Origin of the sequence: Azospirillum soli (assembly GCF_017876165.1) — a bacterium.
GTDB lineage: Bacteria > Pseudomonadota > Alphaproteobacteria > Azospirillales > Azospirillaceae > Azospirillum > Azospirillum soli.
Genome location: NZ_JAGINQ010000006.1, coordinates 110,957 through 165,584, shown reverse-complemented (window position 1 = coordinate 165,584; position 54,628 = coordinate 110,957). Strand labels below are relative to the sequence as shown.

Sequence of the window (54,628 nt, the reverse complement as noted above, 5' to 3'; positions counted from 1 at the left end):
CCGCTCAGGACCGCAACGGCGTTCCCGGACGCCCATGCGTCCGAAGCCCGGCCTCTCGCGGGAACGCAGTTCCCGCTGGCGGCAGGCGGATGCCACAGCATCCGCTGAGAGCCGGCAAGTGAGGCCATGTGAATCTAAAGCGAACCGACGTTCGCTTTAGGCGCCGCCCTCGACGGTCGGGGTTGCGGGGGTGGGAGCGTCCTTGCCGGTGTCCGTCCCCGCATCCTTCGCCATTTCCTGGGCCGTATCCCGGGAGGCTTCCTGCGGTTTCGCTGTGCCGGCGCCGTTGGTGGGGTCCAGTTCAACCCATTGACGGTCTTCACTCATGGTCGCTCCCCTCCGTTCGATGGTTGGTTGCGTTGAACAACAGGTTCAGCCCGGCGTTGTCGCCACACCGTGCCTTTGGTGGTCTTGCGGCGCCGCGCTCTCGCGGGGCAGGTCGGTGCCCTCCACCCGCTCCGCCGTCCAGGCACCCCGCGCGGGCGAGCGGTCGGTGTCCCACTCGGAAAGCCGCGCGGTCAGATAGCCGGTGACCCCGCCCCACACGACGTGCGCGGCCAGCATCATGCCGACCCGCTCCGCCGGATGCTCGGTGGCTGGGCGCAAGATGCCCACCGCCGGGATCCAGCCCAGATAGCTGGCGGCCCAGACACCCAACCCATAGCCGATGCCCGTTGCGACCGGTGGCCCGCCGATCGCCCGCATCACCGGCGCGCAGCCGGCCCCGACCGCCGCGCCGTAGGCGTAGTGGCTAGCCAGCGCGAGCGCCTCGTGCTGCCGCTCCGTCATGGTGTCGGCCACCCCGGCGGCGGAGGCAAAGCGCTCGGTGATCAGGCGCGGCGGCACGGGGTAGCGCTCGCGCTCCGGCAGACGGCGGTGCATGCGGTTCATCGCCCAAGTCATCGGCGCCGTCGCCACCAGCCCGGCGAGCGCCCCGGCGAGATAGGGGTTCATGGGACGGGGCTTTCCTTTCGTTTCCGGTTGGCTCTTTGTCTTTGGGGTAAGGGAATAACGCTCGTCCGTGCAATTCGGCACAGCGCCCCGCGACCATCCCACGGCAGGGCTGTTGGTTCGGACCTGGGACGATTTTGAAAAAGGACTGGCTTCATGAATCGATGGATGATCGGCGCCGCGACGGCGCTTGCCCTGCTGGCCGGCCCGGCGCTCGCGGCGGGATCGAGCACGAACAAGGCGCAGAGCGGCACCTCCGCCGGCAGCACCTCCAACATGAATTGCCCGGCCGGCAGCACCGATCCGGCCTGCCGCCCCGGCACCAGCGGGTCGTCGGGTGCGGAAGGCTCGGCGCGGTCCTCGACCTCCGGATCGTCCGGAATGAGTGGCAGCAGCAGTGGCACCGGCATGGGTAGCGGCACCGGTACCGGTACCGGCATGGGTATGGGTGGCGGTACCACGGGTTCGGGTGCCGGCGGCTCGACCGGGATGGGTGGCAGCGGCATGTCGGGCGGAACCGGCGGTGCCGGCGGCGCCGGGGCCAGCGGCTCCTCGGGCGGCGCGTCGGGGTCGAGCGGCAGTTCGGGCGGCGCCGGCGGCGGCGGCCAGTAAACGACTCTCCAGAGGTAAACGACTCTCCAGAGGTAAACGATTCCCCAGAGGCGGCCCGTCAGTCCACCATCAGGGGGCGGGCCGCCGTCCGCGCGTCGGCGTCCTCGGGTGCCGGCGCGGCGGCTGGCAGGCGGACGGTCACGGTCGTGCCGCCGCCCTCCCGGCTGTCTGTGGCGATGCTGTCTATGGCGATCTGGCCGCCGAGGGGGCCGGTCACCGCGTTCTGGACAATGGACAGCCCCAACCCTTCGCCGCCGCCGATTGTGCCATCGGTGTAGAAGGGATCGAAAACATGCTCCAGATGCTCCGGTCGGATGCCGCAGCCGTCGTCCGCGACGGTCAGCACGACGCCGCCGTCCGCGTCGCGGTCGGCCCGCAAGGTGACGGTGCCGGCGCGGGCGTCGGGAAAGGCGTGCCGCACGGCGTTGCCCACCGTCTGGGAGAGAACGGTTTCAAGCAGGCTCCGGGTGCCCCGGACCTTCAGCCCGAGCGGCGCCTCGACCACCAGCGCGATTCCGGGTGGCATCATCGCTTCGATCAATGGTCGGGTTCGGGCCAGCAGGTCACCGATGTCGGTGATGGCGGCGCCCTGTCTCGTGCTGGCTCCGGCGCTGGCCTCCAGTTGTTTGCCCTCCAGCTGTTTGAAGGTCTCGACGAGGCGCGCGATCCGCCGGGCGTTCTCCAGCACGATGGCGCCGGTGTCGCGCACCGTGTCCACATAGCTCGCGAGGTCCGACCGCCGCACGCCGCCGTCCGCCACGGTCTTTGAAAACCGCTCCGTGGTGTCGGCGAGGTGGCTGGCGAGGCTGACCTGGATGCCCACCGGCGTGTTGATCCGGTGCGCCAGCCCAGCCACCAGCCGGCCGAGCGCGGCCGCCCTCTCCACCTTGAGCAGTTGCGCCTGCGTCTCCGTCAGTGTCGCGTGGGCGTCGGCCAGTTCGCGGTGCGCGCGCCGCAGGTTCTCGTGCGACAGGGCGAGAGCCCGTTCCGTCAGGAAATTCCGCCGCCAATGCTGGTCGAGCAGCCAGCTTCCCAGCAGGGTCGTCGCGGCGACCATGCCGCTGCCGATCAGGCGAGGCCCCAACCCCATGACGTCGAGACCGACCAGCGGCATGTGGACGAACGTAATCGTCACCGCCGTGACGCCGATCAGCGCCACCAGTCGGGGGCCGAAGGAGAAGGCGCCGAGCACGATCAGCGCGATTCCGACGGTCGTGTTCGCAAACGACATTTGCCCATGCGCCTCGGCGTAGGCCTTTGCCAGCGAGGCGGTGCCCATCAGGAAACCCACCCCGACCACGGCGTGCAGGTGGGCAAGGGTGACGCGGTGGAAGGAGGCGGCGAACAGGGCGAGCAGGCACGCGATGCCGAACAGCCGGTACGCCAACCCATCTTGGACGAAGCCGGGCGACAGGTTCAGATCGAAGAACAGGCGGGAGGTCTGGACGGAGACGATCAGCGCCGCGATGACGCGGAGCACGATCCGGTCGCGGTGCCGCGCCTTGTCCCGATAGGCCGCAACGTCCTCCCCCCGAAGCTGTGCCGGGGTCACGAGAAAGGATGGCAGCCGCATGGGGTCTCCGCCGTTCGGTCCGGCCGATCCTACGCCACCGCCGCCCAGCCTGTCACCCGTCGCCGGGATGCCGCGCTACCGGCGCAGCATCTTCCGCGCCACGCCCAGCAGCGGAGTCCGAAGGGGGGCGGGAATGAGACGCTTCAGCGCCTCCGCCCGCCCGCCGTGTTTCTGGATCGCGTAGTATTTACGGATTGTCTCGCGCACGTCCCAGGTGCCGGTGAAACCCTTGGGAATCGCGAAAGCGTCGCCCTGGCCGTATTCCCGCGGCTCGCCGCCCTGCGGGGTGATGACGACCCGTCCGCTCAGCAGCACGCAGAACTCGTCGTAGGGCCAGTCGTTCATGGCGACGACGCCCGGCGTGCAGCGCCAGACCCCGCAGGCGAAGCGGGTGTTGCCGCTGTCGAAGAGGTTCAGGAAGGTTTCGCGCGGATCGCCGAACAGCACGGCCCCGAACTCGGCCGGCTTGCCCGGATCATCCTCCATCAGCCCGGAGTCGAGTGGCACGAGCCGGTGTTGCATGCCGTCAGCCCTCCCGCACCAGCAGAGCGGCGGGAAAATCGCGGAACAGGGTGGCGGCGGTGATGGCGCCGGACGCCTCCACGGTCTTTCCGGTCAGGATGTCGCGCCAGCGTTGCCCGCGCGGCAGCGGCACCGAGGTGTCGCCCCAATCGGGATTGTCGCCCAGCCTTCCGATCAGGCGGGGTGTCGCGACCACCACCGCGTCGTCCCCCAGCGTGCGGGCGAAGGCCACCACATGCTCGCTCCGGCCGCCGGTCGCCTCCAGGGGGGCATAGTCGCCCGACGCGAAGAGGTCGCGCTTGTCCGCCCGCAGGCGCAGCGTCCGGTGGGTCAGCGCCAGTTTCACCGCGCCGTCCTGCCAGCGGTCGAGCAGGCTGGCGATGTCGGCCCCCTCCACCTCCTCCAGCAGGCGGCGGCGGGCGGTGTAGTCCACCGGGCGGCGGTTGTCGGGATCGACGAGGCTGAAGTTCCACAGCTCGCAACCCTGGTAGATGTCGGGCACGCCGGGGCTGGTCAGCTTCAGCAGGGCTTGGCTCAGCCCGTTGAGCATGCCGATGCGGGCCACCGTCGCCTGGAAGGGCAGGAAGGCGTCGAAGAAGGCGTTGCTGCGCGTCACGTCCAGCGCGTCGTGGACGAAGCCGATCATGGCGCTCTCATACGCCTCGTTCGGTGCGGCCCAGGTGGAATGCACCTTGGCCTCGCGCATCGACTTGGTCATGGCCCCGGTAATACGCTCGGCGAATTCGCCCATCGCCTGCGGGTCGAGGCTGGCCGGGTCCGCGCCGGTCAGCTCCGCCGGCCATGCGCCCAGCAGGAGTTGGTAGAACAGATACTCGTCGTTGCGGTCGGGCGGGGCGGTGCCCTCCACGTCCCCGCGCCGGGCGCGCAGCAGGCGGCTCCAGGTCTGGATCTGCCGCTCCCATTCTTCCGGCATTTCGGAGAGGGCGTAGAGGCGGGCGCGGGTGTCCTCGCCGCGCTTGGTGTCGTGGGTGGTGGTGCCCAGCATGGCGCCGGGCCAGCGCGTCGCCCGCTCCTGGTTGGCGCGGTGGAAGGCGGTCGGGCCGACGCCGAAATGTTCGGGATGGCCGCCGACCTCGTTCAGCGCGACCAGCCGGTTGTAGCGGTAGAAGGCGGTGTCCTCCAGACCCTTCGCCATCACCGGGCCGCTGTACTGCTGGAGCTTCATGGCGAATCGGGTGACCTGCTGGCGGCTGTAGCCGCTGCGCGGTTCGGCGACCAGATCGGTGGTCAGCAGCCGGTGCAGGAAGTCGTAGACGGACTGGTCCGGACCCTGTTCGACTCGCCGCGCCTGGGAAATGGCCCAGTCGATGTCTCGCCGGTCGAGGTCGGAGGGCGCGCTCCCATCGACATGATTGCCGTCCACGTAGGTGCGGTAGACGGGGAAGCGGGCGATGATCTCCTTCAGCGCCTGATGCAGGATGTTGGCGGTGAAGTCGGCGGTGCGCGGGTTGGTGCGGGCGATGCGCGAGGCCTCGCGGGCCAGCACGTGCAGTTCGCTGGCCATCTCGCTTTCCATGATGCGGATCTTGGAGGTCCGCACCACCTCCTCGAAGCTCTCGCGGCGGCCGGTGAAGTCGCGGTACAGGCGGGTGAAGGACTCCTCCCCGTCCGGGTTCACGAACAGCCCGCCCAGCAGGTTGGCGAATTCGTAGCCGGTGGTGCCATCGATGGGCCAGTCCTCGCGCAGGCGTTCGTGGCGGGCCAGGATCTTCTCGACGACGAGATAGAAGGGGCGGGAGGCGGCGCCGACCAGCCGCCGGCAATAGCCCTTGGGATCGTAGAGGCCGTCGATGTGGTCGATGCGCAGGCCGTCCAGCGTGCCGTCGTCGACGAGGCCCAGCACGAAGCGGTGCGCCACGTCGAACAGCTCCGGCTCCTCCATGCGCAGGCCGGCCAGCTCGTTGATGTTGAAGAAGCGGCGGTAGTTGATGTCGTCCGCCGCCACCTTGAAATAGGCCGCCCGCCAGTTCTGCCGTGCGATCAGGTCGGTCAGGCGGTTCCAGCTCTCCGGCTCGCCCTCCTCGCCGCGATAGCGGTTGAGGCGGCGCTCCACCGCCTCGGCCACGTCCGGGCGTTCGGCGACCAGGGCGGCCAGCTCGGCCTTCAGCGCCTCGGCGCGGCGGATCTGGTGCGGGTGCACATAGCCCAGATGCGCGAAGGCGTCGCCGATGCGCTCCAGCTCCGGATGGTCGGCGCCGAGGACGCTGCCGTAGTCGATGGGCCGCACCGGCAGCTTGTGCGTGCCGTAGGCCCACACCGCGAAGCTGCCGGCGTCCTTGTCGAATTTCAGTTCCAGCGCGCCGGACTCCAGAACGGCGCCGAACTGGTCGCCGAGCAGGGGCACCAGCACCTTGCCTTGCAGGTAGCGGCGGTCGGGCTCCCACTCGATGTCGAAATAGCCGGCGAAGCGGCTGTCCGGCCCCCATTCCAGCACGTCCAGCCACCAGCCGTTGTCGGACCCGCCCACGCCCATGTGGTTGGGCACGAAGTCGAGCACCTGGCCGAGGCCGTTGCGCTTCAGCGCCGCGACCATGTTGTGGAACGCGGCCTCGTCGCCCAGTTCCGGGTTCAGGGCGTTGTGGTCCACGATATCGTAACCGTGCGTGCTGCCCGGCCGCGCCTTCATGTAGGGCGAGGCGTAGAGGTGGCTGACGCCCAGCCGCGCCATGTAGTCGGCGATCTCGGCGGTGCGGTCGAACCCGAACTCGGCGCGCAACTGCACGCGATAGGTGGCCCGGGGGATCGGCTTCTCGGCGTCGGACGCCATCGGTGGTCTCCTGGGTCAAGTTCAAAGCCCTTCTCCCCTGTGTGGGAGAAGGGTTGGGATGAGGGGGCGGCCGCAAGGCCGGAAAGGTGTTTTCGCGCAAGCGTTTACCCCTCACCCCAACCCCTCTTCCACAAGGAGAGAGGGGCTATATGTTTGGTGTTGCCGCCGGCCGGGACGCCGCCAGGATGCTGGCGAGCGCGCTCGCCGCCGGGGCGTCGGCCAGTTCTTCCAGGCTGAGGCTCAGCTTGCGGCGCCAGTTCGGGTACTGGTCCACGGTGCCCGGCAGGTTCACCTGCTCGCGCTCCGCCGTCAGGTCGTCCAGCTGCACCATGGCGATGGCCGCGTTGGTCCGCGCCAGGAAGGCGTGCACGGCGTGGCCCAGCGTGTCGTCATAGGCGCTTTCCGGCCCGAAGCTGGCGGGCAGCGGCAGGTTGGCGGCGCGCAGGGCCTCGATCAGGCGGGCGCGCTCCTCGCGGCGGCGCTCGCGCTGCTTGGCCGCCTCGCCCTCGGCCGGATATAGGTTCTTTTCCTCCTTCAGGTCGATGTCGTGTCCCTCCCACCAGCCGCGCAGCGTGGCGAGGTCGTGGCTGCCTACGGTGGCGAGCGCCAGATAGGGATAGTCGTCCGGCCCCTTGAACCCGCCGTCCTCCGTCCATTCGAAGAACATCACGCGGTAGCTCAGGACCCCCGCCTCCGCCATGCGCTCCCGGAACCCCTCCGGCACCGTGCCCAGATCCTCACCGACGACGAGGCAACGGTTGCGCCGGCTCTCCAGGGCCAGAATCCCGAGGAGGTCGTCCATCGGATAGGCCACATACGCCCCTTCGGACGGCGGACGCCCCTCCGGAATCCAGTAGGTGTGCTGCAACGCCATGGCGTGGTCGATGCGGATCGCGCCCGCGTGCCGCATGTTGGCGCGCACCAGCTCGATGAAGCGGGCGTAGCCTTCCTCCCGCAGGGCGTGCGGGTTGAAGGGCGGCAGGCCCCAGTCCTGGCCGGCGGGGTTGAACAGGTCGGGCGGGGCGCCGACGTGCGCCGCCGACACCACCACGTCCGGCGCCGCCCAGGTCTCCGCGCCCGCGCTGTCCGCGCCGACGGCGAGGTCGCGGTAGAAGCCCACGGCCATGCCGCGCTCCCGCGCCCGCTCGGACGCCGCCTGAAGCTGGCTGTCGGCCACCCATTGCAGCCACGCGAACCAGTCGATGCGTTCCCGGTTTTCCTCGCGGAAGCGGCGCACGGCCTCGGAGCCGGCGTTCCTGAAGCCGTCCGGCCACCGGCGCCAGTCGGGCTTGCCGACCTCCGCGAAATGCTCGCGCAGAGCCTGGAAGGTGCAGAAGCGCTCCAGCCCCTCGCCCAGCTCGGCGCGGAAGGCGGCGAAGGCGTTCCAGCGCTCGACCGAGCCGTCCTTCTGGAAGGTCTCGAACAGAATTTCCAGGATCGGCAGCTTCAGCCGGGCGACGGCGGCGTAATCGACCATGGGGGCGGCGTTTGCGGCCTCGACCGCCCGCGTGAAGTCCTCCGACGCGATGCGGGCGCGGGCCTTCTCGCACTGCATCAGGTCGGGCACCGCCATCACGTCGATGTAGAGCGGGTTCAGGAACAGGCGGCTGGCCGGGGAATAGGGGCTGGCCTGCTCTGGCCGGTCGAGGAACAGGGCGTGCAGCGGGTTCAGCCCGACGATCCCCGCCCCGCGCGCCGCCGCTACGTCGGCGAGGCTCGCCAGATCGCCGTAGTCGCCGATGCCCCAGTCGCCCGTGCTGTGCAGGCTGAACAGCATTGCCGACAGGCCCCAGATGCGCTCGCCCATTTCCAGCGGCACCGGCTGGTGGCAGCGGTCGGGGACGGTGATCACCGTCGTCTCGGCGCGAAGCCCGTCTGTCTCGACCAGCAGGCGGTGATAGCCGGGTTTCGGCATGGACCCCGGCGTAGCCGTCCCGAGGTCGAGCCGCCGCACCTCCATCCCGCACCCGTCCAAAGCGGCCCGGCGGACCAGCGGCAGGTCGCCGAACAGCACAGCGCCGTTGCGGGCTTCGCCATCCTCCGTCGCCAGCGTCCAGCGCAACTCGCCCGATCCCTCGGGCAGGGTGACGGTCACCGACAGCGGCGGGCGGTCGATGCGCTGGACCACCACCGGGGGCAGGGGGCGCGACAGCTCGTCCCGCACCATGCCGTCCAGCACCCGCGCGGCGCCCGCGTCGTCGGGGGCGTCCACCCCCATGGCCTTCAGCAGGGCGCGCACGGTACCTTCCGACGCGCGGACGGTCTCGCCCGCCGCGCTGGTGTATTCCGTCTCGATGCCCATGCGCTCGGCAAGGCGGTCGAGGGCCGAGGCCTCCTCGATGGACCAGACGACCGACCAAGCCGCCAGGGCGCCGTCGCGGAAGCCGTCGCCCTCGGTCCACAGGATGCGGCCGGGGGCGTCGGACAGGCCGGGGACGTGCGTGTCCGACAGGTTGGCGCGCAGGTGCAGCCGGCTGCCGTCGCCCAGCTTCCAGTCCACCCGCAGGCCGGCGTGGCCGATCACGTCGTAGCTCGCCGCCCCGCCCGGCGCGCCCTCCAGCCGGGGTGCGATCTCCGCCCGGCGGACGGCCAGCGCGCGCTTGTACCAGTCGAGCCATTCGGCGTGAGGCGGCTGGTCGCGAACGTTCCAGTCGAGCTTGGCCGACAGGTAGGTGTCCATGCCCGTGGGGTCGGGGATGCGGTCGCGCACGGCCGGGTCCTGGAACTCGGGGAACTTGGCGAACTCCGCCCGCCGGCCCTGGCGCACGGCCTCGGCCAGTTCCTCCTCGAAGTCGCAGAAGAAGGGGAACGGCCGGGCCGAGGCCCATTCCTCGCCCATGAACAGCATGGGGATGGAGGGGCCGAGCAGATAGACCGCCGCCGCCGCGCGCACCGCCTCGGGCTTGGCGATGTGGCCGATGCGGTCGCCGAAGGCGCGGTTGCCGACTTGATCGTGGTTCTGGATGAAGTTCACGAAGGCGGTCGGCGGCAGGTGGGCCGACGGCTCCCCGCGCGCGCCGCCCTCGCGGTAGGAGGAGGGGTGGCCCTGGAAGGCGAAGCCCTCGGCCAGCGCGCGGCCCAGCTTGTTCGCGTCGCCCGCGTAGTCGGCGTAATAGCCGCTGGCCTCCCCAGTGGCCGCCGCATGCAGGCAGTGGTGCATGTCGTCGTTCCACTGCGCGGTGTGCCAGCGCGGATCGCCCTCCGGGTGGCGTTCCAGGAAGCGGGCCTGATTTTCGTCGTTCTCCAGCACCAGATGGACCAGCCGCCGCCCGCGCGTCAGGTCGTGGACGCGCTCGGCCAGTTCCTCAAGGAATTGCTTGTCGCTGTCGTCGAGGATGGCGTGGACCGCGTCGAAGCGCAGCCCGTCCATGTGGAACTCCTCGATCCAATAGAGCGCGTTGTGGATGAAGTAGTCGCGCACCGTGGCGTTGCGCGGCCCGTCCACGTTGATGGCGGCCCCCCAGGGCGTCTTGTGCCGGTCGGTGAAGAAGCTGTCGGCGTAGGTGTGGAGGTAATTCCCCTCCGGCCCGAAGTGGTTGTAGACCACGTCCAGGAAGACCATCAGCCCCCTGGCGTGGGCCGCGTCGACCAGCGCCTTCAGATCCTCCGGCCGTCCGTAGGAGGAATCCGGCGCGAAGGGCAGCACCCCGTCGTAGCCCCAGTTGCGCACACCGGGGAAGTCCGCCACCGGCATCAGCTCGATGGCCGTGACGCCCAGGTCCACCAGATCGCCCAGCTTGTCAATGGCCGAGCGGAAGGTGCCCTCCGGCGTGAAGGTGCCAACGTGCAGTTCGTACAGCACCGTCTCGTGCCAGGGGCGCCCGGTCCAGGCGGCGTCGTTCCAGCGGTAGACAGTCGGGTCCACCACCTCGCTCGGCCCATGCACGTCCTGCGGTTGGTAGCGCGATGCCGGGTCCGGTACACGGACGCCGCCTTCCAGCTCGAACAGGTAGCGGGTGCCGGGGTGCGCCTGCGACGTGCTCCATTCGAACCAGCCGTCGGACTGCCGCATCATGGGCAGCAGCGCCTGCGTGTCCTCCAGCCAGAGGGAGATCTGCTCCGCCGTGGGCGCCCACAGCCGGAAGCGCACCGATCCGTCCGGCAAGACCTGCGCGCCGAAGGGCATGGGGTGCGCCCGCGCCTCCCCGATGTGAACGGCGCCGGGGGCGGCCTGCCCGACCGGGCCCGACACCGCGTCGGCCACCTCCGGCCCGGCATCGACGCCGAGGATGCCGATGACCCCGGCCAGCGGGATCGCCAGCCAGTCCGGCCGGTTGGCCAGTTCGTACCCCACCTCGTAGAGCGCCTTTTCCAGCAGGAACAGCTTCAAAAGCTGCATCGCCACGGCGGGGTCGCGCGGATAGCCGGGGCAGTCGCCGATCCCCTCGCGGTAGCCGGCGACGAAGCAGGAGCCGGCCTCGCCCTCCCACCAGGCGAGCCAGGCTTCGCGCGCACCCCGCGCCGTTTCTTCAAGGTCGTCGGGCAGGGCGCGGCGCGCGGTGGCGGCCGCGTAGGCGATGGAGCGCAGCATTCCCGCCACGTCGCGCAGGATGCAGTGCTTGGCCCGCCGTTCGGCCAGCGGGCGCATGGGTTCGCCCTCGAAATCGACGATGAACACGTCGTCCTTGGACGCCAGAACCTGACCCAGGTGATAGTCGCCGTGCAGCCGCATGGCGCAGAGGTCGGTGCCGGCCGGGATCAGCGCGTCGATCTGCGCCATCACCGTCGCCTCGGCGGCACCCAGCGAGCGGGCATAGCCGGCGATGGGGCCGTCCAGGCGGTCGGCGGCGTCGCGCAACTGCCCGAGGATGCCGCGCGCCATGCGCCGCACGTCTTCGGCCCAGTCGTCGAGCGTGTCGGGCGTGGCGGGTTCCGGCGTGAAGGCCGGGTCTTCGCTGGGGGTGGCTAGCGCGCGGTGCAGTTCCGCCGTGCGGCGGCCCAACCGGCGCATGAACATCATCAGCTCGATCTCGTCGGCGCCCTCGTCGTCGAAGCGGGTGACGCGCTCGATCAGCCGGTCGGTGACGTGGCTCCAGGCGTCGCGCGCGTCGGGCACCAGGGCTTGCAGGATGCACAGCGCGGCGGTGCCGCCCTCGCCGGAACGTTCCGCCCAGCCCAGCAGGGCCGGCGTGTTGGGGAAATGCGCCACCTCGGTCAGGAAGCGCCCGACCTCAAGTTCGGGATGGATGCCGGTTTCCAGCTTGCGCAGGCCTTTCAGGATGGCGGTGTCACCGACGCGGATGGAGGTGTTGGACTGCTCCGCCCCCATCCAGCGCAGGGGAGCGTTCGTCAGCGCCGCGTCCACGTCGGTCAAGGCCTGCGTCCGCCCGAAGGTCAGGGCGCCGCCGCTGCCGCCTCCCTTGCGGATCCCGTCCAGAAGCGCGCGCACCACCCCTTCATCGCCGTAACCGTCACGCAAGGCACCCGCCCAGGGCAGATCGTCCGGGCCGGCGATGGCGAAGGGATCGTCCGGGGCCGCCCGGCCGTCGCGGTCCAACACCAGCGGCAGCTGATAGAGCTGCGCGTCCCGCCCCGGCGGCTCGACCCGCAGCAGGCAGAGCTGCGCCGATCCGGACGAGAGCGGCAAGGGCAGGGCGTCCACGATCCGCACGCGGGGAGTGCCGGCATCCTTGGCCGCGTACCAGCGCCGGCCGGCGAGAAACCCCGGCAACAGGTCGTCCTGAAGCAGCGACAGGGCTTCGCCCTCGATGGGGGCGGGGAATGCGTTGGGTTTCGAGGCGGTCGGCAAGACACGTCTCCACTGTTGAGCGCTCGGCTTGGCACAACAACGTGGTGGACGCGTCGTTCCTCGGGTACCTCCTCTCGGGATTAGCCGTCCGACATGCGTGGGTGGTGCGGGAATTGCGCGAGGCGCCCGATGCGCTCGGCCAACTGGAGGGCTTCGACCACGTCGTCGAGCCGTCCGGACTGCATCATGGTGTGGGCGTGCGTGTTCAGGGCGGCGACCACCGCGCGTTCGTCGGTCACGCCGTCGGCCGGTTGGCCGTCACGGTCGAGGATGACGGCGCCCAGCGCCGCCAGCGCCTCCGCCGACAGGTTCACGGCCTCCAGCATCGCCACGTCGTCCTCCTCCGCGGCGTTCAGCACGGGCTCCAGCACCTCGGCCAGCAAACGAGGGTTCATGGAGTGCTCCTAACGGCGTCCATCCTGTGAAACACCCGAAACGGCTCCAAGTGCCGCCTCGGCCAAACGGGCATGCGCGGCGGCCGTCGGGTGGATGCTGTCCCAGAACAGGAATCGGTCCGGATCCCGGCAGGGACCCTGGGCGACGCAGGGCTCCGTCACGTTGGCGAAGCCGGCGGCTGCGGGATCGGCCAGCACGGTCTGCAACAGCGCCCAGACGTCCAGCCGGTGCAGGCGGATGGGCAGGCGCTGCTCCACCTCGTCCAGGCTGCGCGCCAGCGTCTGGTTGTAGCCGATCGAGGCCATGGTGGCGATCTGCACGGCGTTCGGGCCGTAGCGCCGGATCTCCGGAATGCGGCCGAGATCCGGCAGGTTCGGCACCAGGAATTCCGTGGCGCCCGCCTTGGCGAGGTCGGCGATGATGTGTCCCATGGTGCCGGCCGCCCCCATCACCGCCGCCCAGGGATCGGACGCGCCGACCGCTGCGCGCAGGTCGTTGCCGCCGCCATAGACCACATACAGCGCTTTTGGGTCGGCCTGCCGTCCGGTCTTGCGCAGATAGCCGTCCACCTGGGCGCGCAGACTGGTCGGGCCGGATGTGCCCACCGTGCGCGCGCCGCCCACCGCGTAGTTGGTCCCGCCTTGCGACGAGGCGGTCAGGCGCGTGCCCAGCCGTTCCGCCAGACGCTCGACCCACACGGGGCCGTTGGAAAAACGACCCATTCCGGCGTTGCCGGTGTCGGACAGGCTGTCGCCAAACACGACGACGGCGCGGTTCATTCCGCCACCGCCAGGGCCACCACCAACATTCGCGCTGGCGGGCGCGGAAAACAGAGACGACATGACGAGCAATCCCGCGATGACAAATCCGGCCCCATGGCGCATATCCGGAAAATTTCCTTCGATTTGCGCCAAATAATCAGCCGGTTATGCTGTGTATTTGGCGGCGCGTGGGCTCACCAAATAGGGATGCCGTCCGGGCCGGGCAAGCCGAACCCGCGTCAACTGGACAGGAGGTAGAAGCGCGGTCTTAACCCTCCTGCACGGTCTCGACCTCGGACAAATCGCTCAGGCGGCGGGCGAGCTTTTCCGTGCACTGGATTTCCAGGATGCCGAAGCCGGCGTTGGGGGAGATGGCGTGCAGGTCGCCGGCCATACCGTTCTGGCTGGCGAAGCGCTTGACCCGCTCCACCATGGCGTCGCGCTCCGGGCGGCCGGGACGCAGGCCGGGCAGGGGGCGGGTGAACAGCACCTTGTAATGTTTGAACATGGCGTGGGCCATGGCGTGCACCGGCGGTGTAGGAAATTCGGTCTTGGGATGTCGCACGTCCGGCAGGGCCGCCGCAAGCTCCCCCGACCGATGGAACATGCACATCAGGCAGACGGCGAAGGAACCCTTTTCCTGCTGTTGAGTTTTCGCGGCATACCGCAGCGCAGCATCAGTCTTTTGCGCTGCGCAAAAAACGCAGGAGAGAGACTATGACCATCACGCAACTGATCCAGGCCGCCCCGGCCCGAGCGAACGAGCTGTTCGCCAAGCTGGCCGACACGTCCGACGGTGCCGTGAAGACCCGCGAGCGCCTGCTGGCCGAACTTCGCGAGGAACTGGATCTCCAGGCCCAGCTTGAGGAAAAGCACCTGTTCCCGGCGCTGCGCAAGCACAAGGAGCTGAAGGATCTGGTCGCCGACGCGGTGGAGGACAACAAGCAGACCCGCGTCCTGCTGGCCGAGCTGGAACGCATGCCGAAGGACGACGAGAACTTCGCCAGGAAGGTCACCGAACTGCGCCGCGTCTTCCAGCAGCACGTCCGCGACGACCGCAAGGAACTGCTGCCGGCCATCCGCAAGGTGCTGACCGACGAGGAGGCCCAGGCGGTGACCGAGAAGATCGAGGCTCGGAAGGCGGAGATCGAAGAGGCCAAGCGCGAGGAGGCCGAGCAGCGCCGCGCCGCCGCCCGCCGCGAGCGCGAAGCGGCCGAACGGATGGAAGAGGAAGCCAGGGCCGAGGCCAACCGCATCCGGGAGGCCAGCGTGGCGATGGCCCGCGTGGCTGGCAAGACGGTTGAGAACGCAGCCCAGGTCGCTGAGACCGGCGCCGCCGCGACCCGGCGCACCGCCGAAGCCGGCGCGGAGGTGGCTCTGCGTGGTTCGCGTGAGGCGCTGGGCGTCACGCGGCGTGTCGCGACGCCGATGATCGACGGGATCGAAACGCTGACGAATTTGCCGACCGTCGCGGCCTGCGCCGCCAACGACGCCGGCCGGGCCTTGGTCGACTGGATGGAAACGACCACGCGGGCCGCTGTTTACGGTTCTCGGGAACTGTCCCGGTCGGCCTCGCCCCAGCGGATGATCGAGGTGCAGGGGCGCCTTGCGGGCGAGGCGATGCGGGCGTGGTTCGACATCAGCTCTCGCCTGTTCGAAATCTCCATGCGCGCCTCGCGCGACATGCTCCAGCCCATCGAGCGGCAGAACCAGCGCATGAAGGAAACGGCGCAACGGTAAGGACTCTGCTCCCCTTGCCGCCCCCTTGCGGTCCCCCCTCTCCCCAGCGGGAGAGGGGGGCGGGGTGAGGAGGGCGGTTTACTTCTCCTTCGTCGGCTCCACGTTCTCCGCGCCCTTGCGGGTGCCGCCGAAGCGGTCGGCGCCCTTGGCGTCTGGCGCGTCGGGCTTCTTGTGGTTGCCGGTGTTCTGCTGGTCGTCGGTGTGCTTGACGGACTTCTCGGTGTGCGGCTGCTTCATCGCAGTGCCTCGCTTTCTATTCGGTTGGGCTTTCCCTTCGGTTGGCTGCATGCCTCAACCGTTTTCTCCGGCGACCGTTCCTCCCTGTCCTGAAGCACATCATCCGAACGCCATGTCTGCGGCGGACGCGTCGGATCGAATATAATGGAAAGCGCCTGAGTCCATCCGGGCCGCAGAGGAGGGGCGTCATGTCCCGATTTGCCGCGCACCGCATCACCACCGCCGTCCTGACGCTGGGCAGCATCGCGGTGGTCGCCTTGTCCCTTGCCGCCAATCCCGCCGATGCCGGCTGGAACCACGCCCGCGGCGGCGGCTGGCACGGCGGTGGCTGGGGGGGGCGGCTATGGGCACGGATACGGCGGCTGGAGCCATTCCGGCTGGGGACATGGGCACGGCGGCAATGTGTTCGGCTTCAGCCTGGGCCTCAACCTGACGCCCGGCTATTGGGGGCCTCCGCCGGTCATCTACGCGCCGCCGCCGGTCGTGTATGCGCCTGCGCCCATGGTGGTGGCGCCGGCCTCGCCGACCTACCTCGCGCCTTCCGGACGCTATTGCCGCGAGTTTCAGGGAAGCGGGGTGATCGGGGGGCAACGCGTGCCGATCTATGGGACGGCGTGCCAGGAACCGGACGGGTCGTGGCGGGTGGTGCGCTGAGTCACCGGGTCCCCGCGATCGCCTTGGCGACCGTCATCCATTCGTCGCCCGGTTCGGCCTCCAGCAGGGCCAGCAGGGGCGGCCAGACGCCCAGGCGGCTGCGGCGCCGCTGCTGGATGAAGCGCTCGATCTCCTCCGGCGTCGGCAGCCGGTCGCCCTTCTTCTGGTTGCAGCGGCGGTGCACCAGCACGACGTTGGACGGTTCGTCCACGCCGCCGTAGGCCTGCGGGATCAGGTGGTCGAAGGTCGCCTTGCCGCCGACCGGCTCGCCGCACAGGAAACACCGCCCGCCCTGAAGCACGTCCATCACCTGGCTGTCTTCAGGGCTGACGGGCATGGCCCCAATCCTTCCTTAAGGGGCCTCACTCGACCTTTTCGATGGAACCCCAGAGGTCGTATTCGTCGGCGTGCTCAATGGTCACGTCCACGATGTCGCCCGGCTTCACGTTCGTCTCGCCGTTCAGGAAGACGTTGCCGTCGATCTCCGGCGCGTCGGCGTAGGAGCGGCCAATGGCCCCGTCCTCGTCCACCTCGTCGATGATGACGCCCAGCGTCCAGCCGACCTTCTGCTCCAGGCGCTCGGCGCTGATCGCCTTCTGGGTCTCCATGAAGCGCTCCCAGCGCTCCTGCTTGACCTCTTCCGGCACGGCGCCCGGCAGGTCGTTGGCCTGGGCGCCCTCGACCGGCTCGTACTTGAAGCAGCCGACGCGGTCCAGCTGCGCTTCCTTCAGCCAATCCAGCATGAACTGGAAGTCTTCCTCGGTCTCGCCGGGGAAGCCGGTGATGAAGGTGGAGCGGATCGCCAGATGCGGGCACTCCTGCCGCCACTTCTTGATGCGGTCCAGCTGCTTTTCCTGCGCGGCCGGGCGGCGCATGGCCTTCAGCACGGTGGGGGAGGCGTGCTGGAACGGGATGTCCAGGTACGGGAGGATGCGGCCTTCCGCCATCAGCGGCATGACCTCGTCCACATGCGGGTAGGGGTAGACGTAGTGCAGGCGCACCCACACGTCGAAGTTCGCCAGCTCCTTGCACAGATCGAGGAAGCGGGCGCGCACCTTGCGGCCGTACCAGTCCTCTTCCGCGTATTTGCGGTCGATGCCGTAGGCGCTGGTGTCCTGGGAGATGACCAGCAGTTCCTTCACGCCGGCGGTCGCCAGCTTCTCCGCCTCGCGCAGCACCGACGCGACCGGCCGGCTGACCAGATCGCCGCGGATGCTCGGGATGATGCAGAAGGTGCAGCGGTTGTTGCAGCCCTCGGAAATCTTCAGGTAGGCGTAGTGGCGCGGCGTCAGCCGCAGCCCTTCCGGCGGGACCAGATCGGTGAAGGGGTCGTGGATCGGCGGCACGGCGTCGTGCACGGCGCTGACCACCTGCTCGTACTGGTGCGGGCCGGTGACGGCCAGCACGTCCGGGTGGACCTGCCGGATCATGTCCGACTCCACGCCCATGCAGCCGGTCACGATGACGCGCCCGTTCTCCTTGATCGCCTCGCCGATGGCCTCCAGCGACTCCTTCTTGGCGCTGTCCAGGAAGCCGCAGGTGTTCACCAGCACGACATCAGCGCCGTCGTAGGACGGGGAGATGTCGTAGCCTTCCGCGCGCAGGCGGGTCAGGATGCGCTCGGAATCGACGAGCGCCTTCGGGCAGCCCAGGCTGACGATCCCGACCTTCGGGGCGTTGGCGAGGCTGGTCTTCGAACCGGGTTTGGAAACGGGCGTGGTCATGGCGCGCATATATAGCCGAGTCGCGCCCCAACGCCAGCCAAAACGCACTATTCCACTCGGATAGGAGGGGGTAGAGCGCCCCTAATCCCCTGGCAAAGCGCCTGCTGCGCAAGGGTGCGACATCGTGTGGGGGCCATCATGGTTACGGAAAGGTTTCGTTTCGGTGCGCCATGGCATAATGTCGGGCGCGTCGCCGGGGTGGGGCTTCTCTGGACTCTTCCCCGAATGCCTGCTAGTCTGCTGGTCGTATAGCCTCTATACCGTGTAGACTCGGGCTTGGTAGTACCAGTTCTGACGCCAACCGAGGATCAAGCGAGACCCGGCCGCCATGTCGAAAAGTCATCCGTCACCGGCTTCGGCACAGGCAATCGCCGAGGTCATGATGCACATCGGCCACATCGCCGACAGCCTCGGCTACACACAGGGGCTGAAGCCCTCGCAGTGGACGGCGTTGCGTTATTTCGCGCGGGCTAACCCCAGCCAGCGCACCGTCTCGGCCTTCGCCGACTTCCACGCGACGACGCGCGGCGCCGCCTCGCAGATGGTCGAGGTGCTGGTGACCAAGAACCTGCTGACCCGTGTGCCAGTGCCGGAAGACCGTCGCGTGGTGCAGCTGCATCCGACGGCGAAGGCGTTGGAATTGCTGGAGCACGATCCGTTGAAGGAATTTGCGGGCGTCATCGCCGCGCTGCCGGGGGACGAGCAGTTCCAGCTGGCCGACCTGCTCTCGCGCGTGCTGCGCGGTTTGCTGGTGAAGCGTCAGGCCGCCTGAGTGTGTCGGGAGTTCGGGAATGAAATGGCGGGCGGGGCGCTTGTTATTGTGGATCTCCCTCCCCGCGCCCCGGCCCGCCGGTCTCTAACCAAACCGCATGGCGCACCATACGGTTTAGAGGCGTAACCAGTAGCGCGGCTCAAACGAACAGTCAAGTCTCTGATCGGTTGGCCTTCTGATCGGTTTGTGCGACGAACGGTCTCAGCCTTCGCCGCTCAGCAGGCGCGCAACCGTCTTCTTCAGCTCGTCGTTCAGGAACGGCTTGTAGAGAACAGCGTCGGCCGCGAACATTTCCGCCATTTTCAGCGCATAGCCCGCCGGCAAATTCGGCGCGCCGCCGGAAATGGCCAGCACGCGGGTGTCCGGGTGCCGGGCGCGGACGGCCTTGATGACCTCCACCCCATCGGCCTCCGGCATCAGCACGTCGGTGATGATGAGGTCGAAGGACTCGGTCTCCAGCCGCTCGATGGCGATGCGGCCGTTCTCCGCCTCCGCGACGGCGTGTCCGGCCTGCTCGATCACTTCCGTGACGGCAAGCCGGACGGCGGCGGAGTCCTCAACGACCAGAACCTTCGCCATGAACCTTCTTCCCATCCTTGTCGAAGCCCTGGTCGCCGGGTTCGGCGACGGGCAGGTCGATGACGAACGTCGTGCCGCGCCCCGGCGCGCTTTCAACCGTTATGTCGCCGCCTCCATTCCGCACGATACCATACACGACCGACAGCCCAAGCCCCGTACCCTTGCCGACCGGTTTGGTCGTGAAGAACGGGTCGAACACGCGCTGCCGCGTCGCCTCGTCCATGCCGGTGCCGGTGTCCGACACGGCGAGCCGCACGTATTTCCCCTCGGACAATTGTCGGCGGGACGTCTCCGGTTCCTTCAGGGTCACGAGATCGGCCTGAATGCCGAGCGTGCCGCCCTCCGGCATGGCGTCGCGGGCGTTCTGTATCAGATTCAACAGCACTTGTGTCAATTCAGTCGCGGTGATCGTCACCGGTTTCAGGCCGGCGCCCGTGCGCGTGCTCAGCCGCACCCCGGCGGGCAAGGTGGGAGAAGCCAGCTGCACGGCCGAGCGCACGGCATCCTCCAGGTCGCCGGGGGGCGATTCCGCGACCTCCACCCGCGCGAACTGGAGCACGTCGCGCAGGATCGCGCGGGCCTTCAGGCCGCTTTCATGGACGGCGCCCAGGTAGGTGTGCAGCTTCTTGTCCTCACCGGCGCGGTTCATCGCCAGTTCGGACAGGCTGATGACGGGCTGGAGCAGGTTGTTGATCTCGTGGGCGAGGCCGCCGACCAGACTGCCCAGCGCCGCCATGGTCTGCTTCTGCCGTGCCGCCTCGGCCGCCTGCCGGCGCGCGGTGGTGTCGCTGGTGGTGCCGCGATAGCCGAGGAAGGTTCCGTCCGGGGCGAAACGCGGGACGCCGCTGACCATGACCCAGCGCGAGGCCGCGCCCGGCGTCGCCAGCGGAAAGGACAGGCGGCGGAACGGCTCGCGCTTGTGCAGCGCCTCCAACAGCGCGGGGAAATCCTCCTCCGGCCGATTGGGATCGAGCAGATCGGCGTGGGTGAATCCCAGCAGTTCCGACCCGCCGCGCCCGGTCGATTCCTGGGCGCGCGGCGACAGGGCGGTGAAGCGCCCCCGCGCGTCGGTTTCCCAGAACCAGTCGTTGGAGCATTCCAGCAGCGCCCGCCAGCGCGCCTCGCTCTCCCGCAACTCGGCGGTGCGGGTAGCGATCAGCGATTCCAGCCCGCCGAGATGGTCGCGCAAGGCCTCCTCGCTGCGCCGCATCCGGTAGAAGGCGAGGTCGTAGGGGTTGCGCAGCGCGGTGACGATGATCGCCTTGTAGAGCAGATAAAAGGACAGGATCTTGAGGAAATGCCCCAGCGCGTTCATGAGCCCGTGCGGGTCCATGTAGAGCGTGAAGGCCATTTCCTGCGGGATCAGCATCGCGATGCCGGCCAGCACCAGCCGGAAGACGCCCCGGTCGAACTGGCGCCGTCGCTTTATCAACAACAGACAGGCTACGCCCGTCGCCGACGCGATCACATATTCGCTGACGATCTTGAACGGAGTCAGCCCTTCGCCCGGCACGAAGCAGTCCGGCATGATCTTGAAGGTGAAGATCGCCAGAATGGCGGCGCCGAAGGCTCCGGCCTGGACCAGCAAAACATCGCCCGTGCGCAGACGCGTTTCCGACAGCAGCGGCGCAGCCAGGAAGATAGCCGCCTGGACGTAGCGGCCAGCCACCCAGAGCTGCGTCGCCAGATTGGGGTTGCCGTCGCCGATGACGTTCATCCCCTGGTAGGAAATGGCGTGCAGCAAATCCAGGAGTGCCACCGCCGGCATCGACAGGCCGACGAAGGACAGAAAGGGCGATTGGTTGGAAGCACGCGTGTTCCACGCGATCATGAAGATCGTGATGGACACCGCGATGGCGAAAAGCTCGGCGCTCAGGTGGAACAGCAGGAAATTCTGCTGCATGACCAGGAACAGCACCACGATGGTGCCGGTGATGAACCCCACCTCGGGAAGGTACGTGGTGTCCCGCGCCCGGCGGGCGGCGGTGGGGGTGTGGGCGGCCGGCTCAACCGTGGTCATGCGCTCGTCGGCTCCGCGGAAATGCGTTGAAGCCGAATTTTAACAACAATCTCCTCAAATGGACTAGGTGGGATTGTCGCGGCTCTCGCTTGTGGTTTTCCGGCGCGAGATTGTCCGTTCAGCGCTCGTCGGTCGGCTGCGGCAGGTCGAAGGGGGTGCTGATGAACGGATCGCCGCGGCCGTGACCGGCGCGGTCATGACCCTTTTCGGTGGCGGCCTTGCGGTAGTAGCCGACGATGAAGACGCGCACCGCGTTGGCGAGCGACACGCTGCCCACGCCGCGCACGCGCTTGGACTGCTCGTCCAGGCGCTCCTTCAGGTCGCTGCACAGCTCATCGACAGTCAGATCCTCCCGCCGGCAGATTTCGTCCAGCGCTTCCCAATAGGAAGGCTCCAGCCGGATCTGCATCGGGCAGCCGAACAGCTTGACGGACCGGGCCACCAGCGGAATCACACCGGCGGCCGTCTGGGCGGCTTCGTTGGCCTGCGACTCCTGTCCAGCCATGGCGCATTTATCCCTTGTTGAGCCTCACTCACTCCCAATTCACACTATAGCGCGATTGAAAGAGATTGCGACAACAAAACTTGCCGGAGGTAGACCTATGCGTTATGGCTCCCGCACGTTCTCGCCCGCCATGTCCTTCAACAGGTCCAGGTCGGTGACCACGATGAAGCCTTTCGTGTAGGTGATGGCGCCGGAATTGCGCAGCGCTCTCAAGCTCTTGTTCACCATCTCGCGGGTCACGCCCAGCATGGCGGCCAGCCCTTCCTGGGACACGGCTTGGTTGACTTTCAGGCCGGTCGCGGTGCGTTGGCCGTAGGTTTCGGCCAGCAGCAGGATGCGCCGGGCCAGCCGGCGGGGCACATCGTGGAAAACGGCGTCCTCGATGTTTTCCGACACCCAGCGCAGCCGTTCGCACAGGACCGCCATCATCTGGATGCACAGCTTCGGGTGCCGCTCCAGGAAGGCGATGAAGGCCGGGCGGTCGATGCGGAACAGTTCCGACGCGCGCAGGGCGGTGGCCCCGGCCGTGCGCTCCTTGCCGTCCAGCAGAGCGATTTCGCCCAGCACGTCGCCGGCGTCCAGGATGTTCAGCAGCATGGTCTTGCCGTCCACCGACCCGGTGGAGACGGCGATCTGACCCTTGAGGATGGCGTAGAGGCAGTCGCCGGGATCGCCCTTTTCAAAGACCGTCTGGCCTTCGTGAAAGCGCGACAATCGCCCGAGCGACACCAGCTCGGCCATGTGCCGGTCGTCAAGACCGCTCAGAAGGCGGTTGCGCCGAAGGATGTTGGCGACATCCGCAAGTACGTTCATGCCCGTCCAGACCGCTCCCCGCGTGCCGGCGCGGCGAAGGAGCCGCGCGCGATGCGATCAGACTAGCGGATTTCCGGTCCCGTCGCGAGCGAAGCCGATTCGCGCACGGCCTTTTCCCACAGGACCGTGCGTTCGAAGTGGAAGCGGGCCTCCGGTGCGACCGCTCCCTGTGCGGCCCAGCGGCGCATGGCGCGCAGCATCTGGCGCGCATCCTCGCGCTTCTGGTCGAACCGGCCGGTGGGCAGCCACAGCTTCAGGTCGGCCAGTTCTTCTTCCGGCACGCCCCGGTCGGCGGCCAACCGCAGCACGCGGCCATAGCCGCGCTCGCGGTAGGGCAGGGCCTTGGCGATGCCTTCCAACTGCCGGGCGGTTTCGGCCGGGATCACCTCGTCCACCACGGCGTCGGCCAGCGTGCGGCGGATGTTGACCATCGCCTCCGACAGGCCGGTGTAGCCCAGTTCCGCCGGGCCGTGGATCACGGCGACCTCGTCGTCGTCCTCCAGCCGGCCATCGCGGAACGCCTCGAAGATGGCGCCGACGCCGATCATGCCGAAGGGGTGCAGCTCCGCCGCGCGCAGCGCCCCCATGCTGGAGGCGCCGAAGACGGCGATGCCCTGGCTGATGGCGAACAGGATTTCCTTGTGCCAGACGGAGGGGACGTTCTCGAACAAGCCGTCCACGATGCCGATGGCCTTGGGCTTCTCGTCCCGCGAGCACAGGCGGATGATGTCGCCCTGGGCGACCGGCGGCAGATAGGCGGCGTCCAGTTCGCGTTCCGCGTCCTCGCGGGGCAGGGTGGGGCCGAGGAAGACGGCAAGGCCGCTCATGCGGGGTCTCCCAGAATGGAGCGCGCCCGCGCGCCCAGCAGATAGTCCGGGGATTCGTCCACGCCTTCCAGGCCGGGGATGACCACGCGGGCCACGGGAATGCCGAATTCCGGCTTCGCCAGATCGACGGCCACGACCTCCTCGATGCCGACCGCGCGCAGGCGGTCCAACTGGAAGGCCAGATCGTCCTCGATGGTGCGGCCGGAGAAGGTGGGGCAGGTGGCGAAATCGCGCGTTCCCGCGCCGCCGGCGATCCGCTCCTTCCAACGGGCGTAATGGGCGGGGTCAAGGTGCTGCTCGTATTCGGCGCGGGGCATGTCGTCGCGCGCCCCGGCGATGAAGGTCAACCGGCTCTGCGCCGCCTCGGTCAGGGCGCGGGACAGCGCAACCTCGCGGGCGGCGTGGCAGCCCATGCCCAGCGCCGGGCGGACCGACTGCTGCGGCGCGTCCTCCCGCGCCACGATGCGGCACAGGAAGGCCGGCAGGCCGACGTCGCTGGTGATCTCCCAGACGCCGATATCCACTCCGGCGGCGTCGAACCGATCCAGCAGCGACTGGCAGACGGGATCGGCGATGGTGGCCGGGTCGATGCGCGTGGCCTCCTGCGCCTCGCGGTCCTTCAGGCGCCACAGGGTGGCGGCGTCGCGCTCGACCAGTTCGGTGACGGCGTGGGCGACGGCTTCCGCCGCGCAGTTGCCTGACGCCAGCCCGTTGGACCCGGCAAGGAAACTGCCCGAGCCCGGCGGCAGCGGCAGGGTGAAGTTCAGGTGCACCATCTCGAACGGCACCCACTTGGTCCCGCCGGCCAGCAGATCCTCTCCTTCGATCCACAGCATCGGCGTGTGCGGGGTGAAGGTGCCGGTGGCAAGCCGCGGCAGACGGCCCACGTCCACGACGGGGTGGGTCCAGCGCAGCTCTTCATAGCTGGCGTATTTCAGAGGCAGGGTGATGCGTTCGGCGTGGAAGCCCTCGATCGATTCCATGACGCCGGACGCCTTGGCGGCGGCCAGGGTCACGCCCTTGCCCTGCGAGACGGAGACGGATCGGGAATTGGGCCGGGTCACCATCACGACCGGGATGCCGACCTCGTCCAGGCCGGTGACGTTCGCGACGCGCGTGATGCCCATGATGGGAAGGAACGGGGCGACGCGGGCCAGCGTCTGCTCCGGCGCCACGATGCGGTGCGTGCCGGTGGTGTGGGCCTTGACGGCCTGCGCGGCGGAGCGTTGGAAGACCATGGGCTGGAGTGCGGCGTCGAAGGGCATCGGGAAAAGGCTCTCCGGGCGAGAACCGCCTGCTCTATACTACACCGCGAATTAATATACCACGTGTGATCGGGCGGGACCGTGGCAGGCCGGCCAAGTAATGCCGGTCGCCACGGCCCGAAGTCGCAGGGTGAACCCGCCGATCAGAGGCCCGGAGTGACCAGATAGCGGCCGGCCTGATGGTCGTCGTTGTTGAAGCCGCGATCGGCCAGACGGGTGGCGGCGGTCAGTTCGGCAGCCTGCTCAGCAACCTCGGCAACGCCCTGGGCGGAAACGGAGAAGAGACGGCCGTCGGCGCCACGAATGAGGGCGGTCTGGTTGATGGCGGTGGTCATGGACGCTGCTCCTTGGCTGAAGTTCGGCGAGGTCCGCGAGTACTGCGGTATGCCGATACTTCAGGCCGAAAGGGCCGTCCGGACTGTGAAGAACTTCACACGCCGGGAGGTGGTGCAGGCGGTACAAAACGGTCACCCGCGCGCACTTGCGCCTTACCGCTCGCCCAACCTGCTGACAGGAGCGCCACGATGAAAATGGACCGCCGCATACCGCGCAGCCTTGATGACATGGCTGACCTCAGCAGCCTCACGGCCCCGCCCGCCGTGGTATCGCGGTCGGTGCTGGTGGGCGGACGCCGCGCCAGCCTCCGTCTGGAGGCGACGGTCTGGGATGGGCTGAAGGAAATTGCCCAGCAAAAGGGCCTGACGCTTGAAGCGTTGTGCACGGAAATCCACGGTAGCCGCACCGAAGGCATTCCCTTCGCCACGAGCGTGCGCGTATACGTGCTGAACCATTTCCGGAAAGGCGATGCGGGTTGCGCTGTGCTGGCCGTGTGACGGCTGTGCGCTGAAATCCGTCTCTCAGGCCTGAGGCGCGGCTTCCATCTTGCGCCGGCTTTCCGTGCTGCGGGCCAGCAGGACGGCCATGGATAAGTCGCGCCCGAGCCGTTCCGCCTCATCAAGGAGCGGCAAGGCGTCGGCTGTGCGCGACATAACCAGGAAGGTTCGGGCCAGGGTTAGCAGTGCCCGCGCCTCGTCAGCGCGTTGGCCCGTACGACGCGCTGTGGATAAGGCCTCTTCCGCTGCTTGGATCGCCACCTCGTATTGGGCGGTGTCCATCGCCGTCTCCGAGATCCAGTTCAGGATTTGCGGCTTCGGCACGGACTGGTTCAGCATGCGCGAGTGTTCCAGGCTTGCATTCAGCAGCGCGGTCCCCTCGGCCCTGGATCCTGAGCGGACCAGTGCGAAGCCAAGCGCGCCCAGCGTCAACGGCTGATAGATGTGCAGGCGTGTGGCCTCTGTGATGGTGAGGGCGGTCTTCAACGGCGGAATGGCCATTTTGAACTGCCCAATGCCAAGGTGTGTCAGGCCAAGATAGAGATTCGCAACGGCGTTGGTGAAGGCATGGCCGACCTCTTCTGCGATGCCTACGGCCGTTTGGGCATGGCGCACCGCTTCGTCCTGGTCGCCGAATTCCACAAGGCAGCGCGCCTTGTAAGCAGCGGCGGCAGCGGCGGCCACGCCGGTCAGGCCAAAACGTCCGTGAAGGTCGGCGGCTGTGGCAAGGGCACTCACCTCTTTCAGAACTTCGTAGGCTTCGACGTAAAGCCCCTTGTCGGTGAGCATCCCGCCCATCCGCATCAGCACCTGGATTCGGGCCTGGGCGCTGCTACCCTTGTCTAGGCGCGCCAGCGCGTCTCTTGATAGCGCGATGCCCTTGTCCAGATCACCGTAGACCCATTGGAAAGAGGCTAGCATTGACGAGGCGTGGGCGTAACGTGTGCCATCACCGATGGACAAGGCCAACTCGCGCGCCTTATCGAGCAAGGTATCAGCGCCCTGGCGCCCCTGCGGCAGCAGGATGCGGGGAACGGCGATCCACAAGTCGATCCGGCGCAACGCGTTGCGCCGCGTCTCCGGCAGATGCTCCAGCGCCTTCAGCGCGTTGGTGTAGAACCGACCGGCATCGCCGTGCCGGCATCGCCCTTCCGCCCGCTGGCCGGCGCGGCGACCGTAGGCGCAGGCGGCCGGCCAGTCCTCGGCGAAGAAGGCGTGGTGGGCCATCAACTCAATGCGGGCCGGCAGATCGCGGTCATGGCGCTTGCGCAGGGCGCGCAGAACACGCCCGTGCAGCGGCTGGCGCTCCCGCTTGGTCAGGGTGGCGTAGGCGACCTCCTGCACCAGCGCGTGGCGGAAGGCGACCTCCATGTTGGGCAGCAGGCGGGAGCGGGCGAAGAATCCATCCCGCTCCAGCCGCTCCAGCAGTGCCGGCAGGTCGGTGGACGGCACCGGCGCGATGTGCCGCAGCAGGTCCAGATCGACGGAGGTGCCGATCACCGCAGCGTGCAGCAGCGTGCGGCGCGTCAGCGGCTCCAGCGAGTCGATGCGGGCCGCCAGCAGGCCGTGCACGGTGGCGGGCAGGACGACCTTGGCGTCGGCGTTGCCCTGCTCGTACTGGCCGGGGCTGCCGACGATGGCGCCCGCCGATTCCAGCGCGCGCAGCGACTCCTCCAAATAGAGCGGCACGCCCTGGCTCTGCGCCCCGACGCGCGCCTTCAACTCGGCCAGCGACGGGTGATGGCCCAGCCAATGGTCGAGGAACTCGTCGATCTGCATCGATTCGAGCGGTTCCAGCGCGACGCGCCGGACGTGGTCCGGGGCGGTCCAGCCGCCGGGCGTGTCCAGCCGGGCGGTGACCAGCACGAGCACGCGCGCTTCCTCCACCGCGCCGGCCAGCGAGTCGAGCAGCCGGTTGGTCAGGCCGCGCGTCCAGTGCGCATCCTCGACCAGGACCAGCAACGGGCGTTCGTAGGACAGGTCGAGGATGGCGGCGACCAGGCCCTCGATGCTGAAATCCACCTTCTGGGCCTGATCCAGCCCCTGCCACAGCGGGTGGAAGGAGGGCGTGCCGAAAAGCTCGCGCACCGCCTCGCCGGCCAGTTCTCCGGCGCCGCGCTCGGCGGCGGCGGCGACCAGGGCCGGGCCTTCACCGGTCGCGCTTCCGGCCACCAGCAGGGCGAGGCTGCGCGCCACCGCTTCCAGGTCGTCCGGCTCGCCCAGGCGGCGGATCGGGAATTGCGGCCACTGCACCACGCCGAATCCGGACGCCGCGGAGCCGCGCGTCAGTTCACCGGTCAGGCGCGACTTGCCGATGCCGGCCTCGCCGGTCAGCAGGATGAGGCTGCCCGCCCCCTCCTCGGCGCGGCGCAGGGCTCCGGTCAGTTCGTCCAGTTCGCGGCGGCGGCCGACGAACAGGCTGGCGTCGGACGACAGCAGGTCCATGGCGGTGCGCCGCATGGCGCGCGCGGATTCCAGCGCGTAGGCGGGCACCGGTTCGGCCGACGCCGCAAGCCGCAGCACGCCCGCCGGGCGCACCTCCAGCCCGGCCGGCACGAGGTCTCGCGTCTCCCGGCTGAGAAGAACGGTGTTGGGTTCGGCGCGCTGTTGCAGCTTGGCGGCGATGTGCACGGTCTCGCCCACGGTGCGGTAGTCGCTCCACACGCCGCTCTCGACGATCTGGGCCACCACCTCGCCGGAGCTGATGCCGACGCGCACCTTGAACTCGCCGGACTCGATGGCCGCGCGGGCGATGTCCTGGGCGGCGAGGCAGGCGCGCAGCGCGTGGTCCTCCAACGCTGACGGGGCGCCGAACACGGCCATCATGCCGTCGCCCAGCATCTGCGCAATGGTGCCGCCGTAGCGGCCGACCCCGTCGGTCAGAATCTGCAGAATGGCGAGCAGCGCCTGATCGGCCTCCTCCGGGTCGCGCCCGGACACCATGGCCGAGGATTCGACGATGTCGGCGAACAGGACGGTGACGACCTTGCGTTCCGCCGGGGTGCGGCGGATCGCGGCCTCACGGCTTTGGTCCGGGCGGACAGAATCCGGGCGCGATAACGCGCTTCCATTCGCGGCCTCTCCGGGCAGCGGTTCCGGCAATTCCTGCGATCCCAAATGCGTGTCCGCCATTCAAGGCCCCCCGCGGACCTTTCACAGACATATTAGGGCATGCAATTCATTCTTTGTAGATATGGAACCAATTTCCACGCGATTCTTTTCGAAGAGCCGTCGCGATTGCATACGCCCGTATGTATTGGGCGAGCATTACGAGAGAACGGCGCCGCATTTGTGTACGGCGCCGTCCCTTCCTGCATACGGTTGCAACGGGCGACGGAGAACGGCCGGTGCAGGCCGTTCTCCGATTCGCCTCCGGCCCTCCGGCTCAGCGCTGGACGGCGATGCCCTCGACCTGGGATACGTCGCGAACCGCGCCCCGGTCGGCGCTGGTGGTCAGCGCGGCGTAGGCGCGCAGCGCCGGGGAGACGATGCGGTTGCGCGTCGCCGGCTTCCAGGCGGCGGTTCCCTTGGCGTTCATGGCGTCGCGGCGGCGGGCCAGCTCCTCGTCCGGCACGGCCAGCGTGATGCGGCGGTTGGGGATGTCGATCTCGATGCGGTCGCCTTCCTCGACCAGACCGATGGTGCCGCCCTGCGCCGCTTCCGGCGAGACGTGGCCGATGGACAGGCCCGACGACCCGCCGGAGAAGCGGCCGTCCGTCACCAGGGCGCAGACCTTGCCGAGGCCCTTCGACTTCAGATAGCTGGTCGGGTACAGCATCTCCTGCATGCCGGGGCCGCCGCGCGGGCCTTCGTAGCGGACGATCACGATGTCGCCCGGCTTCACCTTGTCGCCCAGGATGGCCTCGACCGCCTCGTCCTGGCTTTCGAACACGCGGGCCGGGCCGGCGAAGGTCAGGATGGACTCGTCCACGCCCGCCGTCTTCACGATGCAGCCCTTCTCGGCGACGTTGCCGAACAGCACGGCGAGGCCGCCGTCCTTGCTGAAGGCGTGCTCGGCCGAGCGGATGACGCCCTTCTCGCGGTCCAGGTCCAGCTCCGGCCAGCGCTTTTCCTGGCTGAAGGCGATGGTGGTCGGGATGCCGCCGGGGGCGGCCTTGTACATGGTGTGGACGCCCTGGTCCTGGGTGCGCGTCACGTCCCAGCGCTCGATGGCCTCGCCCAGCGTCTTGGCGTGCACCATCGGCACGTCGCGGTTCAGCAGGCCGGCACGGTCAAGCTCGCCCAGGATGCCGAAGATGCCGCCGGCGCGGTGCACGTCCTCGATGTGCACGTCCGCAACGGCCGGAGCGACCTTGCAGACGTTGGGGACGCGGCGCGACAGCCGGTCGATGTCGGCCATGGTGAAATCGACCCCGCCTTCCTGCGCGGCGGCCAGCAGGTGCAGCACCGTGTTGGTGGAGCCGCCCATGGCGATGTCCAGCGTCATGGCGTTCTCGAACGCCTCGAAGGTGGCGATGCCGCGCGGCAGGGCGGTGGCGTCCTCCTCCTGGTACCAGCGGCGGCACAGCTCCACCGCCATGCGGCCGGCGGCGAGGAACAGCTCCTTGCGGTCGGCGTGGGTCGCCAGGATGGTGCCGTTGCCCGGCAGCGACAGGCCCAGCGCCTCGGTCAGGCAGTTCATGGAGTTGGCGGTGAACATGCCCGAGCAGGACCCGCAGGTCGGGCAGGAGCCGCGCTCCATCTCCGCCGCCTCCTCGTCCGACACGGTCGGGTCGGCGGCGGCGATCATGGCGTCGATCAGGTCCACGGACTTGGTCTTGCCGCGCCAGTTGACCTTGCCGGCCTCCATCGGGCCACCCGACACGAAGACGGCCGGGATGTTCAGCCGCATGGCGGCCATCAGCATGCCCGGCGTGATCTTGTCGCAGTTGGAGATGCAGACCAGCGCGTCGGCGCAGTGGGCGTTGACCATGTATTCCACGGCGTCGGCGATCAGCTCGCGCGAGGGCAGGCTGTAAAGCATGCCGTCGTGGCCCATGGCGATGCCGTCATCCACGGCGATGGTGTTGAATTCCTTGGCGACGCCGCCGGCCTTCTCGATCTCGCGGGCGACCAGCTGGCCCAGATCCTTCAGGTGGACGTGGCCCGGCACGAACTGCGTGAAGGAGTTGGCGATGGCGATGATCGGCTTGCCGAAATCGCCGTCCTTCATGCCCGTCGCGCGCCAAAGGCCGCGCGCGCCCGCCATGTTGCGGCCGTGCGTGGAGGTGCGGGAGCGATAATGCGGCATGGGTCTACCTCGAAGGATCGAACATTGCGTGCGGGGTCAAGTGGGCCGCAACACTAGCAATCCCGAGGGGTAGAAACCAGACTTCCGTTGCGCAGAGCAGTCCCGCGCCCGCAGGTGCGGGGGGTTACGGCGAAGCGTCCTTCTTGGCGGCCTTGGCGGTCTTCCCGCGCGAGGCGCCGCCGCGCGAGATCTGCCCGCCGGTCTTGGTAGTCCCGGTCTGCTCGGTCCGGCCGGCGGCGACCGCCGACAGGTTCTCCGCCGCCGCGCGCGTGCCGCGCTTGACGCCGCTCTTGCTCTCGCCGGCCTTGCCTTCTCCGGAGCCGCCGTTCTTCGGCTTCGCGGCGGCCTTTGTGGCCGTCTTGCCTTTGCCCGCAGCCTTGGCCGGCTTTTCCGTTCCGGCCTTTTCAGACTGGGCCTCGGCGCGGATTTCGGCCTCGGCCTGCGCCCAATGTTCGTCGTGCTTGCCGTGCGGCTTGCCTTCGCGCTCCCAGATTTCGTGGGCGCGGCGCTCGATGCGTTGGTTGATGTCGCTCATGCAACTCGTCTCCTCACCACAGCCATTCCGCGACCCACTTCTGATGCGCGCAGAGCCCCGGCAGATCGGGGAACAGCTTGCCGGTTTCAACGCCCAGTCGGTTGAGGTGCTTCAGGATGTCCAGCCGCGCGGGGCCGGGCACCGTGATGCGCGTGAGCCGCAACCCCTCCCGCTCCGCGAGATCGGGAAAAGACGTTTCTGACAGCTGTTCCTCGAAGCTGAACAGACCCTCCTGCGAGGCAATCCGGGAGGATAGGTTCGGCGGGCTGAACAGATGGACCGCGTCGGCCTGGATCCGATCCGCATCGTCGTTGTTCTCGGCGGGGGCGATCCGGCCCTTTCCGCGCGGCTTCATGGCGGGCAGCTTGTCGAGCGGCAGCATGTGGCGGTGGCTGTCCACGTGATCGCTGACCTCCCACAGGAAGACGTAAACATCCGCCCAATGTTCCGGCTTGGCGTAGCGGCCCCGGTTGTTGACCGCGAAATAGAGCGCGATCAGCGGGTTTCGCGTCCAGTCCAGCAGCCTCGTCGGCAACTGGTGGTGCTGCGCCACCGCCAGCCAATTGAGATGGCAGCCGGGCGTCGTTTCCAGAAAGGGAAGCGACTGTCGCTGGAAATTCTCGATCAGCCGCTCCTCATACTCCCACAGCTCCAGCGGTTCGCGGGCGCGGCGGGTGTCGGCGCGGATGGCCCGGTTGCGCTGCCAACTGCGGACCACGGTCGGCTTCATGTCCTCCACCGGGTCCTTGGAACCCCGGTAGCTGACCGTGTGCTCCGACAGGCCGGAAATGAAGTCGATGTAGTCGATCAGTGATTCGATCCGCACCTCGCGCATGGTGGACCTATCGTTTTTCTACCCTGCGAACTGGTTTTCGAACCGTGCGACGTCCGCCTGGTCGAGCGCCACGCGCAGGTGGGCCACGCTGTCCTCGTCACGGCGGTCGAGCACCTGCCCGTGCTCGTAGAGCCAGGCCAGCGCCCGGCCGTCGCTGAGCGGCACGTCCAGCTCCACCACGCGGCGCTCGCTGGACAGGCGGTGGTCCAGCAGCTCGCGCAGGTCGTCCAGCCCCATCCCGGTCAGGGCCGACACGGCGACCGCGCGTTCCGCGCCTTCGATCATCCGCTGATTGGCGAGCCGCAGGGTCAGCGCACCGCGCGCCGTGGCCGGCATCTGGTCGATCTTGTTCAGCACCTCAATGACGCGCTGGTCGTTCTCCGCGTCGATGCCCAGGTCGGCCAGCACGGCCTGGACGTCCTCCTTCTGCGCGTCGGTGTCGGGGTGGGACGCGTCGCGGACGTGCAGGATCAGGTCGGCCGCCTGCACCTCCTCCAGCGTGGCGCGGAAGGCGGCGACCAGCTGGGTCGGCAAGTCGGACACGAAACCCACCGTGTCGGACAGCGCGATGGTCCGCCCGGAGGGCAGGGGAACCTGACGCACGGTCGGGTCCAGCGTGGCGAACAGCATGTCCTCCGCCGTCACGTCGGCGCCGGACAGCCGGTTGAACAGGGTGGACTTGCCGGCGTTGGTGTAGCCGACCAGGGCAACCAGCGGCGTGGCGCCGCGCTGGCGGGCGGCGCGGTGCAGGGTGCGGGTGCGCCGGACCTCCTCCAGTTCCCGCTTCAGGCGGGTGATGCGCTCGGCGATCAGGCGCCGGTCCAACTCCAGCTGGCTTTCGCCGGGACCGCCCAGGAAGCCGAAGCCGCCGCGCTGCCGGCCCAGGTGGGTCCAGGACCGCACCAGCCGGGAACGCTGGTAGGTGAGCGCCGCCAGCTCCACCTGCAACTGGCCCTCGCGGGTGTGGGCGCGCTCCCCGAAGATTTCCAGGATCAGGCCGGTACGGTCGATCACCTTGGCCATGCACATCCGTTCCAGATTGCGCTGCTGCACCGGGGACAGCGCGTGGTCGATGACCACCAGATCGGCGTGGAAAGCCTCCACCAGACCGCCGATGCGCTCCGCCGTGCCGCGCCCGAACAGGGTCGCCGGGTCGGTCCGCGCGATCCGGATCACCTCCGCGTGCGGCACCTCCAGCCGGATCGCCTGCGCCAACCCGATGGCCTCGGCCAACCGGGCCTCCGGCTGCCGCGCCGTATCCGGAGCGCCGGGCAGCAACGGCAGGATGACGAGCGCGCGGCCGGTCGGGGGTGTCTTGCCGTCGGTTGATTGGGCGGTGGATTGCGTGGCGGATTGGGCGGCGGAATCGGCGGTGCGGAGCGGGGGGCGGTCGTCGGGATCTGGCATTGGCGCGGCAAAGCTCCTTCGATCCAGAGTTGTGGCTCGCATCCAACAGCCAAGCATCGTGGCGGTTCCCAAACCGACCGGATTCGTGCACAACGCCGCCAGACCCAACGCCCGAGTTCCGCATGACCTCCACCGACCGGACCGCCGTCTTCACCGTCTCCAATCCCCAGGCCCGTCCCTGGTGGGTGCTGTGCGCGGCGCTTGCCGTCCTGATGGTGGCGTCGTCGCTGGCGGTCGGGTTCCGGCTGCCCTACTGGGCGCACGCCGACCAGGATCTCGTGCTGGCCTATCACGGGCTGCTGTTCAACGAAGGCCTGCCGCAGGAGTATTTCGACCACCCCGGTTACACCTATTTCCTGGTGATCGCGGGCTGGTATCGGCTGCTGCACGCGCTGGGGCTGATGCCCATCATCACGCTGTCGGCCCTGCCGCCGGTCGCCGACACCGCCGCTTACGCCGCCGCGTGGCAGACGCTGGTGGAGGCCGGGCGGGCGCTGTCCATCGCCATCACCACGGGTTTCGTCCTGGTCTACGCGACGCTGGTCCGTTCGCTGGTCGGCGATCGGTGCATCGCGATTCTCGCCGCGGTTGTCCTGGCCTTCGGCATCGGTGTGACCACCCAGGCGCGGCAGATGCGCACCGACCTGCTCTCGGCGTCCTTCGTGGTGACGGCGCTTCTGCTCGTGCTGGTCGCGGTGCGCACGGCGCCGGGATGGCGTCCGGTCGCGCTGCTCGCGCTTGGGGGGCTGCTCGCGTCGCTCGCGGTTGTCACCAAGATTCAGGCGATCTTTCTGGCGATGGGCATTCCGGTCATCGCGCTCGTCTTCGGCCGGCGCTTCACGGGTGAAGCGGGCTCCTGGCTGGTTGCGGGCGTCCTGGCCCTGCTTGCCGCCGTCGCCGCGCTTCCCGCCGTCGGCCTGATCCAGCACGGCATCGCCAGCGCCGGGCAGTCGCTCTATCCCTACCGCAGCGTCGGCGGCGGGCTGTCCGGCCTGTACCAGGGCGTGATCGTCGGCTGGGTGTTCCTCGCCATGGCGGTTTACGCCGCCGTCTGGCGCGTGCGCCCGGCCCACGCGCTGGCCTGCATGGGCGCGGTCGCCCTGGGTCTGGCGCTCGGCGTGCTCGCGCTGACCATCCGCCCGCACGAACAGAACGTCATCGCCGTGTCGAACCTGATCGAGCATATGTTTGTCTTCTCCTCCTGGAAGCACCAGACAGCGCTCCAGGGGCAGGAGCAGATCCTGTCCGACAGCCTGTTCATGCTGCTGGCAAAGGGCGTGTGGCGCACGCTGGCGATCCGCACCATCGTGCTGCACCCCGACAACATCCCGCAGACCATCGTCGTGGAGTGGTTCGCGCTGGCCGGGGCGTTCGTCCTGTGGCGCCGGGGCGAGCGGCTGGCCGCGTTCCAGGCGGTGTTTCTGCTGCTGGTCGCCTGGGGGCTGGAGGCACTGTTCTCCCTGCGCGGGTTCCAGCGTGCTTACGCGGCCTACACGGATCCCCTGGCCGCGCTGTCCGCCGCCTGGGTTCTGGTGCGCTTTCCTGGCCTGCTGGAACGCGCCAAGCCGCGCCGCTGGATATACGGCACGGTGGCGCTGGTCGTCGTGGTGGCCCATGTCTGGCCGGTCATCGAGGCCCGCCGCCTGCCGGACCCGTCGGGCCACTGCTATTGGATTCCCTCCTACATGAAGCGCGTCGAGCCGTTCCCCTTCTGCAAGTGACGGCTTCATCCGGGGGCCGTTCTGGCCTGCGCGGCCGGCCCCCCTGTCTCCTGAGGATCGGCGCCCCCACATAAGCTCTCGTCAAACGACGAGGCTTTTCATGTCCATCAACGACACCGCCACGGACGATTCGCCCACGCCCGAGTCCACCCCCGACGACCTCGACCACCGGGTGGCCGAGGCCGCCATGCGTCTCGCGGCGGAGAAGGGGTGGCGCCGCACCGGCCTGCTGGAGGTGGCGCGGGCGTCCGGGGTGGCGCTCGACCGCTTCTACCGGCGCTATCCCGACCGTGCCGACGTGCTGGCCGCCGTCTCGCGGATCGCCGACACCGCCGTGCTGGCCGGCGACATGCCCTTCGACGAGGAGGAGGGCGCCCGCGACCGCCTGTTCGATGTGATGATGCGGCGCTATGACGCGCTGCTGCCCTACCGCGACGGCCTGCGCGCCGTCGTCCGCGACCTGCGGGCGGAGCCGCTGACCGCACTGGCCTTCTCCCGCCACTTCGGGCGGTCCATGGCCTGGATGCTGCGCGCCGCCGGGGTGGAGGCGGACGGGCGCGGCGGGGCGTTGCTGACCGCCGGTCTCGGCGCCGTTCAGGCGCGCGTCATGCGCGTGTTCCTGGAGGACGACACCGCCGACCTCGCCCGCACCATGGCGGCGCTGGACGCCGAACTGCGCCGGGCGGAGCGGTGGGCCGCGACTCTCCGGCGGAGACCGCAAGCATCAAGAACCCAAGCATCAGGCACCCAAGGATCAGGTCCGGCGGAACCCGCCGACGCGCCCGCCGGTTGAAGGTGTGTCGGCTGCGGCGTAAAGTTTGTTGCGTTGCACAAACGCGTTGACTATCTTTTCGGCGCTCTGCATAGTCGCGCTTCAGGTATGTTGCGCCGCAATATGCTGATAAAACCTTTCGTCGGGGGTGAGAAACATGGCCAAGCAGTCGTCCGGTAACCCGTTCCTCGATTTCGACATTTCCAAGACGCTGGGCGATTTCAAGGTCCCCGGTCTTGACGTCGAAGCCATTATGGCTAGCCAGCGCAAGAACATCGAGGCGGTGACCGCCGCCAACCAGCTGGCGATCGAAGGGCTGCAGGCCGTGCTCCGCCGTCAGGCGGAAATCCTCCGCGCGTCGGTGGAAGAGAGCAGCAACTACGTCAACCAGGTCGTCGCCGCCGGCACCCCGGAGGAGAAGGCCGCCAAGCAGACCGAACTGGCCAAGGCCGCCTTCGAAAAGGCGCTGGCCAACGCCCGCGAGCTGGCCGAACTGGTTGCCAAGTCCAACAGCGAAGCCGCCGAGATCCTCTCCAAGCGCGTGTCGGAGAGCCTGGACGAGGTCAAGGCCGCCATCGCCAAGACCCAGTCGGCCCGCAAGTAAGCGTCGGCTCGCACGCGAACGCTCCGCCTTCGGACGTTTCCCGCAAAGGGCCGCCCACCGGGCGGCCCTTTCGCGTTTCCGGAACCGGTGCTAGCCTTGCCCGCAACGAACCAACGGGCCAGGGAAAGACCGTGACCATCACCTACGACGACTTCCTGAAGGTGGACATCCGCGTCGGCACCATCACGGCGGCCGAACCCTTTCCGGAGGCGCGCAAGCCCGCCTACAAGCTGACCGTCGATTTCGGCCCGGAGATCGGCACCAAGCGCAGCTCGGCCCAGATCACCCGCCATTACGCCCTGGATGAGCTGGTCGGCCGGCAGGTTCTCGCCGTGGTGAATTTTCCGCCCAAGCGCATCGGCCCCTTCACCAGCGAGGTTCTGTGCCTGGGCCTGCCCGATGCCGAGGGGGAGGTCGTCCTCGTCGGTCCCGGCCAGACCGTCCCCAACGGCGGGCGCCTTTACTGAGGAACCCGGATCGTGAGCATCGCCGACTCCTTCAACCGCGCCGCCCCGCAGTATGACGGGCTGCGGCGCGCGCTGATTCCCTGCTTCGACGACTTCTACGGGACGGCGGCGGCGCTGCTCGGCGATCCGTCCGGTGCGCCTCTGCGGGTCCTCGACCTCGGGGCCGGCACCGGCCTGCTGTCCGCCTTCGTGCGCGAGCGGTTCCCGGCCGCCCGCATCACGCTGCTTGACCTCGCCGACGACATGCTTGCCGTGGCGTGCCGCCGGTTCGAAGGGGACACGAACGTGGAGTTCCGCACCGCCGACTACATCGACGGCGACCTCGGCGGTCCCTACGACGCGGTGGTCTCCGCCCTGTCGATCCACCATCTGGAGCATCCGGCCAAGCAGGCGCTGTTCCGGCGGATTTTCGCGGTGCTCGCCCCCGGCGGGCGCTTCGTCAACGCCGATCAGGCGGAAGGGCCGACTCCGGCGCTCGCCAAGCTTTATGACGAGACCTGGGTGCGGCAGGTCCGCGCCAACGGAGTCGGTGATGCGGAATTCGCGGCCGCCCGCCAGCGCCAGACCTTCGACCGCATGGCCCCGCTCGCCGATCAGCTTCGCTGGCTGACCGAGGCCGGCTTCGCCGACGTGGACTGCGTCTACAAGAACTGGAGCTTCGTGGTGTACGGCGGGCGGAAGCCGGCCTGACGGCCCTTTTCCGATTGCCCTACAGCGGCAAACGCACCAGCACCCGCAATCCGCCGTGCGGGCTGTCGCCGAGCGTGATGTCGCCGCCGTGGCTGCGCACCACGTCGCGGGCGATGGTCAGGCCCAGGCCGGCGCCGCCCGTGTCCCGGTTGCGCGAGCTGTCCAGGCGGAAGAAGGGCTTGAACACGTCGTCGCGCGACTTGGCGGGAATGCCCGGACCGTCGTCGTCGATCACGATGTCGATGGCGCCACGCCGCCGTTCCGCCCGCACCCAGATGCGCGTGCCGTGACGCCGCGCGTTGGACAGCAGGTTGGCGAGGCACCGGCGCGTGGCGTTCGGCCGCAGGGGCAGGAACAGATCCTCCTCCAGCGTGTCCAGCATCACGTCCGCTCCCTCACGCCGGGCGCCGGCCACGACCTCGTTCAGGATGCGGGTCAGATCGCTGGGCTGCACGGCCTCCGTCCCCTCGCCGCGCGCGAAGGCCAGATAGCCTTCGATCATCATCTCCATCTCGGCGACGTCGGTCATCAGCTCCTCGACCTCCGGCCCGTCGCCCAGCATGTCCAGCGCCAGCTTCATGCGGGTCAGCGGCGTGCGCAGGTCGTGGCTGACGCCGGCCAGCATCTCGGTGCGCTGGTTGATCTGGCGCTGGATGCGCTCGCGCATCAGCAGGAAGGCGGAGGCCGCCTGCCGCACCTCGGTGGCGCCCTCCGGCTTGAAGTTCTGCACCTCGCGCCCCTTGCCCAGCGCCTCGGCGGCGGCGGCCAGCCGCTTGATGGGGCGAATCTGGTTGCGCATGAAGACGATGGCGACCGTGAACAGCACGCTGGCCGAGCCGATCATCCACAGGATGAAGATGTAGCTGGTCGGGCTGAACAGCCGCCGCTCCGGCGACATGACGGACAGCACGCCGTCGGGCATCTGCACGCGGATCTCGTACCATTCGTGCGCGACGCGGGTGTTGATGGCGAAGGGCCGCCGCACGCGCTCGTCCAGCGCCTTGCCCAGCGCGCGTTCCAGCATGCCGCGCAACGGCGGGCGCGGTTCCGGCAGCGTACGGTCGGGCTCCAGCGTCACGATCAGATCGGTGCTGCGCGCGGTGGTGGCGAGCGTCCAGTTGCGCCCCTCCGGCGTCGGGTCGTGCTCCAGCATGCCGATGACCATGCCGATGTCGCCGGCCACGCCGAAGGCGAGGCGGTTGGTCACCGTCTCCCAATGCCGGTCGTAGAAAATCCAGGTCGCCACCGCCTGGGCCAGGATGACCGGCGTGACGATGATCAGCAGGGACCGTCCGAACAGGGTGCGCGGCAGGAACCGCTTCAACCCCAACGGCGCCAATCCGCGGCGCGGCGCCGCCGGCCCAGCGGCGGTCTCCGCGCTCATGGCCTGTTCCTCATGGGACCGTTCCTCATGAATCCGGCCTCAGCACATAGCCCTCGCCGCGCACGGTGTGCAGGTAGCGCGGCTCGCGCGGGTCGGGCTCGATCTTGCGGCGCAGGCGGGTCACCTGCACGTCGATGGTGCGGGCGTTGCCGGCGACCTTGCTGCGCTCGGTCAGTTCCTCGCGGGTGAAGGTCATGCCGGGGGAGGCGGCGAGGATGCGCAGCAGGCTGGCCTCCGCCGTGGTCAGGCGGATGACCTCCTCGCCAGCGCGCAGCTCGTCGCGGTCCGGCAGATAGATCAGCGGGCCGAGCCGCACCGGCTGCGGCGGTGCCGGTTCCGGCGGGCGGCTGGCCTGCCGGCGCAGGATGGAGTTGATGCGCAGCAGCAGTTCGCGTGGGTTGAAGGGCTTGGCGAGATAATCGTCGGCGCCCGCCTCCAGCCCGGCGATGCGGTCGTCCGGCTCGCCCCGCGCGGTCAGCAGCAGGATGGGGATGTCGCGCTGCTTGCGTAGCGATTCGGTCAGCTCCAGCCCGTTCTCGCCCGGCATCATGATGTCGAGCACCAGCAGGTCGAAGTCGAGACCGGCCAGCTTCGCCCGCGCGTCGGCGGCATCCTTCGCGGTGGTCACCAGAAAGCCGTTGCCGGCGAGATACTTGCGCAGCAGTTCACGCAGGCGGGTGTCGTCGTCGACGACCAGGATATGGGGCAGGATGTCGGGCTGGTCTTCGGTCATGCGGCGACTATAGCGCGCGGACCGGGATTGCTCCAACGGGCGTCGTCGGCCGGCGTTTCCAGCGGCGAAACGCTCGACGGCGCCGACCCCTTGCACCATCTTCCCAAAAACCGTTTGGCCCAAAACCGTTCGGCTTCGTTCCAGGGAACCGCACCGTGACACACCGGTGGCAAGGCATTGCTTACGCTCTTCTTTCCGCCGCGCTGTTCGGCGCCAGCACGCCCTTCGCCAAAGCGCTGCTGGGCGAGATCGGGCCGTGGATGCTGGCCGGCTTGCTCTATCTCGGCTCCGGGCTGGGGTTGGCGGTCCTGCACCTTGTTCATCGGCTGCGCGGCGGCCTGTCGGCGGAGGCGCCGCTGGCGCGCCGCGATCTGCCATGGCTTGCCGCCGTCGTGCTGGCCGGAGGCGTCGCCGGGCCGGTGCTGCTGATGCAGGGCCTGTCCACCACGCCGGCCTCGACCGCTTCGCTGCTGCTGAATCTGGAAGGGCTGTTCACGCTGGGCATCGCCTGGGTGGTGTTCCGGGAGAATGTGGACCGGCGCATTGCGCTGGGCGCGGCGGCCATCCTCGCCGGTGCCGTCCTATTGTCCTGGGGTGGTGGGGGGAACGGCGGGCCGGAAAGTGTCGGACAAGGCGGCCTGTTCATCGCCGCCGCCTGCCTCGCCTGGGGTATCGACAATAACCTGACGCGCAAGCTGTCGTCGGCCGATCCGCTCCAGATCGCCATGGTCAAGGGGATGGCCGCCGGGGTGGTGAACAGCGCGCTCGCCCTGTCGGCCGGCGCCGCGCTGCCGTCGCCAGGCCTTCTCGCCGGGGCGGCGGTGATCGGCTTCCTTGGCTACGGCATCTCGCTGGCCCTGTTCGTGCTGGCTCTGCGTCATCTCGGTTCGGCCCGGACCGGGGCCTATTTCTCACTGGCGCCCTTCGTCGGAGCCGCCGCCGCGATCCTGGCCTTTGGCGAGCCGCTGACCCTGCGCTTCGTTGCCGCCGCCGCTCTGATGGGCGTCGGCCTCTACCTTCACCTCGTCGAACGGCACGAGCACGAGCACCGGCACGAGGCGACGGAGCACGAGCACCGCCACACCCACGACGAGCATCACCAGCACGAGCATGAGGGCTGGGAAGGGCCGGAGCCGCACAGCCACCCGCACGCCCACGCGCCGCTGGTGCACGCCCACCCGCATTTCCCGGACATCCACCACCGCCACCCGCATTGACGCGTGGTTAAGCTGACGCGTGGTTAAGCGGCCTCGGCAGCCTTGGTCATCTCGGCCAGCGTCGTCAGGATGCTGTCGGGGGAGGCCGGCTTGGTCAGCAGGGCGCAACCCGCCGCCTTGGCCGCGCGAGCCAGATCGGAGGACAGCTCCCCGGTCAGCAGCACCGCCGGCAGTTCCACCCCCAGCGTCGCCCGCAATTCCTGGATGCCGCTCAGCCCGTCCGTGCCGCCCGGCAAGCGGTAGTCGCTGAGAATCGCCGAGGGGGGCTGCAGCGCCGCCCGCGCGGCGGCCAGCGCCGCGTTGAAGGTCTCCACCGCCACCACGCGGGCGCCCGCCTGTTCCAGCACCAGGGTCAGGGAATTGCGTTGCAGGGGGTCGTCCTCGACCACCAGCACGAGGCGCCCGCGCAGCCGCCCCTCCTGACGGCTGTCCTTACGTCCCGCCGCCGTCCTGCCGGTTGTCGGGACTGGTGGGGCGATGGGCGCGGCCCGTGTCGCGATGCGGGGCAGGGTGACCGCGAACACCGACCCCCGCCCGACGCGGGACCGCACGTCCAGCCTGTGCCCCATCAGCCGGGCCGTGCGCTCCACGATGGACAGGCCCAGCCCGGCCCCGCGCGATCCGTCGCGGGCCGGGTTGCCGATCTGGTAAAACTCCTCCCAGATGGTGCCGAGTTCCACGGCCGGGATGCCCTGGCCGCTGTCCCACACCTCGATCCGCGCCTGATCGCCGCGCCGTCGCACGCCGACCACGACGCCGCCCCGCTCCGTGTATTTCACGGCGTTGGACAGCAGGTTGCGCAGGATCTGCTGAAGGCGCGCCGGGTCGCTGCGCACCCAGGCGCTGGTCGGCATGACGGTCAGGCGCAGGCGTTTGGCCTCCGCCTCCGCCCGCACCTCGGCCGCCAGCTGGTCCAGAACGGGGCCGAGGGCGAAGGCGCTTTCCTCCACCGGCACCACGCCGGCCTCCAGCCGCGACAGCGCCAGCAGGTCGTCGAGCAGCCTCTGCCCCGCTTGCAGGGAGGCGGACGCCATGGCGCCCAGCCGATGCAGGTCGGGACTGGCCGATTGCTTCAGCAGAAGGTCGTGGAAGGCGGCGAGCCCCTGCAACGGCTGGCGCAGGTCGTGGCTGACCGTCGCCAGCACCTTCATCTTGGCGAGGTTGGCCATTTCCGCCGTGCGCAGGGCCGACTCCAGCTCCGCCGTGCGCTGGCGCACGCGCTCGTCCAGGCTTTGGTTGTTCCGCACCAGTTCGGCCCGCATAGACGCCTCGCGCCGGATGCCGTTCAGCGCGTTCAGGAACAGCAGGGCCGCCCCGGCGAGTACGCAGGCAGCATAGACCGCCGTCCAGACCGTGCGTTCCCGCCAGCCGGCCAGGATCTCGTCCAGCGGGCGGCTGGCCACGACGACGACGGGGTAGCCTTCCAGCCGGCGTGCGGCGGTGACGTGCGTGTCGTCGATGACCGCCGGGCTGGCCTCCGCCTGTCCCGGGGCAGGCCAGACGGCGGCTGGCGGCGGCGCGCTCTCTTCGGGCGGCCATTGCGCCAGCCGTTCCTTTCCGGCGGTGTAAAGCGCCAGCCGGGAACCGTTGCCCCAGCCGGTCTGCCCGTACAGATTTGAGAAGTGGTCGCTGTGGATTGCGACCACGGCGACGCCGCGCACCCGACCCTCGCCATCGCGGAAGGCGCGGCTAATGGTGAAGCGGTCCTTCTGCGTTCGGGAACCCGGCGCGCTCGGTTCCAGGAACAGAACGCGAGAGGCGTCCTGATGCGCCTTGAAATAGTCCCGGTGGGCGTAGTTGTGGGGTGGCGTCGGGAATTCCCAGGTCCCCAGAACGGCGGTGCCCCACGCGTCCACCACCCAGGCGGCACCGACCTGCGGAATGGCGCGGACGCGCTCGCGCAGCGTGTTCCAGAGGCGGCGGCCCATGTCGGGGTCCTTCAGGTCCCAGGGCTCCAGCGTGTCGATGAAGCTTTGCAGCGCGACGTCGCTCGCCTCGATGGCGCGGCTGGCGTGCTCGTCCAGCAGGCGGGCGGTGGCGGTGACTTCCCGTCGCGCCTGCTCCAGCGTGGCGATGCGATCGCGCCACGCCGACAGCGTGGAGACACCGATGCACAGCGCGCCGAACGCCAGGAAGGCGGCCACCAGACGGGCGCGCTGCATGCCGCATGTCCTCCGGAGGGAATTCTTTTCCGTGCGGACAACTATGAGGGAGGCAGCGCAACCTACGCAATTCGGCCGAAGGGCAGGCCCAAGGTCCCGGTCCCAAGGTTCTGGCTTTGGGGGAGGCCTTAGGATTTCGGCTTTGGGATTTCTGGTCCAAGGCCGCCGTTGGCAGCGTTATCTGTTGGTGTATAAAACAATATGGGGTCACGCCTAATTTGCGGCAATGGCGAACATGTCCTTCGGCCCCCAACCTTGGCACGCGGCGGGCTTCGGGAAAGCAAAAGGCGCATATGGTTGCATCCACTGCGCTCCGGCCCCATTTTAGAGGGGTCGAATTTCTTTGGGTCTACGGTCCTCGTGCAGGCTGCTGCGTCTGGTCGTTCCCCGCAGTCATTTGATGCCTCCGGCATGCGCGCCGGGGGCAACGTCAAGCATGGGACTGTCCGAATGACCACTGGAACCGTGAAATGGTTCAACACCACCAAGGGCTATGGCTTCATCCAGCCGGATGACGGCACGGCCGATGTCTTCGTCCATGCTTCCGCCGTCGAACGGTCCGGGATCGGCAATCTCCGCGAGGGGCAGAAGCTGTCCTACGAGCTGCAGCGCGACCCCAAGAAGGGCAAGTCGTCGGCGGCCAACCTCAAGGCCTTGTAAGCCGCCGCCGTGCAAGCTACTCGTCGTTCGAGTGGCTCTCCAGGGGCGGCAACGGCCGCCCCTTTCTGACCGGCCCTTTTGATCGGCACTGTTCAATCGGTACCCGGGGCCGCGTGGTACGCTTAATTCGAAGGAACGTTTCCATGGCCAAGGAAGACCTGGTCGAGATGGACGGGGTCGTCACCGAGGTTCTGCCAGACGCGCGCTTCCGCGTGCAGCTGGAGGCAGGGCACGAGGTGATGGCCTATGCGTCCGGACGCATGAAGAAGAACCGCATCCGCATCCTGGCCGGCGATCGGGTCACGGTCGAGATGACGCCGTACGACCTGACGAAGGCCCGGATCAACTACCGGCACAAGACCGAAGGCGGTGCGCCGCCGGGTGGCGCCGCGCGGCGTCCGCCGCCCCGGCGCCACTGACGCCGAAGCCGAAGCTGGCTTTGGCCCCGGCCCCCGGCCGGGCTTGAGACGATCACAGGAGGTATGAATGACATCCGACAGCCGTTCCGCCGACCGTAAGGATATCGACTCCATGACCAGGGAGTTCCTCGCCAAGGGGGGCAAGATCGTCCAATGCCCGCCGGGATCGTCGGACAGCGTCGTCTACAAGAAAACCTCGTTCCGCCGCCGGGGCGCTCCGAACGCGGCGGCAACCGCCGAGGCCAAGCCGGCCGAGCCGGAAAGCCCCGCTTCGGATACCCCCGCTTCGGACACCGCGAAGGAGTAGAGCGCCGGTGGCGCTCTCTCCCCTTTTTTCTTCCTAGCGTTTCACCGCCGCGAGGCGGGCCGGTAGTGGCGGCGTGAACTTCGCCCGGTCCTCGTCGTCCAGCATCCCCAGCATGACCTTGCGGAAGCCCTCGACCGCCTCGGCCCCGGCCATGCGGTAGGCGCGGGCGATCCGCTGGCGCTGCGTTTCCGACAGCTGCCGCTCCAGTTCCACGCCCTTCTCGGTCAGTTCCAGAAGCCGCTGCCGGCGGTCGCGCACGCCCGTCTGTTGCAGGATAAAGCCCTGCCGCACCAGCTCGCCCAGGACGCGGGACAGGCTCTGCTTGGTGATTTTCAGGATCGCCAACAGCTCCGACACCGTTATCTTCGGGTAGCGCCCGACGAAATAGATCACGCGGTGGTGCGCCCGGCCGAAGCCGATCTCCGCCAGGATCTCGTCCGGTTCCGCGGTGAACTCCCTGTACGCATAGAACAGGAGTTCCATGCCCGTGCGCAGCTCTTCCTCCCGGAGGAACAGCTGGTTCACGCCTGCTTTTATGTCAGCCATGTTGACGTGATTGGTGCGAATCGTTACAAATGGGTCAGCAACTCAGACATAAACGAACAAGCGCCCTGAAACAAGGGCAACGCTCAACAACGCCCGAAATTGGGCATCACCAAGACAGGAAACGTCCATGTCCATCCTTCCCTTCGACGACCGCGACGGCGTGATCTGGTACGACGGCGCGCTGGTGCCGTGGCGCGAGGCCAACCTGCACGTCCTGACGCACGGCCTGCACTACGCCAGCTGCGTGTTCGAGGGCGAGCGCGTCTACAACGGCAAGGTCTTCAAGCTGACCGAGCACAGCGAGCGCCTCGCCAAGTCCGCCCAGATCCTCGGGTTCGAGCTTCCCTATTCGGTGGCGGAGATCGACGCGGCGACGAACGAGACCGTGAAGGCCATGGGCTTCGCCGACGCCTACGTCCGCCCGGTGGCGTGGCGCGGCAGCGAGATGATGGGCGTGTCGGCGCAGGCCAGCCGCATCCACGTCGCCATCGCCGTCTGGCAGTGGCCGAGCTATTTCAGCCCCGAGGCCAAGATGGCCGGCATCAAGCTGATGTGGGCGCCCTGGCGCCGCCCAGCCCCGGACACCGCCCCGACCGCGTCGAAGGCCGCCGGCCTCTACATGATCTGCACGCTCTCCAAGCATGAGGCGGAGCGGCAGGGCTATCAGGACGCGCTGATGCTGGACTACCGCGGCCTGCTGGCCGAGGCGACCGGCGCCAACCTGTTCCTGGTGATGGACGGCAAGATCCACACGCCGAAGCCCGACTGCTTCCTGGACGGCATCACCCGCCGCACGGTCATCGACCTTGCCAAGAAGCGCGGCATCGAGGTGATCGAGCGCCACATTCAGCCGGAGGAACTGGCCAACACCCAGGAGGTCTTCCTGACCGGCACCGCCGCCGAGGTCACCCCGGTCGGCCAGATCGGCGAATACAGTTTCACCCCCGGCCGCGTCTGCGAGACGCTGGTGAAGGACTACGACGCGGCCGTGCGGGCGTGAGTTTCTGACCCGCCCCCTCTCTTCTTCGGAAAGCGAGGGGGCGGCGGTCAAATTCGCGGCGGCCTCCTGTCGCCAGCCAAAGCCCTGTCGCCGGCCAGAGCATCGCGTTGCTCGTGTTTCTCCGTGCCTCCCCGGCCGGAACTGTTCTTCCGTTATTCGCTCAAGCGGCAAACGATAAAAAGGAAAAAACTTTCATGCCAAGCGGCTTGCTCTGGTCTTTGAAAACGCGCGTGGCGCGTCTGGTGCCCGTGATTGCGGTGTTTGTGCTGTCCGCCACGTTGCTTAGCGATCGTTCCTTTGCGCAAGATGGAACAACCAACGCTCGTGGCGTCATAACGTTGCGTGATCCCTATCCCGCCAGGGACAGTGAGTATTATCTGGTTTTCCCAAGCGACTACGGTTCCATTGCCGAAGCACGGGGGCTGGAAGAAGAAAAAATAAACGCTGGTGCGCCGGTGAGCGCCGACGCCGTCCGGATTGCGCGCGTGCTGGCGCCGGAAGTGCTCGACCTCTCCAGCGTCGCCATCTGCAAATTGATGACCGAAGTTTATATTTACGAAGCGGCAGTCGCGATGAAGGAGAAGGGGCAGGACATCGGTTCCGCCCTGACCATGATCGCGGAGAAAAGCACCCAATCCGGCCTCAATAGCCGCCGCAGGAAAGCCGAGAGGGTGATGGAGTTCATCACCATGGCGACCAACCTTCCCGATGCGACTCTCATCCAGCTTCAGGAAATCGGCGACGACATGTCCAAGCTGGTCGGCACCCAGTTTGCTGAGCTTATGGCGCAGCGGAAGGCCGACCGGTATAGCGTGATGGGGTACGAAGACAAAATTTTCAACGCCTGCATTGAAGTTGGCCAGAAAAACCCCGGCGTCGTCAAGTTCACGCAGGGGACGCTGTTGGACGAACTTGCGAAGCGCGTTCAGATCACCGAGCGTCTGGTGCGTGACCCGGCGCTGCGACTGCCGATCAACTTCGCATCGCTGCGCGAGATCGGGGGCATCGGCTTTCTGACCCTGGCGGGAATGCCTGGGGCACGCAACATGGCGTGCTTCGACCAGAACAGCGAGAAGACGGTGAGCGGCGGCTACGCCGTTGGCGGCGTTCTCCGGCAGTTGGGCAAAGACTGGGGCATGAGCATCCCATTCCGCCCGATTTTCATCGACGAGAAATACGGTTACGGAGATATGACGTTCTCGGGCATGGACCTGAGCAACACGAACAAAATCGTCGAAGCGATGGTGCCGGGGCGAGCGCTGCCGCACTCCTTCAAGGTGGCGGCCTGCGGAACTCTGGTCGGTTCTCCGGATTTTCTTGAGCGCGCCTACGTCGCGCTTCAGGACGCCGGTTTCAACGCCGACATCGCCCTGCGTTGGGTACCCGGACAGGACTATCGCGACCGCGTCGGTGTTCTCGCCGTTGAAACGAAAGGCGGCGCGCAATCGCGCGAACCGCAACCCTTCCAGCGCCTCGATTACGAACGGATGGCCCAGGCGGCGCAGCAGCAGGGCGATGGGGGCTGCTACACCAATCTGAAGCTGTTGGTCGCCGAGGCCGAGCGGCTTGGGGGAACCCTTTATGCCTATGTGACGGCCCAAACCTATGTGGACGGTGCGGCGGCCTGTATCGCCGTCTACGGCCGGCCCCGCTGAGCCGGCCGCCCTGAGCCGGATGGGGGAGGCGTCTCCCCCGACAAGCCCACGCTCGACAGGAGGGTGGGGGTGGGCCATATAATCGGTTCCCGTTCCGTACCCTTCCCGGATCCCGCTCCCCATGGCCAGCCCCGTCCTCTCCGCGATTCCGCAGAAATCCCTACCCAAGCTGGAGGCCGGCAAGAAGTTCGAGCTGGTGTCGGACTACACCCCCTCCGGCGACCAGCCCAAGGCCATCGAGGAACTCACGTCCGGGCTGAAGGCCGGGGAAAAGGATCAGGTCCTGCTCGGCGTGACGGGCTCGGGCAAGACCTTCACCATGGCGCACGTCATCCAGAGGATTCAGCGCCCGACCCTGGTTCTGGCGCCCAACAAGACCCTGGCGGCGCAGCTCTACGGCGAGATGAAGTCCTTCTTCCCGAACAACGCGGTGGAATACTTCGTCTCCTACTACGACTACTACCAGCCGGAAGCTTACGTCCCGCGCACCGACACCTACATTGAGAAGGAATCCTCGATCAACGAGCAGATCGACCGCATGCGCCACTCGGCCACGCGGGCTCTGCTGGAGCGCGACGACGTCATCATCGTCGCCTCGGTGTCCTGCATCTACGGTATTGGTTCGGTCGAAACCTACTCGGAAATGACCGTCGATCTGCGCAAGGGCGAGATCATCTCGCAGCCCGAACTGCTGCGCAAATTCACCGAGCTTCAGTACAAGCGCAACGACGCCGCCTTCGGGCGCGGCCTGTTCCGGGTGCGCGGCGACACGGTGGAACTGTTCCCCGCCCACATGGAGGATCGCGCCTGGCGCATCTCCCTGTTCGGTGACGAGATTGAGGGCATTCACGAGATCGACCCCCTGACCGGCGAAAAGCTCGCCAGCTTGGAGGCGGTGCGCGTCTACCCCAACAGCCACTACGTCACGCCGAAGCCGACGCTCAACCAGGCGATCGAGCAGATCAAGCGCGACCTCAAGCTGCAACTGGAGGTGTTCGCCTCCGAAGGAAAGCTGCTGGAGGCGCAGCGCCTGGAACAGCGCACGACCTTCGACATCGAGATGATGGCGGCCACCGGTTCCTGCGCCGGCATCGAGAACTACTCGCGCTACCTGACCGGTCGCGCGCCGGGCGACCCGCCGCCGACGCTGTTCGAATACCTGCCCGGCGACGCCCTGCTGATCGTGGACGAAAGCCACGTCATGGTGCCGCAGATCGGCGGCATGTACCGGGGCGACTACATGCGCAAGTCGACGCTGTGCGATTATGGCTTCCGCCTTCCCAGCGCCAAGGACAACCGCCCCCTGAAGTTCGAGGAGTGGGAGGGCATGCGCCCGCAGACGGTCTTCGTCTCGGCCACCCCCGGCAACTGGGAAATGGAGCGCACCGGCGGCGTCTTCGCCGAGCAGGTCGTCCGCCCCACCGGCCTGATCGACCCGGAAGTCATCATCCGCCCCACCGAAACCCAGGTGGACGACCTGATCCACGAGTGCAAGGAGGTCGTCGCCAAGGGCTATCGCGTGCTGGTCACCACCCTGACCAAGAAGATGGCCGAGGCGCTGACCGAATACATGCACGAGGCGGGGCTGCGCGTCCGCTACATCCACTCCGACGTGGAGACGCTGGAGCGCATCGAGATCATCCGCGACCTGCGGCTTGGCGCCTACGACGTACTGGTCGGCATCAACCTGCTGCGCGAGGGCCTGGACATCCCCGAATGCGCCCTGGTGGCGATCCTCGACGCCGACAAGGAAGGCTACCTGCGCTCCAAGACCTCGCTGATCCAGACCATCGGCCGCGCGGCGCGCAACGTGGAGGGCCGCGCGATCCTCTACGCCGACAAGGTCACCGCCAGCATGCAGTACGCCATCGACGAGACGGCGCGCCGCCGCGAAAAGCAGCAGGCCTACAATCTGGAACACGGCATCACGCCGGAGTCGGTCAAGAAGGCCATCGGCGACATTCTGGAAAGCGTCTACGAGCGCGGCGACCACGTCACCGTCAAGACCGGGCTCAGCAAAGACGAGCTGGTCGGCCACAACCTGAAGGCCGTCATTGCCGATCTGGAAAAGCGCATGAAGGCCGCCGCCGCCGACCTGGAGTTCGAGGAAGCCGCCCGGCTCCGCGACGAACTCCGCCGCCTGGAGGCGATGGACCTCGGCCTGGAGCAGCCCGGCAGCATCGGTATCAGTTCCGCGCGCCAGGGGCGGGGGATTCCCGAGGGGGCGCCCAAGAAGCAGCGGCGACCGCGGCGGTAGGGAACAGCAGGAGGGCTCCGCCCTCCCGCACCCACCCGCCAGGGGCCGAACGGCCCCTGGACCCGGCTATTTTGGGGTGGGAATAAACATTCGATCATGAGCGTTCATCACGGCAGGTGTCCGCACCTCGACGACCACCGGTTTACGATGGCCCGCCATGACGCTCCGTATAGCGACGCTTCGCAACTTTCTGGCTCTTGCCGTTTCCGGGCTTCTTCTGTCCGGCTGTTACGTGGTCCACGAATCGCCGCCGCCGGTCTATTACGGGTATTATCAGGCCCCGCGCGCCTACACCTATTACAGTTATCCTCGCGCTTATGGCTACCACGGCCATCCGCGCAAACACGGCCATTACCGTCACCATCATCGCCAGCACTGGTGACGCAAATCCCCCATTCGCGCATGCGCGAGTGGGGGATTGATCGGCTTCAGCCCTTCAGCCAGTCCGGAACGCGTTCCGCCTTCAGCATGTCCTCGACGGTAGGGCGCGGTCGGATGACGGCGAACTGGTCGCCGTTGACCAGCACCTCCGGGATCAGCGGGCGCGTGTTGTAGCTGGACGACATCACCGCGCCATAGGCGCCGGCCGACAGGAAAGCAATCAGATCGTCGGCCCCCATCGGCGGAAGCAGGCGCTGCAGGGCGAAGGTGTCGCCGCTCTCGCACACCGGGCCGACCACGTCGAACGGCTCGGTCGGGGCCGTGGGGTCCGGCTCCGTCACCGGCACGATGCCGTGATAGGCCTCGTACAGCGCCGGGCGGATCAGGTCGTTCATAGCCGCGTCCACGATGACGAAGCGGCGGTGCAGCCCCTGCTTCACGAAGATCACGCTCGACACCAGGATGCCGGCGTTGCCGACCAGCGAGCGGCCCGGCTCCAGCGTGATGCGGCAGCCGAGGTTGCCGGTGAGCGACCGCACCATGGCGGCGTAGTCGGCCAGTTCCGGCGGGCGCTCGTTCTTGTAGGTGATGCCGAGGCCGCCGCCGAGGTCCAGCCGGCGGATGTCGTGCCCGTCCTCGCGCAGGACATGCAGCAGGGCGGCGACCCGCTCATAGGCCGCGCGGAAGGGCGCAAGGTCGGTCAGCTGCGAGCCGATGTGCACGGCGATGGACACCGGCTTGATGCCCGGCAGCTTGGCGGCCTGCGCGTAGACCTCGCGCGCGTGGTCGTAGTCGATGCCGAACTTGTTCTCTTTCTTGCCGGTCGAAATCTTCGCGTGGGTCTTGGCGTCCACGTCCGGATTGACGCGGAAGGCGATGGGGGCCACCACGCCCAGGCTCGTCGCCACCTCGCTCAGCGCCTCCACCTCGGGGATGGATTCGACGTTGATCTGGTGGATGCCGGCTTCCAGGGCCGCGCGCATCTCCGCGCGCGTCTTGCCGACGCCGGAGAAGACGATCCGCTCGGCCGGGATGCCGCCGGCCAGCGCGCGCTGCATCTCGCCGCCCGACACCACGTCGGCGCCGGCGCCCATGCGCGCGAAGGTGCGGATGACCGCGAGGTTGGAGTTGGCCTTCACCGCGTAGCAGACGCCCGCATCCTGGTCCGCGAAGGCCCCGGCGTAGGCGCCGTAATGCGCCTCCAGCGCCGCCGTGGAATAGCAGTAGAAGGGCGTGCCGACCGACTCCGCGATCTTGGACAGCGGAACGGACTCGGCGTGCAGCACGCCGTTGCGATAGGCGAAAGCGCTCATGGGAAGCGGACTCCGGGGGCGGGCTGCCCCGGCTTGGGATCGGTGATCGGGTTCGGGTAGGGCTGGGGGAAGCGGTCGGCCTCCTTGCCCTGTGGGGCGTCGAGCGTGCTGGGCTTCTTGCCGCAGCCGGCCAGCGTCAGGGCGACCGCCGCGACCGCCAGGGTGAGGACGAGGCGGTTCACAGGAAACGCTCCCGTGCCGCCTTCACGGCCTCGCGCACGCGGACGGGGGAGGCGCCGCCGAAGCTGCGACGGCTGTCCAGCGACGCCTCGATGCTCAGCGCCTGGTAGACGGCCTCGGTGATGCGCGGCTCGATGGCCTGCAACTCGGCCAGCGACAGGTCGGTCAGCCCGACGCGCCGGTCTTCTGCCGCCTTCACGGCGCGGCCGGTGACGTGGTGCGCCTCGCGGAAGGGCATGTTCAGCTCTCGCACCAGCCAGTCGGCGAGGTCGGTGGCGTTCAGGAAGCCGCGGTCCGTCGCCTCGCGCAGGGCCGGGACGTTGGGCTCCATGTCGCGCACCATGCCTTCCATGGCGGCGATGCACAGGGCCAGCGTGTCGTCGGCCTCGAACACCGGCTCCTTGTCCTCCTGCATGTCCTTGGAATAGGCCAGCGGCAGGCCCTTCATGGCGACCAGAAGGCTGTTCAGGCTGCCGATGACCCGGCCGGCCTTGGCGCGCACCAGTTCCGCCGCGTCCGGGTTCTTCTTCTGCGGCATGATGGAGGAGCCGGTGGTGAAGGCGTCCGTCAGCTTGATGAAGCGGAACTGGGCCGAGCACCACAGCACGATCTCCTCCGCGAAGCGCGAGAGGTGCATGGCGCAGATCGAGGCGGCGGCCAGATATTCCAGCGCGAAGTCGCGGTCGGACACGGCGTCCAGCGAGTTCGCGGTGGGTCGGTCGAAGCCCAGCGCCTCGGCCGTCATGAAGCGGTCGATGGGGTAGGGCGTGCCGGCCAGCGCGGCCGAGCCCAGCGGGCATTCGTTCAGCCGCGCGCGGGCGTCGCGCAGGCGGCCACGGTCGCGCCCGAACATTTCCACATAGGCCAGCAGATGGTGGCCGAAGCTGACCGGCTGCGCCGCCTGCAGGTGGGTGAAGCCCGGCATCACCGTGTCGGTGTGCTTTTCCGCAAGGTCGATGAGCGCGGCCTGGAGCGCCTTCAGCCCCTGCTCGGCGCGGTCGATGGCGTCGCGCACCCACAGCTTGAAGTCGGTCGCCACCTGATCGTTGCGCGAGCGGCCGGTGTGCAGGCGCTTGGCCGGCTCGCCGATCAGTTCGGCCAGCCGCGCCTCCACATTCATGTGGATGTCCTCAAGCTCGACCTTGAAGGTGAAGCTTCCGGCGTCGATCTCTTGTTTGACGCGGTCCAGCCCATCGCGGATGGCGTCCGCGTCGGCCTGGGTTATGATGCCCTGCTTCGCCAGCATGGCGGCGTGCGCTTTCGACCCGGCGATGTCCTGGTCGGCGAGACGCTTGTCGAAGCCGATGGAGGCGTTGATCTTCTCCATGATGGCGGCGGGGCCGCGGGCGAAACGGCCGCCCCACATCTGGCTGGCGGCGGGTGCATTCGACTTCGAGTTTTCGGCGCTCATGACGGGCAAAATTCGGGTAGGGGAGCGGGAAGCGTGAGTATGCGGACTTTGGCGGCCACCGCAATCCTTTGTGTGAGTCTGGCGCTCGGCGGCGCCGCTTTGTGGGTCGCCCTCGCCAAGCCGGCCGCCCCGCCTGTTGTGGTTTTGAACCAGCCGGACCAGCCGCCGGTCGCCGTGGGCCTCGACAAGTACCGTGCGACGGAGGCGCCCAAGCCGATGCCGGACCTGTCCTTTCTGGACGGCGAGGGCCGCCGGGTGGACCTGTCGGAGTTCAAGGACAAGCTGGTCCTGCTGAATCTCTGGGCCACATGGTGCGCGCCTTGCGTGAAGGAGATGCCGGCGCTCGACCGGCTCCAGGCGCAGCTTGGCGGGCCGGGCTTCCAGGTGGTGGCTCTGTCGGTGGACCGGGGAGGGCGGGATCAGGTGGCGCCTTTCTACCAGAAGATCGGCGTGAAAAGCCTCGGCCTCTACCTCGACCCGGCGAGCGCCAGCATGCAGACGCTGTCCTTGCGCGGCCTGCCGACCACGCTGCTGGTCGACCCGGAAGGCCGTGAACTCGGCCGCATCGAGGGACCGGTGGAGTGGGACTCGCCGGAGATCGTCGCCTTCCTGCGCAAGCACATGGGCCAGTATGGAGGTCGTGGCGGCAGCCCGGCGCGGGACAGCCGGGGCGGCGTGGTCAGGACGGGTGGCTGAGGGTCACTGCGACGCCCCCGAACTCGGCGGCGCCTGAGTCTGCCGACGCGCCAGATCGGCCAAAATCGTCCGCGCTTCCTCGAAATGGGCGTGCAGCATGGGCAGGGTGGCGCGGGCGAACTCGGCGGTCTCGCCGTCGCGCTCCGCCTGGGCCGTGTAGAGCTTGATGGTGCGGGCGTGGGTTTCCTCCTCGGCGGCCATGTAGCGGCGGTCGAAGGCGCCATCGGGGGTGTCGCGCAGGCTCGCCATGTGCGCCTTGGCGGTCAGGTTCGGCTCGCGCGGGATGGGGATGTCGTAGCGCTGGGCCATGCCGACCAGACGGTCGGCGACCATCTCATGCTCGTCCACCATGCGCCGGGCGAAGCGGTGGACGGCCTCGTCCTCGGCCCGATCCTGGGCAAGTTTGCCGAGCGCCCGTTCGCCGAGACTGTCGGCCAGAGCCTCGGCGATGAAGTTGCGCTCCTGTCGGGTCAGCCCCATGGGCTGGGCCATTGCCGCGTCCCCGATCCACACCAGCAGGACCGCCGCCAGGAGAGTGCGCCGCATCGTCCGTCCTTCCCGCGTCACCGAAGTCTGAAGGGGCGAACAGAGCGCAAGCGCGGCGGTTCCAAAAACGACGAAACCCGCCCCGGTTGCCCGGAGCGGGTTTGCGCATCAGCCCTATCGGACGAACTTTCGTCGGCCTGGCCCTCAGCGGGTCGGGA

General features: G+C 68.2%; 52 protein-coding genes (1 of these 52 only partly in view). 19 read left to right on the top strand and 33 right to left on the bottom strand.

Annotated features, from left to right (window positions below; translation table 11 throughout):
- Nucleotides 1-156: 156 nt before the first annotated feature.
- Both J2852_RS11940 and J2852_RS11935 read right to left on the bottom strand, forming a co-directional pair.
- Nucleotides 157-327, bottom strand: a complete 171-nt coding sequence (locus tag J2852_RS11940; RefSeq protein WP_209875609.1) for a hypothetical protein — start codon at nt 325-327, stop codon at nt 157-159.
- A 45-nt stretch (nt 328-372) separates the two neighbouring features.
- Nucleotides 373-954, bottom strand: coding sequence for a hypothetical protein (locus tag J2852_RS11935; RefSeq protein WP_209875607.1), 582 nt, complete (start codon nt 952-954; stop codon nt 373-375).
- Nucleotides 955-1,107: 153 nt separating this feature from the next.
- Here J2852_RS11935 and J2852_RS11930 point away from each other — a divergent pair, with 153 nt between their 5' ends.
- Nucleotides 1,108-1,563, top strand: a complete 456-nt coding sequence (locus tag J2852_RS11930) for a hypothetical protein (protein WP_209875605.1) — start codon at nt 1,108-1,110, stop codon at nt 1,561-1,563.
- 58 nt (nt 1,564-1,621) lie between these two features.
- Here the strand turns inward: J2852_RS11930 and J2852_RS11925 are convergent, their stop codons facing one another.
- The 7 genes from J2852_RS11925 to J2852_RS11895 all read right to left on the bottom strand — a co-directional run bounded on the left by J2852_RS11925 (nt 1,622) and on the right by J2852_RS11895 (nt 13,959).
- A complete protein-coding gene (locus J2852_RS11925) occupies nt 1,622-3,136 on the bottom strand; it encodes a sensor histidine kinase (RefSeq protein WP_209875603.1) in 1,515 nt (504 codons plus the stop codon).
- Nucleotides 3,137-3,211: 75 nt separating this feature from the next.
- Complete coding sequence (locus J2852_RS11920; RefSeq protein ID WP_209875601.1) at nt 3,212-3,658, bottom strand: cupin domain-containing protein; 447 nt, start codon at nt 3,656-3,658, stop codon at nt 3,212-3,214.
- Between the two features lie 4 nt (nt 3,659-3,662).
- Nucleotides 3,663-6,446: a malto-oligosyltrehalose synthase gene (treY, locus tag J2852_RS11915; protein ID WP_209875599.1), complete on the bottom strand. Its 2,784-nt coding sequence runs from the start codon at nt 6,444-6,446 to the stop codon at nt 3,663-3,665.
- Nucleotides 6,447-6,591: 145 nt separating this feature from the next.
- Nucleotides 6,592-12,195: a malto-oligosyltrehalose trehalohydrolase gene (gene treZ, locus J2852_RS11910; RefSeq protein WP_209875597.1), complete on the bottom strand. Its 5,604-nt coding sequence runs from the start codon at nt 12,193-12,195 to the stop codon at nt 6,592-6,594.
- An 80-nt stretch (nt 12,196-12,275) separates the two neighbouring features.
- Nucleotides 12,276-12,590, bottom strand: a complete 315-nt coding sequence (locus J2852_RS11905) for a hypothetical protein (RefSeq protein ID WP_209875595.1) — start codon at nt 12,588-12,590, stop codon at nt 12,276-12,278.
- Between the two features lie 9 nt (nt 12,591-12,599).
- On the bottom strand, nt 12,600-13,370 hold the full coding sequence (locus J2852_RS11900; RefSeq protein WP_209875593.1) for an SGNH/GDSL hydrolase family protein: 771 nt from the start codon (nt 13,368-13,370) through the stop codon (nt 12,600-12,602).
- 250 nt (nt 13,371-13,620) lie between these two features.
- Nucleotides 13,621-13,959 (bottom strand): hypothetical protein, encoded by a 339-nt coding sequence (locus J2852_RS11895; protein ID WP_246499527.1) that lies wholly within the window; start codon nt 13,957-13,959, stop codon nt 13,621-13,623.
- Between the two features lie 110 nt (nt 13,960-14,069).
- Here J2852_RS11895 and J2852_RS11890 point away from each other — a divergent pair, with 110 nt between their 5' ends.
- Nucleotides 14,070-15,092: a hemerythrin domain-containing protein gene (locus J2852_RS11890; RefSeq protein WP_209875591.1), complete on the top strand. Its 1,023-nt coding sequence runs from the start codon at nt 14,070-14,072 to the stop codon at nt 15,090-15,092.
- Nucleotides 15,093-15,170: 78 nt separating this feature from the next.
- Here the strand turns inward: J2852_RS11890 and J2852_RS11885 are convergent, their stop codons facing one another.
- Complete coding sequence (locus tag J2852_RS11885; RefSeq protein ID WP_209875590.1) at nt 15,171-15,329, bottom strand: hypothetical protein; 159 nt, start codon at nt 15,327-15,329, stop codon at nt 15,171-15,173.
- A gap of 282 nt (nt 15,330-15,611) precedes the next feature.
- Between J2852_RS11885 and J2852_RS11880 the strand changes: the two genes are divergently transcribed.
- Nucleotides 15,612-15,983, top strand: coding sequence for a hypothetical protein (locus tag J2852_RS11880; protein ID WP_209875588.1), 372 nt, complete (start codon nt 15,612-15,614; stop codon nt 15,981-15,983).
- A gap of 1 nt (nt 15,984) precedes the next feature.
- On the opposite strand, the gene J2852_RS11875 is transcribed toward J2852_RS11880, so the two are convergent.
- Both J2852_RS11875 and rimO read right to left on the bottom strand, forming a co-directional pair.
- Nucleotides 15,985-16,320: an HNH endonuclease gene (locus J2852_RS11875; RefSeq protein ID WP_209875586.1), complete on the bottom strand. Its 336-nt coding sequence runs from the start codon at nt 16,318-16,320 to the stop codon at nt 15,985-15,987.
- A gap of 25 nt (nt 16,321-16,345) precedes the next feature.
- Nucleotides 16,346-17,707 carry a 30S ribosomal protein S12 methylthiotransferase RimO gene (rimO, locus tag J2852_RS11870; protein ID WP_209875584.1) on the bottom strand — a complete coding sequence of 454 codons (1,362 nt, stop codon included), beginning with the start codon at nt 17,705-17,707 and terminating at the stop codon, nt 16,346-16,348.
- A gap of 328 nt (nt 17,708-18,035) precedes the next feature.
- On the opposite strand from rimO, the gene J2852_RS11865 reads away from it, so the two are divergent.
- The gene (locus tag J2852_RS11865; RefSeq protein WP_209875582.1) at nt 18,036-18,479 is read left to right on the top strand and encodes a MarR family winged helix-turn-helix transcriptional regulator; all 444 of its coding nucleotides are present in this window, start codon (nt 18,036-18,038) and stop codon (nt 18,477-18,479) included.
- Nucleotides 18,480-18,680: 201 nt separating this feature from the next.
- Here the strand turns inward: J2852_RS11865 and J2852_RS11860 are convergent, their stop codons facing one another.
- The 7 genes from J2852_RS11860 to J2852_RS11830 form a co-directional block, all read right to left on the bottom strand.
- Nucleotides 18,681-19,058, bottom strand: coding sequence for a response regulator (locus tag J2852_RS11860; RefSeq protein ID WP_246499525.1), 378 nt, complete (start codon nt 19,056-19,058; stop codon nt 18,681-18,683).
- Entirely contained in the window at nt 19,036-21,078 is a 2,043-nt protein-coding gene (locus tag J2852_RS11855; protein WP_209875578.1) for an MASE3 domain-containing protein, read from the bottom strand. Before J2852_RS11855 ends, J2852_RS11860 begins: the two co-directional genes overlap by 23 nt.
- 118 nt (nt 21,079-21,196) lie before the next feature.
- Entirely contained in the window at nt 21,197-21,583 is a 387-nt protein-coding gene (locus tag J2852_RS11850) for a ribbon-helix-helix domain-containing protein (RefSeq protein ID WP_209875575.1), read from the bottom strand.
- Nucleotides 21,584-21,685: 102 nt separating this feature from the next.
- Nucleotides 21,686-22,396, bottom strand: a complete 711-nt coding sequence (locus J2852_RS11845; RefSeq protein ID WP_209875573.1) for a Crp/Fnr family transcriptional regulator — start codon at nt 22,394-22,396, stop codon at nt 21,686-21,688.
- Nucleotides 22,397-22,458: 62 nt separating this feature from the next.
- Nucleotides 22,459-23,223, bottom strand: coding sequence for a TfuA-like protein (locus J2852_RS11840; protein ID WP_209875571.1), 765 nt, complete (start codon nt 23,221-23,223; stop codon nt 22,459-22,461).
- Nucleotides 23,220-24,488 carry a YcaO-like family protein gene (locus J2852_RS11835; RefSeq protein WP_209875569.1) on the bottom strand — a complete coding sequence of 423 codons (1,269 nt, stop codon included), beginning with the start codon at nt 24,486-24,488 and terminating at the stop codon, nt 23,220-23,222. The genes J2852_RS11840 and J2852_RS11835 overlap by 4 nt, the downstream gene beginning before the upstream one ends.
- A 143-nt stretch (nt 24,489-24,631) precedes the next feature.
- Nucleotides 24,632-24,823, bottom strand: a complete 192-nt coding sequence (locus tag J2852_RS11830) for a hypothetical protein (protein ID WP_209875567.1) — start codon at nt 24,821-24,823, stop codon at nt 24,632-24,634.
- A gap of 189 nt (nt 24,824-25,012) precedes the next feature.
- Here J2852_RS11830 and J2852_RS11825 point away from each other — a divergent pair, with 189 nt between their 5' ends.
- Nucleotides 25,013-25,321, top strand: a complete 309-nt coding sequence (locus J2852_RS11825) for a ribbon-helix-helix domain-containing protein (RefSeq protein ID WP_209875565.1) — start codon at nt 25,013-25,015, stop codon at nt 25,319-25,321.
- A 24-nt stretch (nt 25,322-25,345) separates the two neighbouring features.
- Here J2852_RS11825 and J2852_RS11820 read toward each other — a convergent pair whose 3' ends face one another.
- The 5 genes from J2852_RS11820 to hflX form a co-directional block, all read right to left on the bottom strand.
- Nucleotides 25,346-28,453, bottom strand: coding sequence for an ATP-binding protein (locus tag J2852_RS11820; protein WP_209875563.1), 3,108 nt, complete (start codon nt 28,451-28,453; stop codon nt 25,346-25,348).
- Nucleotides 28,454-28,706: 253 nt separating this feature from the next.
- On the bottom strand, nt 28,707-30,572 hold the full coding sequence (ilvD, locus tag J2852_RS11815) for a dihydroxy-acid dehydratase (RefSeq protein WP_209875562.1): 1,866 nt from the start codon (nt 30,570-30,572) through the stop codon (nt 28,707-28,709).
- Between the two features lie 124 nt (nt 30,573-30,696).
- Complete coding sequence (locus tag J2852_RS11810) at nt 30,697-31,107, bottom strand: DUF2934 domain-containing protein (RefSeq protein WP_209875560.1); 411 nt, start codon at nt 31,105-31,107, stop codon at nt 30,697-30,699.
- Between the two features lie 13 nt (nt 31,108-31,120).
- On the bottom strand, nt 31,121-31,942 hold the full coding sequence (locus J2852_RS11805) for an FRG domain-containing protein (protein ID WP_209875558.1): 822 nt from the start codon (nt 31,940-31,942) through the stop codon (nt 31,121-31,123).
- A gap of 18 nt (nt 31,943-31,960) precedes the next feature.
- Entirely contained in the window at nt 31,961-33,349 is a 1,389-nt protein-coding gene (hflX, locus tag J2852_RS11800; RefSeq protein ID WP_209875556.1) for a GTPase HflX, read from the bottom strand.
- 122 nt (nt 33,350-33,471) lie between these two features.
- Here hflX and J2852_RS11795 point away from each other — a divergent pair, with 122 nt between their 5' ends.
- The 5 genes from J2852_RS11795 to J2852_RS11775 all read left to right on the top strand — a co-directional run bounded on the left by J2852_RS11795 (nt 33,472) and on the right by J2852_RS11775 (nt 37,603).
- Nucleotides 33,472-35,070 carry a glycosyltransferase family 39 protein gene (locus J2852_RS11795; RefSeq protein WP_209875554.1) on the top strand — a complete coding sequence of 533 codons (1,599 nt, stop codon included), beginning with the start codon at nt 33,472-33,474 and terminating at the stop codon, nt 35,068-35,070.
- Nucleotides 35,071-35,170: 100 nt separating this feature from the next.
- Nucleotides 35,171-35,863: a helix-turn-helix domain-containing protein gene (locus J2852_RS11790; protein ID WP_209875552.1), complete on the top strand. Its 693-nt coding sequence runs from the start codon at nt 35,171-35,173 to the stop codon at nt 35,861-35,863.
- A gap of 136 nt (nt 35,864-35,999) precedes the next feature.
- Nucleotides 36,000-36,446: a phasin family protein gene (locus J2852_RS11785; RefSeq protein ID WP_209875549.1), complete on the top strand. Its 447-nt coding sequence runs from the start codon at nt 36,000-36,002 to the stop codon at nt 36,444-36,446.
- Nucleotides 36,447-36,577: 131 nt separating this feature from the next.
- Nucleotides 36,578-36,913, top strand: coding sequence for a tRNA-binding protein (locus tag J2852_RS11780; RefSeq protein WP_209875547.1), 336 nt, complete (start codon nt 36,578-36,580; stop codon nt 36,911-36,913).
- A 12-nt stretch (nt 36,914-36,925) separates the two neighbouring features.
- A complete protein-coding gene (locus J2852_RS11775; protein ID WP_343206725.1) occupies nt 36,926-37,603 on the top strand; it encodes a methyltransferase domain-containing protein in 678 nt (225 codons plus the stop codon).
- A gap of 19 nt (nt 37,604-37,622) precedes the next feature.
- Here J2852_RS11775 and J2852_RS11770 read toward each other — a convergent pair whose 3' ends face one another.
- Nucleotides 37,623-38,987, bottom strand: a complete 1,365-nt coding sequence (locus J2852_RS11770; RefSeq protein ID WP_209875545.1) for an ATP-binding protein — start codon at nt 38,985-38,987, stop codon at nt 37,623-37,625.
- A 25-nt stretch (nt 38,988-39,012) separates the two neighbouring features.
- Nucleotides 39,013-39,720, bottom strand: coding sequence for a response regulator (locus J2852_RS11765; protein ID WP_209875543.1), 708 nt, complete (start codon nt 39,718-39,720; stop codon nt 39,013-39,015).
- A gap of 155 nt (nt 39,721-39,875) precedes the next feature.
- Here J2852_RS11765 and J2852_RS11760 point away from each other — a divergent pair, with 155 nt between their 5' ends.
- Nucleotides 39,876-40,937 carry a DMT family transporter gene (locus J2852_RS11760; protein WP_209875541.1) on the top strand — a complete coding sequence of 354 codons (1,062 nt, stop codon included), beginning with the start codon at nt 39,876-39,878 and terminating at the stop codon, nt 40,935-40,937.
- 23 nt (nt 40,938-40,960) lie between these two features.
- Here the strand turns inward: J2852_RS11760 and J2852_RS11755 are convergent, their stop codons facing one another.
- Complete coding sequence (locus J2852_RS11755) at nt 40,961-43,099, bottom strand: ATP-binding protein (RefSeq protein WP_209875539.1); 2,139 nt, start codon at nt 43,097-43,099, stop codon at nt 40,961-40,963.
- Between the two features lie 450 nt (nt 43,100-43,549).
- Between J2852_RS11755 and J2852_RS11750 the strand changes: the two genes are divergently transcribed.
- The 3 genes from J2852_RS11750 to J2852_RS11740 all read left to right on the top strand — a co-directional run bounded on the left by J2852_RS11750 (nt 43,550) and on the right by J2852_RS11740 (nt 44,485).
- A complete protein-coding gene (locus J2852_RS11750) occupies nt 43,550-43,759 on the top strand; it encodes a cold-shock protein (RefSeq protein WP_209875537.1) in 210 nt (69 codons plus the stop codon).
- Between the two features lie 143 nt (nt 43,760-43,902).
- Nucleotides 43,903-44,178: a translation initiation factor IF-1 gene (gene infA, locus J2852_RS11745; RefSeq protein WP_209875535.1), complete on the top strand. Its 276-nt coding sequence runs from the start codon at nt 43,903-43,905 to the stop codon at nt 44,176-44,178.
- Between the two features lie 67 nt (nt 44,179-44,245).
- Nucleotides 44,246-44,485, top strand: a complete 240-nt coding sequence (locus J2852_RS11740; RefSeq protein WP_209875533.1) for a hypothetical protein — start codon at nt 44,246-44,248, stop codon at nt 44,483-44,485.
- A 33-nt stretch (nt 44,486-44,518) separates the two neighbouring features.
- Here J2852_RS11740 and J2852_RS11735 read toward each other — a convergent pair whose 3' ends face one another.
- Nucleotides 44,519-45,031: a MarR family winged helix-turn-helix transcriptional regulator gene (locus tag J2852_RS11735; protein WP_209875531.1), complete on the bottom strand. Its 513-nt coding sequence runs from the start codon at nt 45,029-45,031 to the stop codon at nt 44,519-44,521.
- A gap of 127 nt (nt 45,032-45,158) precedes the next feature.
- On the opposite strand from J2852_RS11735, the gene J2852_RS11730 reads away from it, so the two are divergent.
- The 4 genes from J2852_RS11730 (at nt 45,159) to J2852_RS11715 (ending at nt 50,325) form a co-directional block, all read left to right on the top strand.
- Nucleotides 45,159-46,031, top strand: coding sequence for a branched-chain amino acid aminotransferase (locus J2852_RS11730; protein WP_209875527.1), 873 nt, complete (start codon nt 45,159-45,161; stop codon nt 46,029-46,031).
- A gap of 107 nt (nt 46,032-46,138) precedes the next feature.
- Nucleotides 46,139-47,686, top strand: coding sequence for a hypothetical protein (locus J2852_RS11725; protein ID WP_209875525.1), 1,548 nt, complete (start codon nt 46,139-46,141; stop codon nt 47,684-47,686).
- A gap of 121 nt (nt 47,687-47,807) precedes the next feature.
- Complete coding sequence (gene uvrB, locus J2852_RS11720) at nt 47,808-49,943, top strand: excinuclease ABC subunit UvrB (protein WP_209875523.1); 2,136 nt, start codon at nt 47,808-47,810, stop codon at nt 49,941-49,943.
- Nucleotides 49,944-50,100: 157 nt separating this feature from the next.
- Complete coding sequence (locus tag J2852_RS11715; protein ID WP_209875521.1) at nt 50,101-50,325, top strand: neuropeptide-like protein 29; 225 nt, start codon at nt 50,101-50,103, stop codon at nt 50,323-50,325.
- 46 nt (nt 50,326-50,371) lie between these two features.
- Here J2852_RS11715 and lysA read toward each other — a convergent pair whose 3' ends face one another.
- The 3 genes from lysA to argH are packed head-to-tail and all read right to left on the bottom strand — an operon-like array spanning nt 50,372 to nt 53,228.
- The gene (gene lysA, locus J2852_RS11710) at nt 50,372-51,637 is read right to left on the bottom strand and encodes a diaminopimelate decarboxylase (protein WP_209875519.1); all 1,266 of its coding nucleotides are present in this window, start codon (nt 51,635-51,637) and stop codon (nt 50,372-50,374) included.
- Nucleotides 51,634-51,819 (bottom strand): hypothetical protein, encoded by a 186-nt coding sequence (locus J2852_RS11705; RefSeq protein ID WP_209875517.1) that lies wholly within the window; start codon nt 51,817-51,819, stop codon nt 51,634-51,636. Before J2852_RS11705 ends, lysA begins: the two co-directional genes overlap by 4 nt.
- Nucleotides 51,816-53,228 (bottom strand): argininosuccinate lyase, encoded by a 1,413-nt coding sequence (gene argH / locus J2852_RS11700; RefSeq protein WP_209875515.1) that lies wholly within the window; start codon nt 53,226-53,228, stop codon nt 51,816-51,818. The genes J2852_RS11705 and argH overlap by 4 nt, the downstream gene beginning before the upstream one ends.
- 39 nt (nt 53,229-53,267) lie before the next feature.
- On the opposite strand from argH, the gene J2852_RS11695 reads away from it, so the two are divergent.
- Nucleotides 53,268-53,924 carry a TlpA family protein disulfide reductase gene (locus tag J2852_RS11695; RefSeq protein WP_209875888.1) on the top strand — a complete coding sequence of 219 codons (657 nt, stop codon included), beginning with the start codon at nt 53,268-53,270 and terminating at the stop codon, nt 53,922-53,924.
- A 3-nt stretch (nt 53,925-53,927) separates the two neighbouring features.
- On the opposite strand, the gene J2852_RS11690 is transcribed toward J2852_RS11695, so the two are convergent.
- Both J2852_RS11690 and J2852_RS11685 read right to left on the bottom strand, forming a co-directional pair.
- A complete protein-coding gene (locus tag J2852_RS11690; protein WP_209875513.1) occupies nt 53,928-54,470 on the bottom strand; it encodes a DUF4142 domain-containing protein in 543 nt (180 codons plus the stop codon).
- Nucleotides 54,471-54,614: 144 nt separating this feature from the next.
- On the bottom strand, nt 54,615-54,628 hold the end of the coding sequence (locus J2852_RS11685; RefSeq protein WP_209875511.1) for a 3-hydroxybutyryl-CoA dehydrogenase. The gene runs 865 nt beyond the window's last position; 14 of the gene's 879 nt are visible here — the last part of the coding sequence; the start codon falls outside the window, past its right edge; its stop codon occupies nt 54,615-54,617.

What these genes read in the sequence shown, in the direction of transcription:
- J2852_RS11940 (WP_209875609.1), bottom strand. Translation starts at nt 327, where the DNA reads ATGAGTGAAGACCGTCAATGGGTTGAACTGGACCCCACCAACGGCGCC.
- J2852_RS11935 (WP_209875607.1), bottom strand. Translation starts at nt 954, where the DNA reads ATGAACCCCTATCTCGCCGGGGCGCTCGCCGGGCTGGTGGCGACGGCG.
- J2852_RS11930 (WP_209875605.1), top strand. Translation starts at nt 1,108, where the DNA reads ATGAATCGATGGATGATCGGCGCCGCGACGGCGCTTGCCCTGCTGGCC.
- J2852_RS11925 (WP_209875603.1), bottom strand. Translation starts at nt 3,136, where the DNA reads ATGCGGCTGCCATCCTTTCTCGTGACCCCGGCACAGCTTCGGGGGGAG.
- J2852_RS11920 (WP_209875601.1), bottom strand. Translation starts at nt 3,658, where the DNA reads ATGCAACACCGGCTCGTGCCACTCGACTCCGGGCTGATGGAGGATGAT.
- treY (WP_209875599.1), bottom strand. Translation starts at nt 6,446, where the DNA reads ATGGCGTCCGACGCCGAGAAGCCGATCCCCCGGGCCACCTATCGCGTG.
- J2852_RS11905 (WP_209875595.1), bottom strand. Translation starts at nt 12,590, where the DNA reads ATGAACCCTCGTTTGCTGGCCGAGGTGCTGGAGCCCGTGCTGAACGCC.
- J2852_RS11900 (WP_209875593.1), bottom strand. Translation starts at nt 13,370, where the DNA reads ATGAACCGCGCCGTCGTCGTGTTTGGCGACAGCCTGTCCGACACCGGC.
- J2852_RS11895 (WP_246499527.1), bottom strand. Translation starts at nt 13,959, where the DNA reads ATGTTCCATCGGTCGGGGGAGCTTGCGGCGGCCCTGCCGGACGTGCGA.
- J2852_RS11890 (WP_209875591.1), top strand. Translation starts at nt 14,070, where the DNA reads ATGACCATCACGCAACTGATCCAGGCCGCCCCGGCCCGAGCGAACGAG.
- J2852_RS11885 (WP_209875590.1), bottom strand. Translation starts at nt 15,329, where the DNA reads ATGAAGCAGCCGCACACCGAGAAGTCCGTCAAGCACACCGACGACCAG.
- J2852_RS11880 (WP_209875588.1), top strand. Translation starts at nt 15,612, where the DNA reads ATGCCGGCTGGAACCACGCCCGCGGCGGCGGCTGGCACGGCGGTGGCT.
- J2852_RS11875 (WP_209875586.1), bottom strand. Translation starts at nt 16,320, where the DNA reads ATGCCCGTCAGCCCTGAAGACAGCCAGGTGATGGACGTGCTTCAGGGC.
- rimO (WP_209875584.1), bottom strand. Translation starts at nt 17,707, where the DNA reads ATGACCACGCCCGTTTCCAAACCCGGTTCGAAGACCAGCCTCGCCAAC.
- J2852_RS11865 (WP_209875582.1), top strand. Translation starts at nt 18,036, where the DNA reads ATGTCGAAAAGTCATCCGTCACCGGCTTCGGCACAGGCAATCGCCGAG.
- J2852_RS11860 (WP_246499525.1), bottom strand. Translation starts at nt 19,058, where the DNA reads ATGGCGAAGGTTCTGGTCGTTGAGGACTCCGCCGCCGTCCGGCTTGCC.
- J2852_RS11855 (WP_209875578.1), bottom strand. Translation starts at nt 21,078, where the DNA reads ATGACCACGGTTGAGCCGGCCGCCCACACCCCCACCGCCGCCCGCCGG.
- J2852_RS11850 (WP_209875575.1), bottom strand. Translation starts at nt 21,583, where the DNA reads ATGGCTGGACAGGAGTCGCAGGCCAACGAAGCCGCCCAGACGGCCGCC.
- J2852_RS11845 (WP_209875573.1), bottom strand. Translation starts at nt 22,396, where the DNA reads ATGAACGTACTTGCGGATGTCGCCAACATCCTTCGGCGCAACCGCCTT.
- J2852_RS11840 (WP_209875571.1), bottom strand. Translation starts at nt 23,223, where the DNA reads ATGAGCGGCCTTGCCGTCTTCCTCGGCCCCACCCTGCCCCGCGAGGAC.
- J2852_RS11835 (WP_209875569.1), bottom strand. Translation starts at nt 24,488, where the DNA reads ATGCCCTTCGACGCCGCACTCCAGCCCATGGTCTTCCAACGCTCCGCC.
- J2852_RS11830 (WP_209875567.1), bottom strand. Translation starts at nt 24,823, where the DNA reads ATGACCACCGCCATCAACCAGACCGCCCTCATTCGTGGCGCCGACGGC.
- J2852_RS11825 (WP_209875565.1), top strand. Translation starts at nt 25,013, where the DNA reads ATGAAAATGGACCGCCGCATACCGCGCAGCCTTGATGACATGGCTGAC.
- J2852_RS11820 (WP_209875563.1), bottom strand. Translation starts at nt 28,453, where the DNA reads ATGGCGGACACGCATTTGGGATCGCAGGAATTGCCGGAACCGCTGCCC.
- ilvD (WP_209875562.1), bottom strand. Translation starts at nt 30,572, where the DNA reads ATGCCGCATTATCGCTCCCGCACCTCCACGCACGGCCGCAACATGGCG.
- J2852_RS11810 (WP_209875560.1), bottom strand. Translation starts at nt 31,107, where the DNA reads ATGAGCGACATCAACCAACGCATCGAGCGCCGCGCCCACGAAATCTGG.
- J2852_RS11805 (WP_209875558.1), bottom strand. Translation starts at nt 31,942, where the DNA reads ATGCGCGAGGTGCGGATCGAATCACTGATCGACTACATCGACTTCATT.
- hflX (WP_209875556.1), bottom strand. Translation starts at nt 33,349, where the DNA reads ATGCCAGATCCCGACGACCGCCCCCCGCTCCGCACCGCCGATTCCGCC.
- J2852_RS11795 (WP_209875554.1), top strand. Translation starts at nt 33,472, where the DNA reads ATGACCTCCACCGACCGGACCGCCGTCTTCACCGTCTCCAATCCCCAG.
- J2852_RS11790 (WP_209875552.1), top strand. Translation starts at nt 35,171, where the DNA reads ATGTCCATCAACGACACCGCCACGGACGATTCGCCCACGCCCGAGTCC.
- J2852_RS11785 (WP_209875549.1), top strand. Translation starts at nt 36,000, where the DNA reads ATGGCCAAGCAGTCGTCCGGTAACCCGTTCCTCGATTTCGACATTTCC.
- J2852_RS11770 (WP_209875545.1), bottom strand. Translation starts at nt 38,987, where the DNA reads ATGAGCGCGGAGACCGCCGCTGGGCCGGCGGCGCCGCGCCGCGGATTG.
- J2852_RS11765 (WP_209875543.1), bottom strand. Translation starts at nt 39,720, where the DNA reads ATGACCGAAGACCAGCCCGACATCCTGCCCCATATCCTGGTCGTCGAC.
- J2852_RS11755 (WP_209875539.1), bottom strand. Translation starts at nt 43,099, where the DNA reads ATGCAGCGCGCCCGTCTGGTGGCCGCCTTCCTGGCGTTCGGCGCGCTG.
- J2852_RS11750 (WP_209875537.1), top strand. Translation starts at nt 43,550, where the DNA reads ATGACCACTGGAACCGTGAAATGGTTCAACACCACCAAGGGCTATGGC.
- infA (WP_209875535.1), top strand. Translation starts at nt 43,903, where the DNA reads ATGGCCAAGGAAGACCTGGTCGAGATGGACGGGGTCGTCACCGAGGTT.
- J2852_RS11740 (WP_209875533.1), top strand. Translation starts at nt 44,246, where the DNA reads ATGACATCCGACAGCCGTTCCGCCGACCGTAAGGATATCGACTCCATG.
- J2852_RS11735 (WP_209875531.1), bottom strand. Translation starts at nt 45,031, where the DNA reads ATGGCTGACATAAAAGCAGGCGTGAACCAGCTGTTCCTCCGGGAGGAA.
- J2852_RS11730 (WP_209875527.1), top strand. Translation starts at nt 45,159, where the DNA reads ATGTCCATCCTTCCCTTCGACGACCGCGACGGCGTGATCTGGTACGAC.
- uvrB (WP_209875523.1), top strand. Translation starts at nt 47,808, where the DNA reads ATGGCCAGCCCCGTCCTCTCCGCGATTCCGCAGAAATCCCTACCCAAG.
- J2852_RS11715 (WP_209875521.1), top strand. Translation starts at nt 50,101, where the DNA reads ATGACGCTCCGTATAGCGACGCTTCGCAACTTTCTGGCTCTTGCCGTT.
- lysA (WP_209875519.1), bottom strand. Translation starts at nt 51,637, where the DNA reads ATGAGCGCTTTCGCCTATCGCAACGGCGTGCTGCACGCCGAGTCCGTT.
- argH (WP_209875515.1), bottom strand. Translation starts at nt 53,228, where the DNA reads ATGAGCGCCGAAAACTCGAAGTCGAATGCACCCGCCGCCAGCCAGATG.
- J2852_RS11695 (WP_209875888.1), top strand. Translation starts at nt 53,268, where the DNA reads ATGCGGACTTTGGCGGCCACCGCAATCCTTTGTGTGAGTCTGGCGCTC.
- J2852_RS11690 (WP_209875513.1), bottom strand. Translation starts at nt 54,470, where the DNA reads ATGCGGCGCACTCTCCTGGCGGCGGTCCTGCTGGTGTGGATCGGGGAC.